Origin of the sequence: Cellulomonas sp. ATA003 (assembly GCF_031582905.1) — a bacterium.
Classification (GTDB): Bacteria; Actinomycetota; Actinomycetes; order Actinomycetales; family Cellulomonadaceae; genus Pengzhenrongella.
Window position 1 is genome coordinate 2,924,057 of sequence record NZ_CP133990.1, and the last position, 57,671, is coordinate 2,981,727.

Genomic DNA, 57,671 nt, shown 5'->3' on the forward strand with positions numbered 1-57,671 from the left:
CGCGCCGGAGCTGGACGACGTCGGCAACGGGCTCGCGCCGGCGTCCTCACCGACGGCACCGCCGTGGTGACCGTCGGCGTCGCCGCCGGCCGGCACGACGTCGTCGTCCGGCTGGATCGGCTCGATCGACTCGTCCTCGTCCCGGCTCGTGCCGGGCACGGGCGGTGGCTGGTCCCTCACGCCCTCACTGTGCCATCCGTGCCGGGTACCGGCCTAACCGCCGGCCACGGCGTCACCGGGACGCCTCCGGCGTGCCGGGTGCACCGACGGGCGGCCACCCCGTGAGGGTGACCGCCCGTCGGTCGATCAGCGGCAGCGCGCCCGCGTCGGCCTACTTGGCCGGCACGTTGTCGCGCTTCTCCTTGATCTTCGCCTTCTTGCCGCGCAGCTTGCGCAGGTAGTACAGCTTCGCGCGGCGCACGTCACCGCGGGTGACGACCTCGATGGACTCCAGCGTCGGGGAGTGCACCGGGAAGGTGCGCTCGACGCCGACGCCGAAGCTCACCTTGCGGACGGTGAACGTCTCGCGGACGCCGCCGCCGGTCCGGGAGATGACGGCCCCCTGGAAGACCTGGATACGGGAGCGGTTGCCCTCGACGACCTTGACGTTCACCTTGAGGGTGTCGCCGGGCCGGAAGGCGGGGATGTCGGTGCGCAGCGATGCTGCGTCGACGGAGTCGAGCGTGTGCATGGTCGTGTCACTCTCTCGCGCTGCCACAGGTCAGCCGCGTGGTCGATGGGCGCCGGAGCGGCGCCCATGGGCGGTGGTTCGGGTGCGTGCGCCACGTGGTCGGGTCGTCCCCCCTGTGGCAGGGGCGGGACCGGCGCACACCGACCGACCAGTCTGCCACACCGGCGACCGGTCGCGGACCCGCCGCCGGCGTCGGCCGGCTCACAGCCCGGTCGCCCCCGGCTCGCGACCGGTCACCCCGTGCGGTGCACCCCGTGGGCGTCCACGGTCCAGCCGAGCCCGCCCAGGACGGCGACGTCGTGGGCGTCCAGGTCCGCGGGGTCGAGGGCGGCGACGAGGTCCGGACGACGGGCCGACGTCCGGCGCAGCGCCTCGTCGCGACGCCACCGCTCCACGCGGGCGTGGTGCCCCGAGGTCAGCACCTCGGGGACGTCGAGCCCCGCCCACGTGGGCGGCTTCGTGTAGACGGGGTACTCCAGCAGCCCGGCCGCGCCGTGCGACTCCTCGACGAGCGAGTGCGGGTTCCCGACGACGCCGGGCAGCAGCCGCGCGACCGCCTCCACGACGACGAGCGCGGCCACCTCCCCGCCGTTGAGCACGTAGTCCCCGAGCGAGATCTCGCTGACCCGGACGTCACCGCGCTCGCGGTAGTGCTCGACGACGCGCGCGTCGATGCCCTCGTACCGCCCGCACGCCACGACGAGGTGGTCCTCCCCGCGAGCGCCTCCGCGGTGCGCTGGGTGAACGGCGCACCGGACGGCGTCGGCACCAGCAGGTGCGCGCCCGGCGTCAGCACGTCGTCGAGCGCCGACCCCCACACGTCGGGGCGCATGACCATGCCGGCCCCGCCGCCGAAGGGGGTGTCGTCCACGGTGCGGTGCCGGTCGGTGGTCCAGTCGCGCAGGTCGTGGACGGCGACGTCGAGCAGCCCGGTCGTGCGGGCCTTGCCGACCAGCGACAGCTCGAGCGGGGCGAGGTAGGCGGGGAAGATCGTCAGGACGTCGACGCGCACGCTCAGTCCTCGTCGGCGTCGTCGCCGCCGGTCTCGGGCGAGACCACGAGGTTCTCCGCGTCGGAGGCGAGCAGGCCGCCGGGCGGGTCGAGCACGACGCGGCCACCGGGCACGTCGACCACGGGGACGATCGCGCGGACGAACGGCACGAGGGTGCGGTGGCGCGTCCCCGCCTCCTCCAGCACGAGGACGTCGTGGGCGGGCAGGTGCTCGAGGCCGGTGATGCGCCCGACGACCGTGCCGTCGGTCAGCTCGGCCCGCAGACCGGTGAGCTCGTGCGGGTACCAGGCGTCCTCGTCGTCGTCGGCGTCCGGCTCGACGACGAGCTCGACGCCTTGCAGCGCCTCGGCGGCCGTGCGGTCCCCGGCCTCGGCGAACGTCGCGAACCAGCGGCCGTGCTGCGAACGCGTGGCGGCCACGGTCAGCGGTCCGGCCGACGCGGGCTCGGTCGCGAGCACCTGCCCGACGGCGAGCCGCTCCTCGGGGCTGTCGGTGCGCAGGTCGAGGGCGACCTCGCCGCGCAGGCCGTGCGCCCGGCCGATGCGTGCGACGGTCAGCTGCATGGTGGTTCCTCCGCGAGGGGTGGGGCCGGTGGACCGGCGAGCGCCGGTGGGTGCCGGTGGGTGCCGGCGGGTGCCGGTGGGACGGACGACCGAGGCCCGGCCCCCAGCGTGGGGACCGGGCCTCGGTCAGGGTGTGTGCGGCGGACCGTGCGATCAGCGCCGGTCGACGTCGACGACGTCGACCCGCACGGAGCCGTCCGCGGACAACGCGCCGACCACCGTCCGCAGCGCGCGCGCCGTGCGCCCGCCGCGGCCGATGACGCGCCCGAGGTCCTCGGGGTGCACCCGGACCTCGAGCACCTCGCCCCGGCGCAGCGCCTTCGTGCTCACCTGGACGTCGTCCGGGTGGTCCACGATGCCGCGCACCAGGTGCTCCAGCGCGTCGGCGAGCATCAGGCCTGCTCGTCCGAGGTGTCGGCGGGCTCGGCGGCCGGGGCGGACGCCTTCTTCTCCGCCGCACGGGCCTTGACCTTCTCGGCGTCCGCAGCGGCGGACGCGATGGCCTCGGCCGGGTCGACCTTCTCGCCCTTGACGCGCAGGGTGCCCTCGGCACCCGGCAGGCCCTTGAACTTCTGCCAGTCCCCGGTCACCTTGAGCAGCGCCATGACCTGCTCGGTCGGCTGCGCCCCGACGCCGAGCCAGTACTGCGCCCGCTCGGAGTTGATGTCGATGAGCGAGGGCTCCTCGGTGGGGTGGTACTTGCCGATCTCCTCGATCGCGCGCCCGTCCCGCTTGGTGCGGGAGTCGGCGACGACGACGCGGTAGTACGGCTGGCGGATCTTGCCCATGCGCTTGAGACGGATCTTGGTGGCCACGGTGTGGTCTTCTCCTGGATGTGAGCTGAGGGTGGCCCGGCGACCGGTCCCGTGGGGGCAGGTCGGCAGCCCGGCCGAGGGACTCCGAGCGCGGCTAGAGGGTCCGCGCACCGAGTACAGCCGGCCATTCTGCCAGACGCACGCGTGGCTCCCAACCCGCGCTGCGTCACGTCGCGGTCAGGCGACCCGCCGGCCGCGCAGCACGACCGCCCGCGGGTCGGCGAGCACCCGGACGTCCCGGCGGGGGTCGGCGTCGAGGACGACGAGGTCGGCGCTCGCCCCCTCCTCGAGGCCCGGCACGCCGAGGTACTCGCGGGTCCGCCAGCTCGCGGCCGCGACGACGTCGACGTCCGGCACGCCGGCGCGGGCCAGCTCGGCGGTCTCCGCGGCGATCCGCCCGTGCTCGATCGTCCCGCCGGCGTCGGTGCCGACGAGCAGCCGGACGCCGGCGTCGTGCAGGTCGCGCACGTGCTGGTGGCGGCGGGCGTGCATGCGGCGCATGCGCTCGGCGTAGACCGGGTAGCGGTGCGCCTGCGCGGCGATCTCCTCGAACCGGCCGACCTGGAGCAGGGTCGGCGTCACCGGGATGCCGCGCCGGGCGACCTCGTCGATCTGCCCGGGGGTGAGCCCGGTGCCGTGCTCGAGGCAGTCGACGCCCGCGGCGAGCAGGCCGGGGACCGCCTCCGTGGCGAACGTGTGCGCGGTGACCCGCGCACCGTGGTCGTGCGCGACGGCGACCGCCTCGGCCAGGACGTCGTCGGGCCACAGGGGGCGCAGGTCGCCGTCGGGCCCGAGGTCCCGGTCGATCCAGTCGGCGACCAGCTTGACCCAGCCGTCGCCGCGCGCGGCCTCCTCGGCGACGGCGGCGGGCAGGTCGACCGGGTCGGCGAGCTCACGGCCGTAGTGGCGCAGGTACCGCTTGGGCCGGGCGAGGTGGTGCCCGGACCGGATGAGCCGCGGCAGGTCGTCCCGCGCGTGCACCCACCCCGTCTCGGCCGGGGACCCGGCGTCACGCACGAGGAGCGTGCCGGCGTCCCGGTCCGCGAGCGCCTGCGCCTCGGCGGTCCCGGCGTCCACGGGGCCGTCGGCGCCGAGGCCGATGTGGCAGTGGACGTCGACCAGGCCGGGCAGGGCCCAGCCCGCCAGGGTGGCGACGTCGTCGGACGCGTGCGGACGGGTGAACGTCACCCGTCCGTCGACGACCCACAGCTCGCCGACCTCCCGGTCGTCGTCGAGCACGACGGTGCCGCGGACGTGCAGGACCGGGCCGGTCACCGCTCTCCCCGGCCCTCACGCGCGATTCCGGGCCCGGACGCCGGTCAGCGGCCGAGGAACTTCTCGAGGCCGGCCGGCAGCTCGAGGGACGGCGGGGCGTCGTCGGCGGCGGGGCGGTCACCGAGGCCGAAGGCCGAGCCCTGCGCGGGACGCGGTCCGGCGCCGATCGCCCGCTGAGCGGCGAGCCGCTCCTGCTCGGCGCGCTTGGCGGGGTTCCCGGACTTGGCCTTCTTGCCCTTGGCCGGCGGCGGGTTCTTGCCGCGCGACTTCTTGCCGCCGCCCACGCCGGGCATCCCCGGCATGCCGGGCATCCCCGGCATGCCGCCGCCCTTGCTCATCTGCGCCATCATCTTCTGCGCGGCGCCGAACCGCTCCAGCAGCCCGTTGACGTCGGTGGTCGTGGTGCCGGACCCCTTGGCGATGCGGGCGCGACGCGAGCCGTTGATGATCTTGGGCGTCCGGCGCTCGGCGGGGGTCATCGAGCGGACGATCGCCTCGATGCGGTCCACCTCGCGCTCGTCGAAGTTGTCCAGGGCCTCACGCATCTGGCCCATGCCCGGCAGCATGCCGAGCATCTTCTTCATCGAGCCCATCTGCTTGATCTGCTGCATCTGGACGAGGAAGTCCTCGAGGGTGAAGCCCTCCCCCGACGCGAGCTTGGCGGCCATGGCGTCGGCCTGGTCGGCGTCGAAGGCGCGCTCGGCCTGCTCGATGAGCGTCAGGACGTCGCCCATGTCGAGGATGCGCGAGGCCATGCGGTCGGGGTGGAACACCTCGAAGTCGGTGAGCTTCTCACCGGTCGAGGCGAAGAGGATCGGGCGGCCGGTGACCGAGGCGACGGACAGCGCCGCTCCACCGCGCGCGTCGCCGTCGAGCTTGGACAGCACGACCCCGGTGAACCCGACGCCGTCGGCGAACGCCTGCGCGGTCGCGACCGCGTCCTGCCCGATCATCGCGTCGATGACGAAGATGGTCTCGTCCGGCCGGACGGCGTCGCGGATGTCGGCGGCCTGCTGCATGAGCTCGGCGTCGACGCCGAGCCGTCCGGCGGTGTCGACGATGACGACGTCGTGGTGGCGCGAGCGCGCGGTGGCGACACCCTCGCGGGCGACCCACACCGGGTCACCGGTGGGGACCTCGTCCTCCCCGCGACGCCGGGGTGCGGCGCGAACACCGGCACGCCGGCGCGCTCGGCGACGACCGTCAGCTGGGTCACGGCGTTGGGACGCTGGAGGTCGGCCGCGACGAGCAGCGGCGTGTGGCCCTGGGAGCGCAGGTGCAGCGCGAGCTTGCCGGCGAGCGTCGTCTTCCCGGCACCCTGCAGGCCCGCGAGCATGATGACGGTCGGCGGGTTCTTCGCCAGGTGCAGCGGACGGGTCGCCCCGCCGAGGATGGCGACGAGCTCCTCGTTGACGATCTTGACGACCTGCTGGGCGGGGTTCAGCGCGCCGGAGACCTCGGCGGACAGCGCCCGCTCGCGCACCCGGGCGGTGAACGCGCGCACCACGGTGACGGCGACGTCGGCGTCGAGGAGGGCGCGCCGGATCTCGCGCACGGTGGCGTCGATGTCCGCCTCGGACAGCCGCCCCTTGGTGCGCAGGTTCTTGAAGGTCGACGTCAGTCGGTCGGACAGGCTCGCGAACACCGCTGGATCCTCACGTTCGCTGGTCGTTCGGGACGCCCCAGCCTAACCGTGCCTGCCGACAGGCCTGCCGACCGGCCCGGGCGGCAGGGCGGCTCGGGCCCGCGCGGTGAGGTCGTCGACGAGGCGCGCGCCATGCCGTCCAGGCCGTCGGCCCCGCGGCGGAGGCGTCCGCCTCGGTCAGCGCGCGCAGCAGCTCGAGCACGTCGGCGCGGTGGTCGACGGCGTCCAACAGCTCGCCCAGCGTGGCCGGGTCGTCCGGGTCGCGGGTGGTCGCGAGCGCGGCGAGCGTCAGGTGGTGGCGCACGAGGCGGACGACGTCGTCGACGTCGGGGGCCGCGACGCCCATCCGGACCAGGATCGGCCGGGCGAGCCGGGCGCCCTCGACGGAGTGGTCGGCCGCTCCGGCGCGCTTGCCGATGTCGTGCAGCAGCGCGGCGAGGAGCAGGACGTCGCCGCGAGCGACCTCGCGCCGCAGCCGGCCGGCGCGGGCCACGGCCTCCACGAGGTGCCGGTCGACGGTGTGCCGGTGGATCGCGGCGCGCTGGGGCCGGTTGCGGACCCCGGCCCACTCCGGGATCCAGGTGGTCACCACCCCGGCGAGGTCGAGCGCCTCCCAGACCGGGATCTGCGCGCGCCCGGTGCCGAGCAGCGTGAGGAAGGACTCGCGGGCGGGTGGCGGCCACGGGGTGGGCAGGGGCGGGGTGCGGGTCAGGCTCGCGACCGTGACGGGTGACAGCGTGAGGCCGGTGCGTGCGGACGTCGCCGCTGCCCGCAGGGACACCAGCGGGTCCGCCTCCGGGTGGGCGTCCACCGCGAGCAGCAGCTCACCGTCGTGCTCGACCAGCCCCTCCCCGACCGACCGCAGGCGCGGGCGCCGCGCCGACCCCGCACGAGGACCGGGCGACGCGTCGTCAGGGGGCGCTGCAGCGCCTGGCGGGCGTTGCGCACCGTGGTGTCGAGGGCGTAGGAGATGACCCGCCCCGCCTCGGCGACGGACGCGAGCAGGTCGTCGGCGTCCCCGGTCCCCAGGAGCTCGGCCACCTCGTCCTGGTCGGCCAGCAGCAACCGGGTGGTGTGCCGCCGGGTGACCACCTGCAGCGCGTCCCGGACGTCGAGCAGGTGGTCCAGGGCCTGGTCGACGGAGCCGTGCGGCCGGTCCGTGAGCCAGGTGGCCGCGAGAGCGGAGAGCACGACGGCGTCGCGGATCCCACCGCGGGCCTCCTTGAGGTCGGGCTCGAGCAGGTAGGCGAGCTCGCCGTGCCGTTCGGCACGCTGCCGGGTGGAGGTCAGCAGCTCGGGCAGCCGACGGCGGGCCGCGGCGCGCCAGTCGGTCAGCATCGCCGATCCGGCGCGGTGGACGACGATGGCGTCGCCGGCCACCGGACGCACGTCGAGAAGCCCCACCGCCGCCGGCAGGTCCTTGGAGGCGACCTGCCGGCACTGGGCCAGCGACCGGACCGAGTGGTCGAGGTCGAGGCCGGCGTCCCAGATGGGGTACCAGAGGCGCTGCGCGAGGGCGGCGACGTCGTCGGCGGTGTGCCCGCGGCCGTCGTGGACGAGCAGGAGGTCCAGGTCGCTGCACGGTCCGGCGTCCCCGCGTCCCAGGCTGCCGACGGCACCGAGCGCGATCCCCTCCAGGTGCGGCCCGCGCTCCGTGGCGTCGGCCCACAGCTCGGCGAGGCGCGAGGTGACGAGCTCGGCGAGCGCTGCCCGCCGGTCGGGCCCGGGGACCGGCTCCCGGGCGAGACGGGTCGCGAGCTCGAGCCGTTCGGCCCGCAGGCCCCGCACCCCGGTGCGGGGTGGCAGGGCCTGCGGGTCGTGCTCGGCTGCGCCCACGGTGCCGCCGGTGGGCGGCGGTGGGCTGGTCATCGGCGGGACACCTACAGCGCGTCCGTTCCGTGCTCGCCGGTGCGGACCCGGACGACGTCCTCGACGGGGACGGTCCAGACCTTCCCGTCGCCGATCTTGCCGGTCTGGGCCGCCTTGATGATCACCTTGGTGACCAGCGTGGCGTCCACGTCCTCGACCAGGACCTCGACGCGCACCTTGGGCACGAGGTCCACGGTGTACTCCGCACCGCGGTACACCTCGGTGTGGCCGCGCTGGCGGCCGTAGCCGCTGGCCTCGCTCACCGTCATGCCGCGGATGCCGGCCGCCTCGAGGGCCGCCTTCACGTCGTCCAAGCGGTGGGGCTGGATGATCCCCGTCACGAGCTTCGTCATCACTTCGCCTCCGTCGTCACCCGGGCGGATCCCCGGTCGTCGTGCGCGGTGTCCGCGCGTCCCATCAGTCCGGCCGTGTCGCCGCCGCTCGAGCGACGCGCGCCGCCCAGGGTCTCGTACGCGCTCTCACCGTGGACCGCGAGGTCCACGCCGTTGATCTCCACCTCGTCCGGGACCCGCCAGCCCATGGTCGCCTTGAGGATCAGACCGATGACGAGCGTCACCAGCCCGGAGAAGACCATGGCGACGACGGCGATGAGCACCTGGACCACGAGCAGCTCGACCCCGCCCCCGAAGAGCAGGCCGGTGTCGGTCGCGAGGAAGCCGATGCCGACCGTGCCGACCAGGCCGCCGACGAGGTGCACGCCGACCACGTCGAGCGAGTCGTCGAAGCCGAACCGGTACTTCAGGCCGACCGCCAGGGCGCACAGCGCACCGGCGACGGCGCCCAGCACGAGCGAGGTGACGGGGGTCAGCGCGCCGGCGGCGGGGGTGATGGCGACCAGCCCGGCGACGATGCCCGACGCCGCCCCGAGGGACGTCGCGTGCCCGTCGCGGATCTTCTCCGTGAGCAGCCAGGCGAGGATCGCGGCGGCGGTCGCGGCGGTGGTGTTGACCCACGCGAGGCCGGCGGTGCCGTCGGCGGTGAACGCCGAGCCCGCGTTGAAGCCGAACCAGCCGAACCACAGCAGCGCGGCGCCGAGCATGACGAACGGCAGGTTGTGCGGCCGCATCGGCTCCCGGCCGAAGCCGCGGCGCTTGCCGACGATCAGCGCGAGCACGAGGCCGGCGATGCCGGCGTTGATGTGCACGACCGTGCCACCGGCGAAGTCGATCGGGGCGACCGTGGCGGCGCCGTCGGTCACGCCGAAGATGCGCGCCGCGAGGCCGGTCTCGGACCCGCTGAGGAAGCCGCCGCCCCACACCATGTGGGCGAGCGGGAAGTAGCTGACCGTGACCCACAGGGCGGTGAACGCGACCCAGGTGCCGAACTTCACGCGGTCGGCGATCGCGCCGCTGATGAGCGCGGTGGTGATGATGGCGAAGGTGACCTGGAACGCCACCCCGACGACCGCCGGGACGCCGAAGTCGTCGATCACGAACTCACCCGCGTCGTCGTAGATCGTGCCGCTCAGCCCGAACTGGTCGAACGGGTTCCCGAACAGCCCCATCACGTCGGAGCCGTACGACATCGACCATCCCCACAGCACGTACACGACGACGATCACGGCCATCGCCGAGAACGACATCATGAGCATGTTGAGGACGGACTTGCCGCGGACCATGCCGCCGTAGAAGAACGCCAGGCCTGGCGTCATGAGAAGCACCAAGGACGCTGACATCAGCATCCAGGCTGTCGCTCCGGTGTCCAGCTCCATGGGTTGCCCTCTCCTCTCGCCGGCCCGGTCGGCCGGTCGGGCACCACTGTCGAGGAGCGGGGTTTCGCGCAGCGCCGGTGCGTGTTACCGCGAGGTGACAGACGCCGGCGGTACGTAAAGATCGTGTTTCCCCGCTGGCGGCGTCCCCGGTCGGGGTGACGCCGCCAGCGGGTGACACCGCCGCCGGACACCGGGGTGAGGCCGTCCGGTGCCCGGCGACGACGACGCCGCTGCTCAGGCGGCGCCGAGCAGGCCGTCGACGAACTCCTCGGGGACGAACGGTGCGAGGTCGTCCGGGCCCTCGCCGAGGCCGACGAGCTTGACCGGCACACCGAGCTCGCGCTGGACCGCCACGACGATGCCGCCCTTGGCCGTCCCGTCGAGCTTCGTCAGCACGATGCCGGTCACGCCCGCCACCTCGGCGAACACGCGGGCCTGGTTGAGCCCGTTCTGGCCGGTCGTGGCGTCGAGGACGAGGAGCACCTCGCTCAGCGGCGCCTCCTTCGTGATGACCCGGCGGATCTTGCCGAGCTCGTCCATGAGTCCGGCCTTGTTCTGCAGCCGTCCCGCGGTGTCCACCAGGACGACGTCCGCGCCGGTCTCGCGCCCGGTCCGCACGGCGTCGAACGCGACGGCTGCGGGGTCCGCGCCGTCGCGGTCGGACCGGACCGTCGGCACGCCGACGCGTGCACCCCAGGTCGTGAGCTGGTCGGCCGCCGCGGCACGGAAGGTGTCCGCCGCACCGAGGACGACCGTGCTGCCCTCGGCGACCAGCACGCGGGCGAGCTTGCCCACCGTGGTCGTCTTGCCGGTCCCGTTGACGCCCACGACGAGCACGACGGCCGGCACCTGGTGCTCGCCGTCCGCCGAGAGGGTCGGGACGGTGTCCAGCGTGCGGTCGAGCGACGGGTCGACGAGCTCGACGAGCTGCTCGCGCAGGATGGCGCGGACCGTCGCGGGGTCGCGTACGCCCTCCGCGCGGACCCGGGAGCGCAGGGCGTCGACGAGCTCACCGGTCGGGCCGGCGCCCACGTCGGCGAGGAGCAGGGTCTCCTCGATCTCGTCCCAGTCGTCCTCGGTCAGGTGGTCGCGGGACAGGACCGACAGCAGGCGCGTGCCCAGCGGCGAGCCGGAGCGGGCGAGGCGGCTGCGAAGGCGGATGAAGCGGCCGAGGACGGGTTCGGGGACGTCGAGCTGCGGCGCCCGTGGCGTGGTGTCGACCTCGGGCTCGATGACGGCGGTCGGCACGTCGACGTCCGTGTCGACGTCCGTCGGCGGCGTCCGGGGACGGGTCGGGGTGAGCGTCGTGCCACCCGCGGGTCCGTCGGTGCGGTCGTGGCGGCCACGCCGGCGCAGGAGCACACCGGCCGACGTCCCCACCACCGCGAGCGCGGGCAGGCCGAAGGTCAGGAGGAGTTCGAGGGTCTCGTTCACACCGGCCATTCTGGCAGCCGGTCGCGCGGGTGGTTCACGGCACCGAGGTCACGGCACGGGGTCACGGCACCCGGGTCAACGCACGAGGGTTGGCGGCACCGGTCCATCCGTCGGGCCACGGTGGTGGATCGCGGCGGAGGCGGTTCGGCGGAGCGCCGGGCTCAGCGGCGCGTGAACCCCGACACGCCCCGGGCTGCGCGCTCGCGCGCCCGCGCCAGGGTCTCGGTGAGGTCCTCGACGGCGACGTAGGCCGGCGCCTGCACCGCGGTCGCGTCGAAGAAGTCGTCCAGGTCGGAGGCGCCCCGGTCGGCGCCCCGGTCGGGTCGCTGCCGGATCGCACCGCCGGTGGCCCCGCGCCGCGGGCGGTCGCTGCGCATCGTCCGCAGCCCGGAGCGGACGTCCGTGAGGTAGCCGCGCACGCCGGGGGCGGCGTCGTCGGGCTCGTGGTCCGCGACACTGGCGACGACGAGCACGACGGCGGCCGCGGCGAGCGCGAGCAACGTGAAGACGACCATCGTGACCATGGGCTCATTATCACCGGCGCCGGACGCTGCGGACCGCCCGGCGCACCCGGCGAACCCCGGTGTGTCCACTCTCACGTCCGGCCGGGGCCGGGGCCGCCCGCGCCGCAGCCGTCGGTGAGGCGCGTCAGGCGCTCACGTCGTCGCGCATGCGCTGGCTGATGACGGTGGTCACGCCGTCGCCGCGCATCGTGACGCCGTAGAGGACGTCCGCGACCTCCATCGTGCGCTTCTGGTGCGTGACGACGATGAGCTGGCTGTCCTGGCGCAGCTCGCGGAAGATCTCCAGCAGCCGGCCGAGGTTGGCGTCGTCGAGGGCCGCCTCCACCTCGTCCATGACGTAGAAGGGGCTCGGCCGCGCCTTGAAGATCGACACGAGCAGCGCCACGGCGGTCAGCGACCGCTCCCCGCCGGACAGCAGCGACAGCCGCTTGACCTTCTTGCCGGCCGGCCGGGCCTCGACGTCGATCCCGGTGGTCAGCATGTTGCCGGGCTCGGTCAGCACGAGCCGCCCCTCGCCGCCCGGGAACAGCCGGGGGAACACGCGGTCGAACTGCGCCGCGGTGTCGCGGTACGCATCGGCGAAGACCTGCTCGACCCGCGCGTCGATCTCCTTGACGATGTCCAGGAGGTCGCTACGGGACTTGCGCAGGTCGGCGAGCTGGTCGGTGAGGAACTTGTGACGCTCCTCGAGCGCGGCGAACTCCTCGAGCGCGAGCGGGTTGACGCGGCCCATCGCGGCCAGCGCGCGCTCCGCGGACCGCAGGCGCTTCTCCTGCTCGGCGCGGACGTACGGGGTCTCGCGCACCCCGTCGTCCGGGGTGTCGTCGCTGTCGTCGGTGTCGTCCGCCGGGGGCCTGCGACCGGGACACCGCGGTGCGGGCCAAACTCCTCCATCAGCACCGCAGGGTCCATCCCGAGCTCCTCGACGGCACGGGTCTGCAGCCCCTCGAGCCGCAGCAGCTGCTGCGTCCGGGCGACCTCGTCGCGGTGAGCGACGTCGGCGAGCTCGGCGAGCCGCACCGCGAGGGCATCCACCTCCGTCCGCAGCGCGGCGAGTGCGCGGTCGCGCTCACCGCGGGCCTGCTCGGCCCGGTCGCGCTCGGCCCCTGCCGCCCGCAGCGACCTCTCGATGGCGGTCAGCGCGACGTCCGCCCCGGCGCGGACGGCCTCGGCGCGCCGGGCCTGGCGCGCACGGGCGACCTCCCGGCGCGCGGCCCGCTCGCGCGCCTCCCGCTCGGCCTGCGCGGCCCGCTGGAGCGACTGCGCCCGGCCCGCCAGCGCCCGCGCCCGCTCCTCGCTCGTCCTCAGGGTGAGCCGGGCGTCGGTCTCACGGCCGCGCGCAGCGGTCGCCAGACCCGCGAGCCGGTCGCGCTCGGCGGTGCCGGCCGCGATGGCGGCCTCGGACTCCGCCGGCGCGGCCTCCGCAGCCGCCAGTCGCTCGGTGAGCTCGGCCAGCTCGGCCCCGTCGGCCGCGAGCGACTCGGTGGCCAGCGTCAGGGACCGCTGCACGCGTTCCGCCTCCGCGCGGGCAGCGCGGGCGGTCGCCCCGAGGTGACCGAGCTGCTCGGCCACCGCGGCCAGCGCGGCGTCGGACTGGTTGAGCCGGTCCAGCGTGTCGGCGTACGCGGCCTCGGCGTCACGGAGCGCGTCGGTCGCCGCGGCGAGCGCGAACTGCCCCGCTCCCCACGTGCGACGGCGTCCGCCCGCGCCGCGAGCGCCTCCTCGAGCGCCGCCTGGAGGTGCAGCACGCTGGGCGCGGTGGCGGACCCGCCCGACGCCCGGACGCCGCAGAGCAGGTCCCCGGTCGCCGTGACCGCGGTGAGCCGGGGGTCGCGCGCGACCAGCGCGCGGGCGGTCGCGAGGTCGTCGACGACGACGACGTCGGCGAGGAGCGCCTCGACCGCCGGCCGCACCGCCTCGGGCGCCCGGACGAGGTCGAGCGCACGGCGTGCACCGGCCGGGACGTCCACCGTCGACAGTGCGTCCCCGTCGCCGGGCCGACGACGAGCGTCGCCCGGCCGGCGTCGTCGGTGCGCAGCCGGCGGATCGCGTCCACCGCCGCGTCGACGGACTCGACCACCACGGCGTCCGCGGCTGCGCCGAGGGCGGCCGCGATCGCGTCCTCGTGCCCGGGCTCGATGCTGAGCAGGGCGGCGAGCGACCCCACCGTGCCGGGGAGGTCGTCGGCGGCGAGCAGGGCGCCGGCCCCGTCCTTGCGGTCCAGGCTCAGCTCGAGCGTCTCGATGCGCGAGCCGACGGCGGCGCGGTCCCGCTCGGCGGCAGCGAGGGCCTCGCGGGCGGCCGCGACCGCCGTGGTGGCGTGCTGGACGGCGTCGGCGGCGGCCTCGTGCTCCGCGTCGAGCCCTTCCTCGCCCTCCTCGACACCGGCGACCTGCGTCTCCAGCGCGGCGAAGTCGCTGGTGGCGGCCGCCCCACGCCGCTCCGCCTCGGCCAGGGACTCGCGCAGCCGGCCCAGCTCGTTCTCCGTCGCCTCGACGCGGCTGCGCCGGGCGGCGACCTGCCCCGCCAGCCGGGCCAGGCCCTCACGCCGGTCCGCCGCACCGCGCAGCGCCGTGGCCAGGTCCCGCTCCGCCGCCTGCGCGGCTGCCTCGGCCCCCTCCCGCTCCGTGACCGCCGCGGCGAGCGCGGCTCGCGCGAGGTCGACCTCGGCAGCCAGCTCGGCCTCGGCCGACCGGACCCGCTCGGCCTGCGCCTCGAGGTCCTGCGGGTCGCGTCCGTCCCGGCCGGTCTCGGCCGGCGCGGAGGACCCGAGCAGCCGCACCCGCTCCCCGCGAGCGTGGAGGTCGACCGCAGTCGCTCGCGCAGCGAGGAGAGCCGGTACCAGACGTCGCCGGCCGCGGCGGCCGCCGGTGCGGCGTCGGCCGCCTCGCGCTCGAGGTCGGCCAGGCGCCGTCGGGCAGCCGTGAGGTCGGCCTCGGCCTCCTCCCGGCTCGCGCGCAATACCGACTCGTCCGCCATCTCCTGCTCGAGCGTCGAGGTGAGCTGGACGAGGTCGTCGGCGAGGAGCCGGGAGCGGGCGTCGCGCAGGTCGGTCTGCACGGCCTGGGCCTTGCGGGCGACCGCGGCCTGCTTGCCGAGCGGCCCGAGCTGACGGCGGATCTCCGCTGTGAGGTCCGACAGGCGGGTGAGGTTGGCCTGCATGGCGTCGAGCTTGCGCAGCGCGCGTTCCTTGCGCTTGCGGTGCTTGAGGACGCCGGCGGCCTCCTCGACGAAGCCGCGCCGCTCCTCGGGGGTCGCACGCAGGACGGCGTCGAGCTGTCCCTGCCCGACGATGACGTGCATCTCGCGGCCGAGCCCGGAGTCGGACAGCAGGTCCTGGATGTCGAGCAGCCGACACGGGCTGCCGTTGATCGCGTACTCCGACCCGCCGTTGCGGAACAGCGTGCGGGAGATCGTCACCTCGGTGTACTCGATCGGCAGAGCACCGTCGGAGTTGTCGATGGTCAGCGCGACCTCCGCGCGGCCGAGCGGCGCGCGCCCGGAGGTGCCGGCGAAGATGACGTCCTCCATCTTGCCGCCCCGCAGGGACTTGGCGCCCTGCTCGCCCATCACCCAGGCGAGGGCGTCGACGACGTTGGACTTGCCGGACCCGTTCGGCCCGACGACGCAGGTGACCCCGGGCTCGAAGCTCAAGGTCGTCGCCGAGGCGAACGACTTGAACCCGCGCAGGGTCAGCGTCTTGAGGTGCACGGGTGCAGCCTAGGAGACCGCTCCGACGTCGACCCCCGGCGCGGTCCCGGTGGGTCCGCGCCGGGCGTCGTGGGGACGGGTGCCGGTCAGAGGCCCGGGAACCAGAGCGCGATCTCGCGAGCGGCCGACTCGGGCGAGTCCGAGCCGTGGACGAGGTTCTGCTGCACCTTCAGGCCCCAGTCGCGGCCCAGGTCGCCACGGATCGTGCCGGGCGCGGCGGTGGTCGGGTCGGTGGTGCCCGCCAGGGACCGGAAGCCCTCGATGACCCGCTGCCCCTCGGCCACCACCGCGAGCACGGGCCCGGACTTCATGAAGTCCACGAGCGGGCCGTAGAACGGCTTGCCCTCGTGCTCGGCGTAGTGGGCGGCCAGGACGTCGTCGTCGGCGGTGCGCAGCTCGACGGCGACGAGCGTGTACCCCTTGGCCTCCACGCGGCGCAGCACCTCGCCGGAGAGGCCGCGACGGACACCGTCGGGCTTGACCAGGATGAGGGTGCGTTCGACGGGCGTGTTGGTCTGCGTCATGCCACGACCCTACCGAGGGCGGGCGGGTCAGGCGTCCGCGTGCGCCGCGTCCCACTCCGCTCGCTCGCGGTCGATCCGACCGCCGACCCGGAGCGAGAACACCCACAGCGCGACGAACACCGCGGAGATGACGAACAGGATCGTGGCGCCGAACCCGCCCCCGGGGACGGGCGCGAAGAGCAGGACGAACCCGCTCGCCAGCACCGGGATCTGGACGAGGGTGCCGGCGAGGTACCCGCCGGGGGCCCGCAGCATGCCGGACAGCAGGAGCAGGACGAACGCGAGCCCGCCCCCGACGGCCCACAGCACGCCGGGGGGCGCGACCCGCAGACCGTAGGCGACGAGCGTGCCGAACAGCACCACGAACGCCTCCATGGCGAGCGTCGTCGCCGCGAACTGGCGCCGGGCGGAGCGCCGTCGCCGCGCCGGGGCGGCGGCTGGGCCTCGTCCCCGCCCACCGGGCGCGGGGGCGTCGGGGGCCGGGGAGGTGGTCACCACCCCAGGCTACCGGCGACCGTGGGGAGTACCGGTGTCGCGCGGCTCGTCCGCCTGGGGCCCGCCCACGGTGGGTGACAGCGCACCGGCGGCGGCGGTACCGACCGCGACCGACTCCGAGCCGGCGATCGTCGGCGTCGAGCCGTCGTCCACCGCGGCGTCCTGTGCGCGCGACGGCGCAGCGACGGCCTCCCCGCGGGCCACCATGCCGGCGACGTCGGACAGCGTGACCTCGCGCAGGAACAGGGTGAGGACGAAGCCCGCGGCCAGGAGCGGGACCAGGTACCAGAACGCCGGGGCGAGGGCGTCCGCGAAGGCGCCGACGACGCCGTCGCGCAGGTCGTCCGGCAGGGCGTCGACGACGGCCGGCGTCAGCGACGAGACGCCCTCACCGGTCGGGACGGCGTCGGCCGACCCGGCGAAGACCGACCCGAGCCGGTCCGAGAGCCGGCCCGTGAAGATGGTGCTGAACAGGGCGACCCCGACGGCCGCACCGATCTCGCGGAAGAAGTTGTTCGAGCTGGTCGCCGTCCCGATCTCGCGCGGGTCCACCGAGTTCTGCACCGCCAGCACGATCGTCTGCATGACGAGGCCGAGCCCGGCGCCGAGGACGAAGATCATCGCGCTGAAGACGAGCATCGACACGTCACCGGTCAGCTGGGTCATCCAGACGAGCCCGAGCGTGGCGATCGCCATCCCGGCGATCGGGTACCGGCGGTAGCGCCCGGTCTTGGTGATCGCGATCCCGGACGCGATCGAGGTGAGCATGACGCCGACCATCATCGGCAGCATGAGGAAGCCGGACTCCGTGACGCCGGCACCGGTGGCCATCTGCAGGAAGGTCGGCAGGAAGGTGAGGGCGGCGAACATGCCCATGCCGATCACGAGCCCGACGAGCGTCGCGATGGCGAACGTGGGGTTCTTAAACAGGTGCAGCGGGAGGAGCGGCTCCTCGGCCCGGCGCTCGACCTGGACGAACGCGACCCCGGCGGCGAGCGTGCCCAGGACGAGGGCGATGAGGCGCAGGTCCGACCAGTCGTAGCCGGCGCCGCCGCTGAAGGACTCCCAGCTCGTGGCGAGGATGAGCCCCGACGTCGCCAGCACCATGAGCACGATGCCCGCGACGTCGATCGTGCGTCCGGAGCGGTGGCTCGGCAGGCGCAACGTGAACCAGGCGACCGCGAAGGCGGCGATGCCGATCGGCACGTTGATCCAGAACGCCCACCGCCACGTGAGGTGGTCGGTGAAGAGCCCACCGAGCAGCGGGCCGATGACCGCCGAGATGCCGAACAGCGCACCCATCGGACCCATGTACTTGCCGCGCTCCTTGGCGGGCACGATGTCGGCGATGATCGCCTGCGACAGGATCATCAGACCGCCGCCGCCGAGTCCCTGGACCGCGCGCCAGGCGACGAGCGCCCCGAAGCTCTCGGCCATGCCCGCGCCCACCGAAGCGATCGTGAAGACGGCGATGGCGAAGAGGAACGGGTAGCGGCGCCCCCACAGGTCACCGAACTTGCCGTACAACGGCATGACGACGGCGATCGCCAGGATGTAGGCGGTCATGAGCCAGCCCTGGTGCTCGAGCCCGTTCAGCTCGCCGACGATCGTGGGCATCGCGGTGCCGAGGATCGACTGGTCCAGCGAGGACATGAACATGCTGGCCATGAGGGCGCCGAAGATGAGCCAGACCGTGCGCTGGGTGAGCACCACCAGCGGCGCGCCCTCCGTGGTGGGCGCCTGTGGTCCGGGGGCTGCGGTAGCCATGGGTGTACCTCGTTCGTCGTGCGGCCGCGGAGCGGCGACGCGGGTGGATCGGTGGGTCGTACGTGGGCGCGGCGCGACGTGCTAGCCGGCCGGGTCGGCCGGCTCCGGCCCGGCGCCCAGCAGGAGCCGCAAGTCGGCGTTGACGGCCGTGAGGTGGTCGGCGACCTCGCCCTGGCCACCCGCCGACTCCCACCGCTGCATCGCTGCCCGGACGAGGATCATGAGGGTCATCCCGGCCACCTCGACGAGGTGCCTCGAGTCCCCCACCAGCCGGCGCCCGAGCAAGCCCTCGAGCTCCACCCGGTACTGCTCGAGCCAGGTGACGTGGCGGACGAGCAGCCGTGGCTCCCGGCGCGCGAGCTCCGCCGCGGCGGCCATCCGACCGCGGTCCAGCAGCGGGCTCGCGAGGATCGAGCGGGCGAGCGACTCGAGATCTGTCGCCAGGACGCCGGTCGGTCCCCCGGTGGCGAAGGCCTCGGCGACCTCGGGGTCGAGGCGCAGCGGCGCCATGCCGAGCACCGCATCGTCCTTGGACTCGAAGTAGTTGAAGAAGGTCCGCGTCGAGACACCGGCGTCGGCGCAGATCGCCTCGACGGTCACGCCGTCCAGCCCGTCGCGATCGACCAACCGGTGCGCCGCGTCGATGAGTGCTTCCCGCCGCGCCCGCTTCTGCCGTTCACGCAGGCCCATGGGCTCGTCGAGCAGGTCGGGAGGCGTCACAGCGCGCAACTTTACATCGTGTGCAACTTTGCGTGAAGCGCAGGAAGTGCGTCTCCGATCACAGCCCCACTGCGCCGGCAGGCCGCACTGCACGTCACCCGTCCCCCGGACGAGTCCTGTCCCCCGCACGCCGCCGAGTGCGACGTCGTGGACCTCATAGAAGTCTTTTGGGGTGAAGAACGTCGCACTCGGCACGGTGCACGTGCGTCGTTGGGTGGGCAACGTCGCACTCGGCGCGCTGCACATGCTGGGTGGGTGCGAACCGACACCGTCAGCACCAGCGTCGCAACCGATCCCGCCTCTCCTCCGCGAGAGCCCGGCCGGCCCCTGGACCGGTCCGTCGGGGTGTGGGGCTCGCGACGGAGCTCGACGGGATCGGGACTGCCGCAGTAGACAATCGAACCCGGAACGGTTTGAAACGTCGCGGCCGGCATCGTGGTGGCGGGTGGGCGGGCCGTGGCCGGGGGGGTTGTGGCTGTTTTGGGGATGCGAAAAGAGCCACCCCGATGGGGTGGCTCTTTTCGAATGGGTGTCCGGCGGCGACCTACTCTCCCACACAGTCTCCCGTGCAGTACCATCGGCGCGAAGGGGCTTAGCTTCCGGGTTCGGAATGGGACCGGGCGTTTCCCCCTTGCTATGACCGCCGTAACTCTATGGAGATGTCCGGGCCACGAACCCGCCCCCGGTCAGAAGGGCTGGGTTCGTGGGTGCCCGTCTCTCGGGAACCGCACAGTGGACGCGTAGCACACAGATCAAGGCTTTGGTTGGTGTGTGAAGTCATCGGCTTATTAGTACCGGTCAGCTTCACGGGTCGTTGGTCCCCGCTTCCACATCCGGCCTATCTACCCAGTGGTCTAGCTGGGAGCCTCTCAGGACCGAAGCCCTATGGAAACCTCATCTTGAAGCAGGCTTCCCGCTTAGATGCTTTCAGCGGTTATCCCTTCCGAACGTAGCCAACCAGCCGTGCTCCTGGCGGAACAACTGGCACACCAGAGGTTCGTCCGTCCCGGTCCTCTCGTACTAGGGACAGGTCTTCTCAAGTTTCCTGCGCGCGCAGCGGATAGGGACCGAACTGTCTCACGACGTTCTAAACCCAGCTCGCGTACCGCTTTAATGGGCGAACAGCCCAACCCTTGGGACCTACTCCAGCCCCAGGATGCGACGAGCCGACATCGAGGTGCCAAACCATGCCGTCGATATGGACTCTTGGGCAAGATCAGCCTGTTATCCCCGGGGTACCTTTTATCCGTTGAGCGACGGCGCTTCCACAAGCCACCGCCGGATCACTAGTCCCGACTTTCGTCCCTGCTCGACTTGTCAGTCTCACAGTCAAGCTCCCTTGTGCACTTGCACTCGACACCTGATTGCCAACCAGGCTGAGGGAACCTTTGGGCGCCTCCGTTACATTTTAGGAGGCAACCGCCCCAGTTAAACTACCCACCAGGCACTGTCCCTGATCCGGATCACGGACCGAGGTTAGACATCCAGAGCGACCAGAGTGGTATTTCAACGATGACTCCACCGACACTGGCGTGCCGGCTTCACAGTCTCCCACCTATCCTACACAAGCCGCACCGAACACCAATACCAAGCTATAGTAAAGGTCCCGGGGTCTTTCCGTCCTGCTGCGCGTAACGAGCATCTTTACTCGTAGTGCAATTTCGCCGAGTTCGCGGTTGAGACAGCGGAGAAGTCGTTACGCCATTCGTGCAGGTCGGAACTTACCCGACAAGGAATTTCGCTACCTTAGGATGGTTATAGTTACCACCGCCGTTTACTGGGGCTTAAATTCTGAGCTTCGCCTTGCGGCTGACCCGTCCTCTTAACCTTCCAGCACCGGGCAGGCGTCAGTCCGTATACATCGTCTTGCGACTTCGCACGGACCTGTGTTTTTAGTAAACAGTCGCTTCTCCCTGGTCTCTGCGGCCTTCGAACGCTCCCCCAGCAGGTGGGTTCACGCCTCAGGCCCCCTTCTCCCGAAGTTACGGGGGCATTTTGCCGAGTTCCTTAACCACGATTCTCTCGATCGCCTTAGTATTCTCTACCTGACCACCTGAGTCGGTTTAGGGTACGGGCGGCTAGAACCTCGCGTCGAGGCTTTTCTAGGCAGCATAGGATCACCCTCTTCCCCCATACGGGGTCACCATCAGCTCTCAGGCTCCATGAGGGGCGGATTTGCCTACCCCTCGCCCTACGACCTTGGACGTGGACAACCATCGCCACGCGGAGGCTACCTTCCTGCGTCACCCCTGTTAATACGCTTACCTACTACCGGTTCGGGTCACGCGCGCCACCCACGGTGGTCCCCGAAGGGACCGGTGCGGGCTTTGGGCGCTTAGCATCACCGGGCTCGGTATGGGCGGTTCTTCGCCGGTACGGGAATATCAACCCGTTGTCCATCGACTACGCCTGTCGGCCTCGCCTTAGGTCCCGACTTACCCAGGGCGGATTAGCCTGCCCCTGGAACCCTTGGTCATTCGGCGGACGGGTTTCTCACCCGTCTTTCGCTACTCATGCCTGCATTCTCACTCGTGTGGCGTCCACCGCTGGGTCACCCCGCGACTTCACTCGCCACACGACGCTCCCCTACCCATCCACACACCTGGACCACGAAGGCCTAGTCAACGTGTGAATGCCACAGCTTCGGCGGTATGCTTGAGCCCCGCTACATTGTCGGCGCGGAATCACTTGACCAGTGAGCTATTACGCACTCTTTCAAGGGTGGCTGCTTCTAAGCCAACCTCCTGGTTGTCTGTGCAACTCCACATCCTTTCCCACTTAGCATACGCTTAGGGGCCTTAGCTGGTGGTCTGGGCTGTTTCCCTCTCGACTACGGAGCTTATCCCCCGCAGTCTCACTGCCACGCTCTCACTTACCGGCATTCGGAGTTTGGCTAACGTCAGTAACCTTGTAGGGCCCATCAGCTATCCAGTAGCTCTACCTCCGGCAAGAAACACGTGACGCTGCACCTAAATGCATTTCGGGGAGAACCAGCTATCACGAAGTTTGATTGGCCTTTCACCCCTAACCACAGGTCATCCCCTCGGTTTTCAACCCAAGTGGGTTCGGTCCTCCACGCGGTCTTACCCGCGCTTCAACCTGCCCATGGCTAGATCACTTCGCTTCGGGTCTAGAGCACGCGACTGTGACGCCCTATTCGGACTCGCTTTCGCTACGGCTTCCCCACACGGGTTAACCTCGCCACGTACCACTAACTCGCAGGCTCATTCTTCAAAAGGCACGCTGTCACCCCAGCTAGGAGGCTCCAACGGATTGTAGGCACACGGTTTCAGGTACTATTTCACTCCCCTCCCGGGGTACTTTTCACCTTTCCCTCACGGTACTTGTCCGCTATCGGTCACTAGGTAGTATTTAGGCTTAGCAAGTGGTCTTGCCAGATTCACACGGGATTTCTCGGGCCCCGTGCTACTTGGGATCCCCTTCGGGAGGCCGCACCATTTCGTCTACGGGGGTCACACCCTCTGTGCCGGGCCTTTCAAGACCCTTCGACTATGACACGACTTTCTGACTCCCTGCAGTCTCGGCAGAGACTACTGAAAGGTCCCACAACCCCGCCCACGCAACGCCTGCCGGCTATCACACGAGGACGGTTTGGCCTCATCCGCTTTCGCTCGCCACTACTCACGGAATATCTCTTCCTGTCGGTACTGAGATGTTTCACTTCCCGACGTTCCCTCCACACACCCTATATATTCAGGTGCAGGTCACCGCACATGACTGCGGCGGGGTTCCCCCATTCGGACATCCTCGGATCACGGTTCGTTTGCCAACTCCCCGAGGCTTATCGCAGGCTACAACGTCCTTCTTCGGCTCCTAGTGCCAAGGCATCCACCCTGTGCCCTTAAAAACTTCACAAACCACAAAGACAAGAAAATAAAGATGCTCGCGTCCACTGTGCAGTTCTCAAGCTACGGGCGACCCCACCCCACACACCCCACCAACAGGCAGAGGGTCGAGTGGTCCGCTACGAGGCAAGTGCCGCCAACCGGCGCCCACTCCCTCAGGACCCAACAGTGTGCCAACCCCACCCCGGCAACCAGACCGACACCCCTCCAACCGGCGCCCCCTCCGAAGAGAAGACACGGCGTACTAGATGCCGACCCACCACCAGGCGAGCCCATAGCCGATGTTCCACCCGTGAGCACCACCCCCGACACGTTCGGCCGAGGCATGGTCCTGACACACCAACCACCCACCAGACCCCCGAAGAGACCAGACAGGCACGGCGATGCGTAAGAGCTCCTTAGAAAGGAGGTGATCCAGCCGCACCTTCCGGTACGGCTACCTTGTTACGACTTAGTCCCAATCGCCAGTCCCACCTTCGACAGCTCCCTCCCACAAGGGGTTGGGCCACCGGCTTCGGGTGTTACCGACTTTCGTGACTTGACGGGCGGTGTGTACAAGGCCCGGGAACGTATTCACCGCAGCGTTGCTGATCTGCGATTACTAGCGACTCCGACTTCATGGGGTCGAGTTGCAGACCCCAATCCGAACTGAGACCGGCTTTTGGGATTCGCTCCACCTCGCGGTATCGCAGCCCTTTGTACCGGCCATTGTAGCATGCGTGAAGCCCAAGACATAAGGGGCATGATGATTTGACGTCATCCCCACCTTCCTCCGAGTTGACCCCGGCAGTCTCCCATGAGTCCCCGGCATAACCCGCTGGCAACATGGGACGAGGGTTGCGCTCGTTGCGGGACTTAACCCAACATCTCACGACACGAGCTGACGACAACCATGCACCACCTGTACACCGACCTTGCGGGGCGCACATCTCTGCACGTTACCGGTGTATGTCAAGCCTTGGTAAGGTTCTTCGCGTTGCATCGAATTAATCCGCATGCTCCGCCGCTTGTGCGGGCCCCCGTCAATTTCTTTGAGTTTTAGCCTTGCGGCCGTACTCCCCAGGCGGGGCACTTAATGCGTTTGCTGCGGCACGGAACTCGTGGAATGAGCCCCACACCTAGTGCCCAACGTTTACGGCATGGACTACCAGGGTATCTAATCCTGTTCGCTCCCCATGCTTTCGCTCCTCAGCGTCAGTTGCGGCCCAGTGACCTGCCTTCGCCATCGGTGTTCCTCCTGATATCTGCGCATTCCACCGCTACACCAGGAATTCCAGTCACCCCTACCGCACTCTAGTCTGCCCGTACCCACTGCAAGCCCAAGGTTGAGCCTTGAGTTTTCACAGCAGACGCGACAAACCGCCTACGAGCTCTTTACGCCCAATAATTCCGGACAACGCTTGCGCCCTACGTATTACCGCGGCTGCTGGCACGTAGTTAGCCGGCGCTTCTTCTGCAGGTACCGTCACTTGCGCTTCTTCCCTGCTGAAAGAGGTTTACAACCCGAAGGCCTTCATCCCTCACGCGGCGTCGCTGCATCAGGCTTTCGCCCATTGTGCAATATTCCCCACTGCTGCCTCCCGTAGGAGTCTGGGCCGTGTCTCAGTCCCAGTGTGGCCGGTCGCCCTCTCAGGCCGGCTACCCGTCGTCGCCTTGGTAGGCCATCACCCCACCAACAAGCTGATAGGCCGCGAGTCCATCCCTGACCAAAAATCTTTCCAGACCCCACCATGCGATCAGGTCTCATATCCGGTATTAGCCACCGTTTCCAGCAGTTATCCCAGAGTCAGGGGCAGGTTACTCACGTGTTACTCACCCGTTCGCCACTGATCAACCAGAGCAAGCCCTGATATCACCGTTCGACTTGCATGTGTTAAGCACGCCGCCAGCGTTCGTCCTGAGCCAGAATCAAACTCTCCGTAAATGTCAACATGGCACCCCCAGCCACCAAAGCAGCAGGAGCAACCGACACACGAAACAGACCCCAACCGGCTAAAGCCAGGGCCCAAAAATGATCTGACCACAAACACACACCCCACAAACCGTGAGGCGTGACATCGATGACCAAACCAGACCCACCACACACACCCCCACACCCACCACAACGGCAGACACGAAGACACACGCAGCAGACCCCAATGGCATCGACTACTTGGCACACTGTTGAGTTCTCAAGGACCGGACGCGCATCCCGCAGAGCCTTCCGACCCTGCCAAGAGGCAACCGCTCAAACTTACCCGACCCAACCAGACCCGTCAACCACCCGAACCCGCTCAGACCGCCCCATCCACAGCACAGCAACCGACCACAACAGCCGGGGCCACCACCACTTCAGGGAGCCACCCCGGGACCGGCCACCCCCACTCCGAAGAGCCGGTGTCCGTTCCTCCCTGCCGGGCGGCGAAGAGAAACACTACGCAGACCGTGCCCGGCCGTCAAAACGGGCGGCTCGTGACGCCGGTCACCGCCTCTGACCTGGGCCGATGCGCGCTCGGGCGCGTCGCTGCCTCCCCAGGCCGCGCACCGCGCCCCGGGAGCCGGCGCGCGGCTTCGCCGGCTCCCCTGCGGGAGCGACCTCAGTACAGAGCACTGGCGAGCGCGCGCCGTGCGGGCGCCACACGCGGGTCCTCCGCGCCGACGACCTCGAACAGGTCGACCAGGCGGACGCGCGCTCGCTCGCGGTCGTCGCCCACCGTCCGGCGGACCAGGTCGACGATGCGCGCGAACGAGTCCTCGACCTTCCCGCCGAGCAGGTCGAGGTCCGCGACGAGCAGCTGCGCGTCGACGTCATCGGGGCGACGGGCCGCGGCGTCGCGAGCGGTCTGGAGGTCGACGTCCTGCGTGCGCTGCAGGAGCCCGACCTGAGCGAGCCCGGCCCGCGCCATCGTGTCGCGGGGGTTTTCGCGCAGTGCCCGCGTGTACGCGTCGACGGCGGTCGCCAGGTCGCCCCGCTCGATCGCGTCGTACGCCTCCTGGTGCAGGGGCGGCAGCGGCGGCTCCTCCGGCTCCGCGGCCTGCGTAGCTTCCTCCGGCTCGCCGCCACCGCGTGGGGCCCGGCCGGTCACGCCGTTGGCGGCCGCAGCCGCCAGGAGCTGGTCGAGCACCGCGGCGATCTGCTCCGCCGGATACGCCCCCTCGAACAGCGGCACCGGCTGACCTGCCAGGACCGCGACCACGGACGGCACGTTCTGCACCTGGAACGCCGCGGCGACCTGGCGGTTGCTGTCGACGTCGACGCGCGCCAGCCCGAAGGCCCCGGCCGCCTGCTCCGCCAGCGCGCCCAGGTCTCGGGCGAGGTCGATGCTCTGCGGGCTGCGGGCGGACCAGAGCAGCACGACCACCGGGTACTGGGTGGAGCTCTGGACCACCTCTCCGAACGTGGCCTCGGTGACGTCGACCGTGTACGGGCCGGGCGCGGGCGGACCGCCCGCCTCACCGGCGGGCGGGGCGGCCGGCCGGGCGAGCGCGGACAGGTCGACGGCGCCGCGGACGTCGAGGCGGGAGGGCTGGGTGGGCTGGCTCATTGTTCGCGATCCTCTCGGGGGCCGGCTCAGGAACCGGAGGCTGACGTGTACGTGTGCTCGGCGCCGAGCACCTGGACGGGTGCGTCCGAACCGGCGGGCGGGACGTAGAAGGCGACGACGTCGGTCCATCCCACGGTGAGGTTGTTGCGCAGCACCGCACCGGCAGGCAGTGCCCCGCCGGACACGGCGGCGTACTGGGGGATGACCGTGATCGACGCGCCGGTGACCGTGGTGGTGGAGGTCGTCGTCATGCCACCGACCACCAGGGCGCCGCCGTCCGCGGTGCGGTGGGCGACGACCTGCCCGGGCACGGCCGCGTAGGTCTCGGCGAAGGTGCCGCCGTCCGCTGCCGCGGCCTCCTGCACCGCGCGCCCCTCCGCGATCCGCTGGCGGTACGGGTCGGGTGTCGCGAAGGTGGCCGCGTACGCCGACCCGTCGCCGCTCGCCAGGACGTCGGCGTACTGCGCGACGACGTCGGCCGGGGCCGCCACGAGGTCGGCGGCGTCCGGTGGCACGACGTCGGCCCCGACGGAGGGGTTCGCCGTCGCCGGCATCTGGACGCCGGGCAGCAGTCGCGCCCAGGCCCACAGCGTGTAGGGCGCGCGGGGCGAGGCCTGCTCGAGGACCAGGAGGCGCGGGCTGGTGAGGTCGTCGGGCTGCTCGGTGATGACGATCTGGGTCCGCGGCCACTCCGTCGTCGTCGGGACGACGAGCGTCTGCGGCTCCACGGGCAGCGCCGTGGGTGCGTCGGCCCCGGACGTCGCAGCGGCGACCGCGTACTCCGCTGCCCGTGAGGTCAGGGCGGGACCACTGACCCGATCGGACAGCGCGGTGCTCGACAGCTCCGCGTCCGCCGCGGCCACCGTCTCGCCGACGGCCGTGAGGATGCGGGCGGACTGCTCGATCGTGGTGGCCGGTGGCGCGGCGGCGGGGATGGCCGGCGCATCGGGCTGCGGCAGCTCGGGTGCGCACGCGGTGAGGCCCGCGGTCAGAGCCAGGAGTGCGCCCAGCAGGCGCGCCCGGTGGGCGGAGCGCATCAGCGGTCCTCTCGGTCGGTGGCGTCGGTGGCGTCGGCGCCCGAGGCGTCGGGGCTCGGTTCGTCCCGGCCGGAGCCGTCGTGCGTGTCGCGCGCGGTCGGGTCCGGCGCCGTGGCGTCCGGCGCCGTGGCCGGCACGGTCATCGCGGTCGCGCCGCCCGTCCCCGGGCGCGTACCGACGACGGCGTCGTCGTCGCCGGGGCGCGCACCCGCGGGCACGGCCGGCGTCGTGGCACGGCGTCGGCTCCGGCGTGCCCGCAGGGCGAGCAGGAGCGCGAGCAGGAGCAGGACGGCGCCGCCGACGACCCCGGGGACGAGCCACGGCGTGGTCACGGTGCGGGGCCAGGACAGCTCGATGGTCGGCGGTCCGGCACCCTCGCCGGCGCTGGCCACGAGCAGGGTCCAGCGGCCGTCCTGCGGCTCCCAGACCATCTCGGCCGAGCCCTCGCCGGTCACCTGCTCGATCCAGAGGTCGCTGCCGTCCGGGTCCGGCGCCTGCGTCGTGGCGTCCGTGGCGTCCGCGTCAGTCGGCGCACCGTCCGTGGCGGCGCCATCGGCGGGGGCCTCCTCGGCGGGGGCCTCCTCGGCGGGGGCCTCCTCGGCCGGCGCCACCTCGGCCGGGGCCTCCTCGGCCGGCGCCTCGCCGGCGGGCGTCTCGTCCGTCGGCGCCTCCTCGGACGTGTCCTCCTCCGGAGCGTCCTGGGCGTCGGGGGCCTCGGCGCTCGGGGCGACATCGTCGGTCGCGAAGGTGTGCCAGTCGCGCAGGCCGGTGATCACGGTGTGGGCGTCGGCGCCGATCCAGCCGGCCACGTCGCTGTCGCGGCCGATGGCGAGGACGACCTTGGCGTCGTCGTCGGCGGTCGCGCGGATCGTGACGGGCGGGTCGCCCATCTCGAGGACGCCGGGCGCGGTGGTGATCAGGGTGCTGCCGTCCGCGGCGCGGGCGGTCGCGGTGAGCGTGTCGTCGCCCCGCCACACGGTCGCCGACGCGATGGCCAGTCCGATCGCGATCAGGCCGAGCACGCCGAGCAGAGCGGCGATGAGTCGTTGCAGCACGAACGGACCCTTTCGGAAGGTGACGTCTCAGGATAGGTGCGCGGCTCCGCGACGGCCGAACCGAACCCGTCGTGCTGCTCCTCGGGGCGGTGCGGGGCCCGGTGGATACCCTGGGCGCAGCGTGACCGGCCACTCGCCGCAGCGCGCGCGGCGCGCCGGCCGTGGCGCCGACGGCTCCGCAGCCCCGCGACCTGGAGGACTCCGTGCCCGACGACCGCCCCGCCTTCCCCGTCGTGAGCTTCCGGGGTACGACCGGGGGCCGGTCGACGCCCGGCTGGCCGAGCTCGAGCAGGCGCTCCGCGATGCCCGCGCCCAGGTCGAGACCCTCGACACCAAGCTCATGCACACCGCCGGCGAGCTCTCCGAGAGCCGGCTGCGGCTGCGCGAGGCCGAGGTCCCGACCTACGCCGGTCTCGGCTCCCGGGTCGAGCAGCTGCTCCGGACAGCCGAGGAGCAGTCCGCCGACGTCGTCACGCAGGCCGACCGGCGGGCGGCGGACACGGTCACCCGGGCAGAGGTCGCCGCCGCACAGCTCCGTGAGCGCGCGGAGACCGAGGCGGCCGAGACGATGGCGACCGCTCGTCGCGAGGTGGACGAGCTGCGCACGACCGCGCAGGCCGAAACGCAGGGCACGCTGGACGACGCCGTCCGCCGGGCCGAGGAGCTCGTGAGCTCCGCCGAGCGCGAGGCAGCCCGGATCCGCAGCGCCACCACGACCGCGGAGTCCGAGCGCCGGACCGGCCTCGAGCGTGAGCTCGGCAGCCTGCGCGCTGCGGTGGAGCGCGAGCTCACCGAGCTGCGCGTCGCCACGGAGGAGGCCGCCGCCCAGGTGCGCGCCGCTGCGCACTCCGACGCGATCGCCTGGCGTGCGGCCGCGGAGCACGACACGACCGAGCAGCGCCGCGCGGCCGACGTGGAGACGTCCGAGCTGCGCACGCGGGTCGAGCAGGAGGTCGGCGGGCTGCGGGCCCAGGCCGAGCGGTACGCCGCCGAGCTCCGCTCGACGGTCCAGGCGGAGGTCGCCGAGCTGCGGCAGCGCGTCGAGACCGAGCTGGCCGCCGCCCGGGCGCAGAGCCTGGACGAGGTGGAGGCGGCCCGCACGGCGGCTGAGCGCGAGGCGACGGCGCTGCGCCAGCGCGCAGCCGCGGAGTCCGCGGCGCTGCGGACGGAGGCGGAGCAGGACGCCGCCGAGCTGCGGGCCGCTGCGGAGCGGGACGTGGAGGAGCTGCGCACCACCGCCGATCGGGAGATCGCGCACGCGCGGGCCACCGCCGAGCGGGAGACCGCCGCGCTGCGCGCGGCCGCCGACCTGGACACCGGCGAGCTGCGCGCGGTGGTGGCGCTCGAGACGTCCGAGCTGCGCGAGTCGACCCGTCTGGAGGTCGAGCGCACCCGCGCCGAGGCGCAGCGCGCCGCCGCCGACCTCCTGGCGGCGGCGCAGGCGGACGCGGACACCGTCCTCGACGGCGCCCGCCGAGCGGTCGCGCAGGCCGAGGTCGACATCGCCGCACGACGCGAGGCCGGCGAACGGGCCGACGGCGAGCGGCACGAGGCCGCTCGCGCGCAGACCGCGCGCCTCGTCGCCGACGCCGAGGCCCACGCGGCGGAGGCGGAGGAGCGCGTGGCGCGAGCGGTCCAGCGGGCCGAGGAGGTGCGCCGGGACACCGACGCCCGGACCCGCGAGGCGCTCGCCGCGGCACGGGAGGAGGCCGACCGCCTCGTCCTGGAGGCGCGGCACACCGCCGAGCGGACGCTGACCGAGGCCCGCACGACCGCGCACCGGACCCGGACGACGGCGCAGCGCCAGGTCGACGACCTCAACCGCCAGCGCGAGTCCGTCGCCGGCTACCTCGACGAGCTGCGCGCGCTGCTGCGGGACGAGTCGACGCCGAGCCTGGCGGTCCTCGACCGGGCGAGCGAGGCCGCGGAACAGTTTGCGATCGCCCCACCCGGGGGACGGCCACCGAGGACGACGCCGGCGACGGCACCGACGAGGACGACACCGACGACACCGACGCGGACCGGTCCGCCGTCGCACCGGCGTCATGACACCCGACGCCGCCGGCACGCCCGCCACGGGTCGACCGGACGGCCAGGACCCGGCGTCCTGGCAGGAGCGCCGCCGCGAGGCGGCCGGGATCCACGCCGACGCCCTGGAGCGGCGACGCCAGGCCGAGGCGGCCCAGGCCCGTGCGCTCATCGCGCGGTTCGTCGAGGAGGTCACGTCGCACGGCCCCGGACCGACACCTGCTCGCGGCGCGCAGCTACGACGGCCGAGCGCGCTACCGCACGCCGCTGCGGGGCTGGTACCTGCGCCGCAACGAGAGCGTCGCCGTCGGCACCGACGGCGAGTTCTACGTGCTCACCGTCCCGCCGAGCCTGCGGGCCCGCTTCACCGGGGTGTCCCCCGAGCCGAGCGACCCCCGCTCGTCCTCGGCAAGGGAGCCCGGGACGGGGAGTCGATCGACCTCGCGGACGCGCTGGCGCGCGCTCTGGCCGGCGACGGCTGACCCCCGGGTCAGCCCCGCTGCGTGACCCGCGCGAGCAGGCGGGACAGCGCGGCAGCCACTGCGGCGGGGGCCTCGATGCTCGTCATGTGACCGGCCCCCGGCACGACGACGACCTCGGCGTCACCCAGGGCTGCGGCCATGTGGCGGGCCGTGGGCACCGGGGTGACCTCGTCCTGCTCCCCGACGACCACGACGGCCGGTCCGGTGAACCCGACCAGCACCGCGGTCCGGTCGGGGCGCGCGGCCATCGCTCGCTGCGCCCACGCGACACCGTCCGGGGTCGCATCGGCGATCCAGGCGGCCATGCGGTCGCCCAGCTCCGGTCGGTGCACGCGGCTGTCGGCGCCGAGCAGGGCGCTCGGCGTGCCGGCGAGCTCCGCCAGGCTCCCCGACGTCTCCACGGCGTCGGCGACGCGGTGCCGGTTCGCCCGCGCGGCGTCGTCGTCGGGGTCGAGCGGGTGTCGACCAGCGCGAGGCCGGCGACGAGGTCGGGATGCCGCTCGAGGAGCGCCATCGCGACGTAGCCACCCATGGACAGGCCGGCGACGACCGCGCGGTCCACCCCCGCCGCCCGCACGGTGGCGGCGACGGCGTCGGCTGCCGTCTCCAGCGCGGGCGCGGCGTCGACGCCCAGCGCGCGCGCGACCGCGTCGGGTGCGGGTGACGTGCCGAACCCGGGTGGGTCGAGCACGAGCACCGCGGGACCCGGCGGCAGGAGCGCCGCGACGTCGTCCCACATGCGGCGGTCCAGAGGGAAGCTCGGCAGCAGGACCAGCGGGGTCCCGTCGCCCGTGCGGACGGTGTGGAGCGCGAGCGGTCCGTCGGTCATGGTCGTCACCTGCTCTCGTCGTCGTCGGTCGCCTGCTCGACCGGTCCGTTCCAGGTCGTCGGCAGCGGGTCGTGGCCGGGCAGGACGTGCGCGACGATCTCGTCGAGCACGCGCCGCACGGATGCCTCGCCGACCCACAGGTGCTTCGCGCCGTCGACGCCGATGACCTCGGCCTGGCGGACCCGCGCGAAGCGCTCGCGTGCGGCGTCGGGGCGCAGGTAGTCGTCCAGCTCGGGGACGAGCACCACGAGCGGCTTGCCGAACGCGTCCCACGCGTCGAGGTCCGCGTCGGTGGCGCGGTGCAGCGGCGGCGACAGCAGGATCGCCCCCTCGACGGCGGGGTCGTGGCCGTGCATGAGCGCGAGCTCGGTGCCGAAGGACCAGCCGACCAGCCAGCGCCGCGGGAGGTCGCGGAACTCGGCGAGCTCGATCGCGGCCGCGACGTCGAAGCGCTCCCCGACGCCGCCGTCGAAGGCCCCCTCGCTCGTGCCGCGGGGTGACGTCGTCCCCCGCGTGTTGAAGCGCAGGACGGCGAGGTCGGCGAGCGCGGGGAGGCGCCAGGCGGCCTTGCGCAGGACGTGCGAGTCCATGTACCCGCCGTGCGTGGGCAGCGGGTGCAGCGTGACCAGGGTCGCGGCGGGCGGGCGGTCGGCCGGGAGCGCGAGCTCGCCGACCAGCGTCAGGCCGTCCGCGGTGTGGAGCTCGACGTCCTCCCGCCGTGCGGGCAGGACCGTCAGGGCGCGGATCTCGGTGGCGTCGGTCGGGGCGTCGGCGGTCGAAGGGCTCACCGCACCGAGCCTAGCCAGGGCGGCGGGCGTCAGCGCGGGCGGCGCCGGGCCCGCATCTGCCAGCACGCCGTGTGCCAGTGGCGGCGGTCCGCGACCGCCTGGTCCTGGCCGAACAGCCCGTCCTGCGCCCAGGCGACGACGTGCGCCGTCCCGGGCCCGACCATGCCCTGGCATCCCGGGCACCGGTAGGACTTGGTCGACCCGCGCACGTGCTGCACCGTCCACGCCCCGTCGGGCGCGTCCTCGCTGCGCCGACCGCCCGTCGCCCGTTGGACGTCGAGCTCGGGGTGCGGCTCGGTCCACGGGCGGCGCTTGGACCTCCGGCTGCTCGGCATGTCCCCATCCTCCCTGCTCCCCGCCGCCCGGCGCACCCAGGTCCCGGACGCCGACGTCCTGCACGCCGACGCCCGCGGCCCCCGCGGTGGGCGGACCCCGCGGTGGGCGGGGGCCGCGGGCGTCACCGGCTAGCCGAGCCGCGCGGCGGACTCCACCGACGGCAGCGACCGGGTGCGCACGAGCTCGCGGTACCAGAGGGCCGAGTCCTTGGGGATGCGCTCGAGCGTGTCGTAGTCGATCCGGACGATGCCGAACCGGCGGTCGTACCCGTAGCCCCACTCGAAGTTGTCCATGAGGGACCACACGAAGTAGCCGCGCACGTCCGCGCCGGCGTCCATCGCGGCACCCACGGCGTCGATGTGGTCGTGCAGGTAGGACACCCGGCGCTCGTCGTGCACGCGGCCGTCCGGGGCGACCTCGTCCTCGAACGCGGCGCCGTTCTCCGTGATCATCATCGGCTGGTCGGGGTACGCCGCGTGCAGCGACATCAGCAGGTCGGTCATCCCCTGCGGCTCGATGTTCCAGCCCATCGCGGTGTACGGGCCGGGCTGCTGCACGAACGCGACGTCGGTCGCGCCGATCCACGGGCTGGCCTTCGACGCCCCGTGGCCGTCGTTCTCCGGGCGCTCGCCGGTGCCGTCGTAGTGCCGCACCCGGACCGTCGAGTAGTAGTTGACGCCGAGCACGTCCAGGGGCGTGCGGATGATCTCGAGGTCGCCGTCCTGCACGAACGACCAGTCGCTGACCGCGGCGGTGTCCGCGAGGAGGTCCGGGGGTAGGCGCCGTCGAGGATCGGGCCGAGGAACGCGCCGTTGGCGAGCGCCTCGATCTTGCGGACGGCGTCGCGGTCGTCCGCCGACTCCGCGTCGTCGGGCCGCACGACGTGCAGGTTGAGCGTGATCGAGAGCTGCGCGCCCACACCGAGCACGCCGCGGATCGCGCGGCCGGCGAGGCCGTGCGCGAGGTTGAGGTGGTGGACGGCGGCCAGCGCCGCGGCGCCGTCGGTCCGCCCCGGCGCGTGCACGCCGGACCCGTACCCGAGGTAGGCCGAGCACCACGGCTCGTTCAGCGTGGTCCACACGGTGATCCGGTCCCCGAGCTCGCGCGCCATCCGCTCGGCGTACTCGGCGAAGCGGTACGCCGTCTCCCGGTTGGCCCAGCCCCCTCGTCCTCGAGCTCCTGCGGGAGGTCCCAGTGGTAGAGCGTCACGACCGGCGCGACGCCGGCCTCGATCAGCGCGTCGACGAGGTCGGAGTAGAAGGCGATGCCCTCCGCGTTGAACTCCCCGGACCCGCTTGGCTGCACGCGCGGCCAGGAGATGGAGAACCGGTAGGCCTGCAGGCCGAGGTCCTTCATGAGCGCGACGTCCTCGCGGAACCGGTGGAAGTGGTCCGCCGCGACGTCCCCGGTGTCACCGTTCATCGTCCGGCCGGGAGTGTGGCTGTAGGTGTCCCAGATGGACGGCCCGCGCCCTCCCTCGGTCGCGGCACCCTCGACCTGGTAGGCGGCCGTGGCGGAGCCCCAGAGGAACTCGGGCGGGAACGTGCGTGCGCTGCTCATGGGGAGGTGATCCTTCGCTGCGGGGTCGGGGCGGACGGCTCGCGGCCGGTCCGCCCTCCACCGTAGAGGGGGTGCGGCACCGCTTCCACACCGTCCCGCCCCGGGGTCGGGTCGCGGGGTTGGGTCGCGGGGTCAGTCCGCGAGCCACGCCCCCGCGCGCATGACGGCGAGCGGCGCGAGGTCCGCGTCGACGACGACGACGTCCGCGCGCCGGCCGCGCTCGAGCGCGCCGAGGTCGCCGCGACCGAGGACGCCCGCCGGCGTCAGCGTGGCCGCCCGTACGGCGTGCTCGAGCGGGACACCGGCCCGCACGGTCTCACCGACGACGTCGAGCAGGTGCGCGGTGCCGCCGGCGATCGAGCCGCCGTCCGCGAGCCGGGCGACACCGTCCGCGACGACGACGTGCATCGGCCCGAGCTCGTAGCTGCCGTCCGGCATCCCGGCCGCGGCCATCGCGTCGGTGACGAGCGCGATCGCGTCCGGCCCCACGAGGTCGAACACCGCCCGCACCGTGCCGGGGGCGAGGTGGGTGCCGTCCGCGACCAGCTCGACGACGAGCTCCCGCGCGCCGCGGCGGCCAGGCATGCCGCGACCGGGCCGGGATCGCGGTGGTGCAGCGGCCGCATGCCGTTGAACAGGTGGGTCGCGGTCGGTCGCGCCGACCGCGACCCGGTCCGGGCGAGCGCACGGCGGGCCTGCCGGACGGCGTCGTCGACGGTCCCGGAGTCCGCGTCGGTGTGGCCGAACGACGGGACCGCACCGACCTCGGCCAGCGTGTCCACCACCCCGCCGGCACCGCGCACGCCGTCCACCTCGGGGGCGACGGTCATCGTCACGAGGTGCCCGCGGGCGGCCAGAGCGACCGCCCGCACGAGGTCAGGGTCGCCGGAGAGCATGTCCGCCGGGTTCTGCGCCCCGCAGCGCGCCACGGACAGGAACGGCCCCTCGAGGTGGATGCCGACGATCTCGCCGGCGTCGGCCAGGTCGGCGAGCAGCGCGGTGCGGGTGAGCAGGGTGGCGGGGTCGGCGGTCACCAGGGACGCGACCAGTGCGGTCGTGCCGTGCCGCAGGTGCTCGCGCACCGCGCGGCGGGCGTCGCCGGGGGTCGTCGCGTCCGGGAAGGAGGCGCCGCCGCCGCCGTGGTCGTGCAGGTCGACCAGGCCGGGCAGCACGGTCGTTCCGGCGGGGGGCACGGGGGTCGACGCGACCGCTGCGGAGTGCGCGCGGGGCACCTCGGCCACCGGCCCGACCCACACGATCCGGTCGCCGGCGACCACGACCGCGCCGTCGTCGACCACCGCGCCGGGCGTCACGACGCGACCGCGCACGACCAGCTCGCTCATCGGTCCACCGCCGCGTCCCGGGCCCGCACCTGCGTCAGAAGAGGCGCGAGGCGACGTCGTCGTGCCCGCGCATCGCCTCGAGGTCCAGGACGAGGCAGCCGATGCCCCGGTCGAGCGCGAGCACCCGGGCCTGCGGCTTGATCTCCTGCGCGGCGAACACGCCGCGCACGGGGGCCAGGTGGGGGTCGCGGTTGAGCAGCTCGAGGTAGCGCGTGAGCTGCTCGACGCCGTCGATGTCACCCCGGCGCTTGATCTCGACGGCGACCGTCGCGCCCGACGGGTCCCGCGCGAGGATGTCGACCGGTCCGATCGCGGTCGGGTACTCGCGCCGCACCAGCGTGTGGCCGGCACCGAGCAGCTCGATCTGGGCGGCGAGCATGACCTGCAGGTGTGCCTCGACGCCGTCCTTGACCAGGCCGGGGTCGACCCCGAGGTCGTGCGCGGAGTCGTGCAGCACCTCGTGCAGCTCGACCACCAGGCGGTCGTCGCTCTTGCGGTGCTGCACCGACCACACCTGCTCGACGCCGCGCTCCCGCGCCGCCTCGTCCGGCTCGCCCACCTGGAGCGTGCACGGCGGGCTCATCCAGTTGAGCGGCTTGTAGGACCCGCCGTCGGAGTGCAGCAGCACGCTGCCGTCCGCCTTGACCAGCAGCAGGCGCGTGGCCAGCGGCAGGTGCGCGTTGAGCCGGCCGGAGTAGTCGGCCGAGCAGCGGGCGATGACGAGTCGCACGGGTTCCCTTCAGATCACGTGGTGCGCGTCGGTCGGCGGCGCGGCCTCGAGCCACGCGGTCAGACCAGCCAGGGCCTCGGCCGACATGCTGAGCTCCAGGTCCTGACCGCCGTACCGGCACCGGACGAGGAGCGTCCCGGGGTCGTCCGGGCCCAGCGGGGCACGGTCGACGACCTCGAGCTCCCGGCGTCTCCACGTCTGCGCCGGACGCGGGGCGAGCGACCAGGACCGCCACCACTCGATCCGGCCGGCACCGTAGTGCGCGATGCCGGCCGTCCAGCTGCCCCCGGCCGGTTCGGCCGGTCGGGCGCCGCACTCGAACGAGCCGATCCGGCTCGACAGCACTCGCAGGCGGGACGCGCCGAGCGCTGCCAGGACGACGAGCACGAGCAGGAGCGCCGCGAGCACGGCACCGACCAGCGTCCCCGACACCTGGCCCCCGGCGGTCAGCGCCCGGCGGAGCCGGCGACGGCCGAGTCTGACACGACCGTGACGCGGTTCTCGTCGACGGAGATGAACCCCGCCTCGACGTCCGTGCGGACCACCTCACCCTGCAGCGGGGTGATCCGCACGGTGCCGGCCCGCAGCACCGCCAGCATCGGGGTGTGCCCGGGCAGGATGCCGACCTCGCCCTCCGACGCGGGCGCGCTGACCATGCTCGCCTCGCCCGACCAGATCGTGCGGTCGGCGGCGACGAGGTCGACCTCCAGGTGTGCCACAGGTACTCCCCTTGTCTCAGGTGCTCGGGCCGGTGGTCGGGCTCTAGAGCCCGTAGTCCTTCTGGATCCGCGCCCAGTTGCGCTCGAGGTCCTCGAGCCCACCGATGTTGAAGAACGCCTGCTCGGAGATGTGGTCGAACTCGCCGTCCGCGATCTTCGAGAACGCCTCGACCGTCTCCGAGAGCGGGACCGTCGAGCCGGGGACCGAGGTGAACTGCTCGGCCATGTAGGTGTTCTGGGACAGGAACTGCTGGATGCGGCGCGCGCGGCCGACGACGGTCTTGTCCTCCTCGGACAGCTCGTCGACACCGAGGATCGCGATGATGTCCTGCAGCTCCTTGTTGCGCTGGAGGATCGACTTCACGCGGGTCGCCGTGTCGTAGTGCTCCTGGCCGACGTAGCGCGGGTCGAGGATGCGGGACGTGGACGCCAGCGGGTCGACGGCCGGGTACAGACCACGCGACGCGATCTCGCGGGACAGCTCCGTCGTGGCGTCCAGGTGCGCGAACGTCGTCGCCGGGGCGGGGTCGGTGTAGTCGTCCGCGGGCACGTAGATCGCCTGCAGCGAGGTGATCGAGTGACCACGCGTCGAGGTGATCCGCTCCTGCAGCTGGCCCATCTCGTCCGCCAGGTTCGGCTGGTAGCCGACCGCGGACGGCATGCGGCCGAGCAGCGTCGACACCTCGGAGCCGGCCTGCGTGAACCGGAAGATGTTGTCGATGAACAGCAGCACGTCCTGCTTCTGCACGTCGCGGAAGTACTCCGCCATCGTCAGCGCGGACAGCGCGACCCGCAGACGCGTGCCCGGCGGCTCGTCCATCTGGCCGAACACCAGGGCGGTCTGCTTGATGACCCCGGAGTCCGTCATCTCCTCGATGAGGTCGTTGCCCTCGCGGGTGCGCTCACCGACCCCGGCGAACACCGACACACCGTTGTGGTTGTTGGCGACGCGGTAGATCATCTCCTGGATCAGGACCGTCTTGCCGACGCCGGCGCCCCCGAACAGGCCGATCTTCCCGCCCTGCACGTACGGGGTGAGCAGGTCGATGACCTTGATGCCGGTCTCGAACATCTGCGTCTTGGACTCGAGCTGGTCGAAGCTCGGCGCCTTGCGGTGGATCGGCCAGCGCTCGGTGATCTCGAGCTGCTCGCCCTCCTTGAGGTTGAGGACCTCACCGGTCACGTCGAAGACATGACCCTTGGTGACGTCGCCCACCGGGACGCTGATCGGCTTGCCCGTGTCGGTGACGACGGCACCGCGGACGAGGCCGTCGGTCGGCTTGAGCGCGATGGCGCGCACGAGCGCGTCACCCAGGTGCTGGGCAACCTCGAGCGTCATGGTGAGGGTTCCCTCGCCCTCACCGCGCGTGGCGAGGTCGATGTCGACCGTGAGCGCGTTGTAGATCTCGGGGATCGCGTCGGCCGGGAACTCGATGTCGACGACGGGACCGATCACCCGGGCGACCCGCCCGACGGTCGGCTGACCGGACTGCGAGGAGCCGGTCTCGGTAACGGTGGCAGTCATTGATCTCTCGCTTCGCTGGACCGAGGACGGCCCCGGTCGGTCTGTACCTGCATGCTCGGTCGGGTGGGCAGCGGTGCGCTGCTTTCAGGAGGCCAGCGCGTCAGCGCCGGAGACGATCTCGCTGATCTCCTGGGTGATCTCGGCCTGACGCGCCTGGTTCGCCAGCCGGGTGTACATCCGGATGAGGTCCTCGGCGTTCTCGGTCGCCGTGTGCATCGCGCGCTGCCGGGCGGCGAGCTCGGACGCGGCCGCCTGGAGCAGGCAGCTGTAGATGCGGCTGCGCACGTAGCGGGGCAGCAGGGCGTCCAGCACGGCCTCGGGCGAGGGCTCGAAGTCGTACAGCGGCAGGGCACGGTGCTCCTCCGCCGACGTGACCCCCTCGACGACCTCGAGCGGCAGCATCCGGATGACCCGCGGCGTCTGGGTGACCATGTTGACGAACTGCGTGTACACCACGTGCAGCTCGCCGACCCCCTCGGTGCTCGGGTCGAGGAACGCCGCGAGCAGGGTGTCGGCGATCTCCGTCGCCGTCTCGTAGGTCGGTGCGTCCGACCCCCGGTCCAGCTCTGGGCGATGTCGCGACCCCGGAAGGCGTAGTACGACACGGCGCGGCGGCCGACGACGTACAGGACGACCTCCTTGCCCTCCCCCTGCAGCTCCTCGACCAGACGCTCCGCCTCGCGGATGACGGAGGCCGAGTAGGCCCCCGCCATCCCGCGGTCCGACGTCGCGACGAGCACGGCGACCCGGTTCGTGTCGGTCCGCTCGGTGGTGAGCGGGTGCGAGACGTCCGAGTGGGTCGCGACCGCCGAGACCGCGCGCGTGAGCGCACGGGCGTACGGGGTCGCGGCCGTCACGCGTCCCCGCGCCTTGCCGATGCGCGACGCGGCGATGAGCTCCATCGCACGGAAGATCTTCTTCAACGACTGGGTCGACCGGATCCGCTGCCGGTAGACGCGCTGCTGACCTGCCACGCGTCAGCCCCGCTTCTGCCGGACGATCTGCTCCTGCTCGACCTCGACGGCCTCGTCCGTCACGTCCCCACCGACGAGCGGCGAGCCGTCTCCCTTGAGGAAGCCGCGACGGAACTCGTCGACGCCCGCCTCGAGCGCCTGCTCGGTCTCGTCCTCGAGCTTGCCCGAGGTCGCGATCGTGGTGAGCACCTCGGTGTTGCGGCGCAGGTGGTCGATGAGCTCGGTCTCGAAGCGGCCGACGTCCTCGAGCGGGACGTCATCCAGCTTGCCCTTGGTGCCGGCCCAGATCGACGCGACCTGGTCCTCGACCGGGAACGGCGAGTACTGCGGCTGCTTGAGCAGCTCCATGAGGCGAGCCCCACGGGTCAGCTGCGCACGCGACGCGGCGTCGAGGTCCGAGGCGAACATGGCGAACGCCTCGAGCGAGCGGTACTGCGCCAGGTCGAGCTTCAGCGTCCCGGAGACCTTCTTCATGGCCTTGACCTGGGCCGAGCCACCGACGCGGGACACCGAGATGCCGACGTCGACCGCGGGGCGCTGGTTGGCGTTGAACAGGTCCGACTGGAGGAAGATCTGGCCGTCGGTGATCGAGATGACGTTGGTCGGGATGTACGCCGAGACGTCGTTGGCCTTCGTCTCGATCATCGGCAGACCGGTCATCGAGCCCGCGCCCAGCTCGTCGGAGAGCTTCGCGCAGCGCTCGAGGAGACGGGAGTGCAGGTAGAAGACGTCGCCGGGGTACGCCTCGCGGCCCGGCGGGCGGCGCAGCAGCAGCGAGACGGCGCGGTAGGCCTCGGCCTGCTTGGACAGGTCGTCGAAGATGATGAGGACGTGCTTGCCCTCGTACATCCACTGCTGGCCGATCGCGGAGCCGGTGTAGGGCGCGAGGTACTTGAACCCGGCGGGGTCGGACGCGGGCGCCGCGACGATCGTCGTGTACTCCAGCGCGCCGGCCGCCTCGAGGGCGCCGCGCACGGAGGCGATCGTCGAGCCCTTCTGGCCGATGGCGACGTAGATGCAGCGGACCTGCTTCTTCGGGTCGCCGGTCTCCCAGTTGGCCTTCTGGTTGATGATCGTGTCGATCGCGATCGCCGTCTTGCCGGTCTGGCGGTCACCGATGATGAGCTGACGCTGGCCGCGGCCGATCGGGATCATCGCGTCGATGGCCTTGAGGCCGGTCTGCAGCGGCTCGTGGACGCTCTTGCGCGCCATGACGCCGGGCGCCTGCAGCTCCAGGGCTCGCCGACCGGATGTCGCGATCTCGCCGAGACCGTCGATCGCCTCGCCGAGCGGGTCGACGACACGACCCAGGTAGCCGTCACCGACCGGGACGGACAGGACCTCGCCCGTCCGGCGGACCTCCTGGCCCTCCTCGATCCCGGTGAACTCCCCCAGGACGACGACGCCGATCTGGCGGACGTCGAGGTTCAGCGCGAGGCCGAGCGTGCCGTCCTCGAAGCGCAGCAGCTCGTTCGCCATCGCTCCCGGCAGGCCCTCGACCTGCGCGATGCCGTCGCCGGCGAGGACGACGCGGCCGACCTCCTCGGCCACCGCGCCCTTCGGCTCGTAGGACTTCACGAAGCTGTCGAGGGCAGCCCTGATGTCCTCGGAGCGGATCGTCAGCTCAGCCATTGCGTTTCTCCTGTCGTGACTGCACCTCGGTGGGTGCGGTCGTACACGTTCATGATGCGTGAGTGGGGGCGAGCCCGGTCAGCCGGCAAGTCGTCGTCGGGCGTCGTCGAGGCGGGTGAGCACCGTCGCGTCGACGACGTCGGCGCCCACCTGGACCCGCAGGCCGCCCAGCACGGTGGGGTCCACGGACACGTTGATCTGGATGTCGGAGCCGTAGGTCGACGCGAGGATCCCGGCGAGCCGTTCGCGCTGCGCGGCCGTGAGCTCGGTGCGCGACGTCACCGAGGCGACGATGCGACGCCGACGCGCGGCGGCGAGGTCGCCGACGTGCGTGAGGGTCGCGACGAACCGGCGCCCGCGCGCCGACACCGCGGCCCGCCGGGCGATGCGCGACGTGCCGTCGGCCGCGCCGCCGCCGAGGATCGCCTCGACGAGGGCCGCGCGCCGCTCGGGTGCCGCCGCCGGGTCCGCCAGCGCGCGGCGGACCTCACGCTGGTCGACCAGCGCGCGGGTGAGCGCGAACAGCTCCTGCTCGACGCGGAGCAGGTCACCGGCGGCGTCGGCCGAGGCCAGCACCGCCCAGAACCCGAGCTCCTCGATGCCCTCGGTGAGGTCCTCCTCGTCCGACCACCGCTGCGACACGAGGTCGGCGACGACGTCGGCCACCTCGGGTCGGGCGTCGGCGAGCAGGCGGCGGGCCAGGCCCGCCTTCGCCTCACCCTCGACCGACGGGTCGGTCAGGGTGCGACGCAACGAGCCGGACCCGTCGAGGGCGTCGACCAGGGTGAACATCTGCTCACCGATGGTTGCCGCCTCGGCACCGGCAGCGAGCAGCACCGGCTCGAACCGGTCCGCGACCCCCTGCAGTGAGACCCGACTCGTCCCGCGCATCACTTCCCCTTGCCTGCGTCCGCCGTGGTGGTCGCCGCGAGCTCGTCGAGGAACCGGTCGACGACGCGCGACTGACGCGCCTCGTCCTCCAGGGCCTCGCCGACGATCCGCGACGCGAGCTGCGTGGCCAGCGTGCCGACCTCGGCGCGCAGCGCGACCGAGGCCTGCTGGCGCTCCGCCTCGATCTGGCGCTGGGCCGTCTCGAGGATGCGGTCCGCCTCCGCCGAGGCCCGCTCGCGGTACTCCGCGACGATGGCTGAACCCTCGGTGCGCGCCTCCTCGCGGATGCGTGCCGCCTCGGCGCGCGCCGCGGCGAGCTCCTGCTGGTTGCGCGCGAGCGCCTCCTGGGCCTCCGCCTGCGCCGACTCCGCCTTGGCGATGCCGCCCTCGATCCGCGACGTGCGCTCGTCGAGCACGGCGGTGAACTTCGGCAGCACGACCTTGTAGAACAGGATCGCGATCGGGATGACGACGACAGCCGACCAGAGGATGTCGTAGACCGCGGGGATGAAGAGGTCGATCCCCTCGTACTCCGGGGTGCTCTCCGCAGCGACGAGCGCCGCGGCGGTCGAGGCGTGCATCAGAACAGGAAGCCGGCGATGAGACCGAGCAGCGCGAGCACCTCGACGAACGCCACACCGATGAACATCGTGGTGCGCAGCTGGCCGGCGACCTCAGGCTGGCGCGAGATGCCCTCGACGGTCTTGCCGATGAGGATGCCGAGGCCGATGCCCGGGCCGAGCGTGGCGAGGCCGTAGCCGATCGTCGCCACGTCTCCCGTGACCTCGGCCAGGATGGTTGCGTCCGCCATGAGGGTTCCTTCCGTTGGGGCGCCCGGTCGTACCGGGCAGGTTGAACAGCTGGGGGTCGTGTCAGCGCCGGGGCGCCGGGTCAGTGCGCCTCGGTGGAGAGGCTGATGTAGACCGCCGCGAGCAGCGCGAAGATGTACGCCTGCAGGGCCGCGACGAGGAGCTCGAAGAGCGTGAACGCGAGGCCGGCCGCGAGGGACAGCGCGCCGACGGCCTTGAGAGCACCGGTCGCCTCGAAGAAGAAGAAGTGCGTGGCCGCGAAGCACAGCACGAGGAGCAGGTGCCCGGCGATCATGTTGGCCGTGAGTCGCAGCGCCAGCGTGGCCGGCCGGATCACGAAGACCTGCAGGACCTCGATCGGCGTGATGAGGACGTAGAGGAGCTTGGGGACCCCGGGCGGGAACAGGTTCGACTTGAGGAACCCGCCCACGCCGTGGTGCGCCTTCACGCCGGCCCCGAGGTACATGACGTACACCCACAGGGCCAGCAGCACCGGCAGCCCGATGAGGGACGTCCCCGCGATGTTGAGGAACGGAATGATGCCCGTGACGTTGAACGCGAGGATCGCGAAGAAGATCGTGGTCAGCATCGGCAGGTACTTGCGCGCGTTCTCGCCCAGGATCTCCCGGGCGATGTTCACGCGGACGAAGTCCAGCGCGATCTCCGCCACGCCCTGGCCACGGCCCGGGACGAGCGTCGCGCGGCGTGCGGCCAGCCAGAACAGCAGGCACAGCGCGAGGGCCGCGACCACCCGGACCAGCATGATCCGGTTGAACTCGAAGGCGGTCCCCCCGAACGCGATGGCGGTGGGGAAGAACTCTCCGATGGTGGGGGCGTGGAAGCCGCCGCCCTCCTCATGACCCGCGGCGGCGAGCAGTCGTGTCGTCACAACGGTGTTCAGGACGAGCTCCCCGTGGTCGTACGCCGAAGGCGCGCGCTCGGACGAGCGTGCGTCACGTCGGACAGGCCGGATTGGATCGGGTGAAGCCTAACGTATGCGGGACGGCGATCCGCGCAGCGGGGCCGCCGCCGGCGCCCTGCGCGGGCGTCACGGCCCGGCGCCGCGGGCCGCACCCGCGGCGGGACGCTCAGGCGGGCGAGCCCGACCCGGGATCGGTGTACGGCACGCGCCCGCCCCGCACCGCGCGGTAGTCCAGGAGCGCCGAGCCGATCACGCCCACCAGGAGCACGACGGCGAGCGCGACGCGGTCGTAGAACGTCTGGCCGCGCAGCAGTGCGAGCGCAGCGACCAGGACGATCATCTTGCCCAGCCACGACCCCAGGACGACGGCGGCGGTCGTCTGGGGGGCGGCACCTGCGGTCGCGAGCATCGACACGACCGTCGTCCCGGAGAACACGAGCGTGAGCGCGACGCCGAGGAGCGCACCCCACAGGCCGGGGGCACCGGCGAGGAGGTATCCCAGTCCCCCACCGACCACGGTCAGCACGGCCAGCAGCACGAGCATGTCGCGCAGGGCGGTCCGGAACACCGCTCGCGCGGCGTCCTGCTGCACCCCGTCGGCGTCCGGCGGGGTGGCGTCGGGCGAGGTCATGGGTGGATCCCTTCGTGGTGGCCGACCGGACGGCCGGTGCCGGGGCTGATCGGTCCGTCGAGCTCGTCACCGGGACGGCGGCGGCCGCGCAGCGGCCCGAGCGTGAGCAGGGCGGCGACGAACGTCGCGGCGCCGAGGACGACGAGCACGGTGGTCGTGGAGAGCAGGACGAGCGCGGCGGCACCGAAGGCGAACACCGCCGTCCACAGGTACATGATGGCGACCGCGCGACGGTGGGAGTGCCCCAGCTGGAGCAGCCGGTGGTGCAGGTGGAGGCGGTCGGGGTGGAACGGGGAGCGTCCGGCGCCGATCCGGCGGACCACCGCGAGCGCCATGTCGAGCAGTGGCAGCAGGAGCACCGCGATGGGCAGCAGGATCGGCAGGATCGCGGGCACGGCCTGCCGGCCGGTGTCCATCCCGAGGTCGAGCTGGCCGGTCACCACGATCGCCGCGCTGGCGATGACGAGGCCGATGAGCATCGAGCCCGAGTCCCCCATGAAGATCCGCGCCGGGAAGAAGTTGTGCGGGAGGAAGCCGATGCACGCCCCGACGAGCGCGGCCACCACGACCGTGGCGATGTTGGACACGTCGGTGGGGCTCGCCTCGCGGGACAGCAGGTAGGTGTAGACGAAGAAGCCCGTGCCGCCGATCGCGATCATGCCGGCAGCGAGCCCGTCGAGGCCGTCGACGAAGTTCACCGCGTTCATCGCGACGACCACCGCGAGCACCGTGACGAACAGGGAGAACCCGGACGACCCGATGAAGAGGCCGACCCCGAACGGGAACTGGTAGAGCTGCACCCCCTGGAAGGCGAGGAAGACGCCGGCCAGGGACTGCCCCGCGAGCTTCGTCATCCAGTCCAGGTCCCAGATGTCGTCGGCCACCCCGAGCAGGCACACCATGGCCGCGGCTCCGACGATCCCCCAGGCCTGACCGGTGTCCTCGAACACCCCGCGCAGGAACGGGATCTGGCTCGCCACGGCCATGGCGACCGCGAGCCCGCCGAGCATCGCCAGCCCGCCGAGCCGTGGGGTGGGGACCGCGTGCACGTCCCGGTCCCGCAGCGCGGTGATCGCCCCGGTGCGCAGGGCCACCCACCGCGCGACCGGGGTCAGCAGGTAGGTGACCGCCGCGGCGACGAGCAGGACGAGCAGGTAGACCCTCACCCGGCGTCCTGCCGCCCGTCGGCCGCGACGACGGGCGTGACGGCGCGCAGCGCGTCGAGGGAGACAGCGCCGGCACGCACGAGGCGCAGCTCCGCCCCGGTCGCGTCGACGATCGTCGACGCGACGCCGCCCGGGACGGGGCCGGCGTCGAGGTACACCTGCACGCTGGTGCCGAGGTCCGCCGCGGCCGCGGGCGCGGTCGTCGCTGCCGGGCGGCCGGTGAGGTTCGCGCTGGAGACCGCGAGCGGACCCGTGCGCTGCAGCAGCGCGAGCGCGGTCGGGTGGTCGGGCATGCGCAGCGCGACCGTCCCGTGCGCGTCCCCCAGGTCCCAGGCCAGCGACGGCTGGGACCGCAGGATGACCGTGAGGCCACCGGGCCAGAACGCGGCGACGAGTGCCCGGACGGCGTCGGGCACGTCGGTCGCGAGCCCGTCGAGGGTCTGCACCGCCGGCACGAGCACGGGGGCGGCGACTGACGACCGCGGCCCTTGGCGGCGAGGAGCGCGGCCACCGCGGGCGGGGTGAACGCGTCGGCCCCGATGCCGTAGACCGTGTCGGTCGGCAGGACGACGAGCCCGCCGCGCGACACGACGTGGACGGCCTCGTCGAGGGCGGGACCCCAGGTCGCGGGGTCGTGGGCGTCGCGGAGTCGGTCGAGCGCGGTCACGACGGCGAGTGTTTCACGTCGTCGTCGGCGTCCGGCGTGCCCGCGCGCCGGGCGACGACCATCCGGGGACGGCCGGTGAGGTCGTCCCTCGTCACGGCCGGGGTGAAGTCCCCGCTCGCGTCGACCATCGCGCGGGCCGCGGCAGCCTGCACCTCCGCGTGCTCGACGACGAGCACGCCGCCGGCGCGCAGCAGCCGCGCGGCGGCCCGCACGACCCCGCGGGGACCTCGAGCCCGTCCGGCCCGAGACCGTAGAGGGCGACCGCGGGGTCGTGGTCGGCGACCTCGGGGTCGACCGGCACAGCACCCGGCGGGACGTACGGCGGGTTGCTCACGACGACGTCGACCGTGCCGTCGAGGTCGGTCAGCGCGGTGCGCGCGTCCCCGCGGTGCAGGACGACGCCGCTGCCGGCGACGTTGCGCGCCGCCCACGCGTGGGCCACCGCGTCGAGCTCGACCGCGTGCACCTGCGCGCCGGGCACCTCGGCGGCCACGGCGAGCGCGATGGCGCCCGACCCGGTGCACAGGTCGACGACGAGCGCGGCGCCCCGGCGGGCGACGGCGTCGTGGGCGGCGTCGATCGCGACCTGCGCGACCGCCTCGGTCTCGGGGCGGGGGACGAAGACGCCCGGACCGACCGCGAGGTCGAGCCCGCGGAACGGGGCGGTGCCCACGAGGTGCTGCAGAGGCACGCGCTGTGCGCGGCGCGCCACGAGGTCACCCAGGCCGGCTGGCGCCGGCCGCCCGAGGACGACCGCGACCCCGAGCTCACCCCGGGTGACTCCGAGCAGGTGCGCGGCGAGGAGCTCCGCGTCGACGCGCGGTGACCCGACGCCGGCCGCGGCGAGCACGCGCTCCGCGTCACGCAGGGCCGGGCCGAGCAGGAGCTCCGCGCTCACGCGCCGGCCGCGGCGAGCCGTGCGGCCTCGTCGGCCTCGATCGCCGAGCGCACGACCGCGTCCAGGTCGCCGTCGAGCACGGTGTCGAGGTTGTACGCCTTGTAGCCGGTGCGGTGGTCCGCGATGCGGTTCTCGGGATAGTTGTACGTCCGGATCCGCTCCGAGCGGTCGACGGTGCGCACCTGCGACCGGCGCGCCTCGGACGCCGCGGCCGACGCCGCCTCGGCCTGGGCCGCGAGCAGCCGCGCCCGCAGCACGCGCATGGCCTGCTCGCGGTTCTGCAGCTGGCTCTTCTCGTTCTGCATCGACACGACGATCCCGGTCGGCACGTGCGTGATGCGCACGGCGGAGTCCGTCGTGTTGACCGACTGCCCCCCGGCCCGGACGACCGGTAGACGTCGATCCGCAGGTCGCTGGGGTCGATGGCGACCTCGCCGGGGTCGTCCACCTCGGGGAAGACCATCACCCCGGCGGCCGAGGTGTGGATGCGGCCCTGGGACTCGGTGACCGGCACGCGCTGGACGCGGTGCACCCCGCCCTCGTACTTCAGGCTGGCCCACACACCGTCGGCGGCGTCGGTCAGGCTGCCGCGGACCTTGATCGCGACCTGGACGTCCTTGTAGCCGCCGAGGTCCGACTCCGTGGCGGCGATCAGTTCGGTCCGCCAGCCGCGACGCTCGGCGTACCGCAGGTACATCCGCAGCAGGTCGCCGGCGAACAGCGCGGACTCCTCGCCGCCCTCCCCCGCCTTGATCTCGAGGATGACGTCGCGGGCGTCGTCGGGGTCGCGCGGGATGAGGACGCGGCGCAGCCGCTCGGCGGCGACCTCCGCCTCCTGCCGCAGCGCGGGCAGCTCCGCGGTGTAGGCGTCGTCGAGCTCGGCGATCTCGGTGGCGTCGGCGAGGTCGGTGGTCGCCTGCTCCCACCCGCGGTAGGCGCCGACGACCTGGTTGAGCTCGGCGTACCGGCGCCCGAGCAGGCGGGCCCGGCCGGCGTCGGCGTGCACGGACGGGTCGGCGAGCTGCTGCTCGATGTCGGCGTGCTCGGCGAGCAACGGCTCGACGGAGGCGAAGGCCTCGCTCATGGGTGACCCTTCAGGCGCTCTCGGTGCGGCGGCGTCGTCCGGCGCACCGGAGTGGGCACGGACACGTGGGCAGAGACACGAACGCCGGTGGCCACCGCGCCGCCATGGAGGGCGACTGCGGGGACCACCGGCGTCGGGGGCCTTACTCGGCTGCGGGCGCCGCGGCCTTCTTGCCGTAGCGAGCCTCGAAGCGAGCCACGCGGCCACCGGTGTCGAGGATCTTCTGCTTGCCCGTGTAGAACGGGTGGCAGGCGCTGCACACGTCAGCGCGGATCTCGCCGGACGTCTGGGTCGAGCGCGTGGTGAACGTGTTCCCGCAGGTGCAGGTCACGGTCGTCTCCACGTAGGACGGGTGGATGTCCTTCTTCACGATGTGTCTCCTTGGGGTTCGTCCCCGGGTCGCGGGCACGGCGTGCTCCACGTGAACCGGTGACCGGCCGAACAGTGTGCCAGAACGCTGGGTCCCGGCGAAATCATCCCGCTAGTCGCTGCCGTGGCCCGGGGCGCTCGGCGTCGTCTTCTGCACCTGCAGCAGGAACTCGACGTTCGAGTGGGTCTCGCGCAGCTTGTTCAGCAGCAGCTCGATCGCCTGCTGCTGGTCGAGCGCGCTCATCACCCGGCGCAGCTTCCAGTTGATCTTCAGCTCGTCGGCCGGGACCAGGATCTCCTCGCGGCGCGTGCCGGACGCGTCGACGTCCACCGCCGGGAAGATGCGCTTGTCCGCGAGGTTCCGGGAGAGCTTGAGCTCCATGTTCCCGGTGCCCTTGAACTCCTCGAAGATGACCTCGTCGGCCTTGGAGCCCGTCTCGACCAGCGCCGTGGCAAGGATGGTCAGCGAGCCGCCGTTCTCGATGTTGCGCGCCGCACCGAAGAACCTCTTCGGCGGGTACAGCGCGCTCGAGTCGACGCCACCGGACAGGATGCGGCCCGACGCCGGCGCCGCGATGTTGTACGCGCGGCCCAGCCGGGTGATCGAGTCCAGGAGCACGACGACGTCCTGCCCCAGCTCGACCAGCCGCTTGGCGCGCTCGATCGCGAGCTCGGCCACGGTGGTGTGGTCGTCGGCGGGCCGGTCGAAGGTCGACGCGATGACCTCGCCCTTGACCGTCCGCTGCATGTCCGTGACCTCCTCGGGGCGCTCGTCGACGAGCACGACCATGAGGTGGACCTCGGGGTTGTTCGTGGTGATCGCGTTCGCGATCGCCTGGAGCACGAGCGTCTTGCCGGCCTTGGGCGGCGACACGATGAGCCCGCGCTGACCCTTGCCGATCGGCGCGACCAGGTCGATCACCCGGGTCGTGAGGATGTTCGGCTGGGTCTCCAGGCGCAGGCGGTCCTGCGGGTACAGCGGCGTCAGCTTGCCGAACTCGGGGCGCTGACGCGCTTGGTCCGGGTTCATGCCGTTGACCGTGTCCAGGCGCACGAGGGCGTTGAACCTGCTGTTGCGCCCCTGGGGCTGCGGCGTCTCCCCGTCGCGCGGCTGGCGGACGGCGCCGGTGACGGCGTCGCCCTTGCGCAGCCCGGCCTTCTTGACCTGGCCCATCGTCACGTAGACGTCGCTGTCACCGGGCAGGTAGCCCGTGGTGCGCACGAAGCCGTAGTTGTCCTTGATGTCGAGGATCCCGGCGACGGGCAGCAGGACGTCGTCGTCGCTGACCTCGACCTCGTCGAGGCCGGCCAGGTCGCCGGGTTGACGCTGACCACGTCCGCGCTTGGTGCGGTCGCGGTCGCGGTAGCGGTCCCGGTTGCGGCGCCGGCGGCCGCCGCGCTCGTCGTCGTCGCCGTCGAGGAACTGACCGCCCTGCTGGGTCGACTGGCCCTGCTGGCCCTGCTGGTTCGTCTGACCGGGCTGGTCGGGCTGGTTCGGCTGGTCGTTCTGGCCCTGGCGGCCGCGCGGGCCCTGCCCGTTCTGCGTCCCCCGGCCCTGCTCGTCCCGACGTGCGGAGGCGTCGTCGGACTGGCCGACGTCGCCACGGCCCGGCGCGTCGCCCTCGGTACGCGCCGGCCCGCGGTCGCGGCCGGAGCGGCGCGAGCCGCGCTCGGAGCGGTCGCCGGTGACGGACCCGACGGCCTCCGCCGCACGCGCGGCACGGTCGTCCCGGCCGGCGTCGCGGCGCTCGTCGGCGGGCAGCGGGAGCTCGATGTCGATGCGCGGCAGTCGCTCGTCGGAGACGGCGCGCTGCGGGCGGAACTGCGCCGCGGGCGGGAGCTCGACGGTGCGCTCGGGCCGGTCGGCGCGGTTGGTGATGTCGGCGCGGTCGCTGTGGTCAGCGCGGTCGCTGCGGTCGGCGCGCTCGCTGCGGTCAGCGCGGTCGCTGCGGTCAGCAGAGTCGGCGCGGTCGGTGGTGTCGGCGGGCTCGGGCCGGTCCATGCCCTCGGACCGGTCGGTGCGACCGGCACGGTCACCACGCTCGACGCGGTCCGGGCGGTCCGCACCCACGGGACGGTCGGTCCCCTCGTCAGCGCTCTCCGTGCGCTGCGCACGGCGCGCGACCTGCTGCTGCGTGCCGGCCGGGGCGTCCTCGCCCGCGGGCCGTGCGGCACGGGCGCCGTCGCCCCCGCCACGCTTGGCCCTGATCGCGTCCAGCAGGTCGCTCTTGCGCATCCTGGACGTCCCGGTCACGCCGAGCTGCGAGGCGAGCGCCTGCAGCTCCGGCAGGCGCATCGCGGAGATCGCGCCGCCCCGGGTGGAGCCACCGGCGGCTGCTGCGTCCTGCGCAGCGCCGCTCACGGTGGCGTCGATGGTGTCAGTCACGAAGGATCCTTCCCCCTCGTCGGCGGCCGGCTCTCTGGGGGGGCGGCCGCATGTCGACGTCCGGCGCCAGACGGCCGGACGTTGCCTCAGCCCACTGCCGACGGCGTACGACGACGTCAGGTGATGTGGGGCTGATGAGCCTCCGGTCCGGCACGCTGCGGCCTGCGCAGCACATGAGAGCCGAGGTCCTGGGGGCTCTTCCACTCTAACACCGCGGCCCCCGCCGCCATGCCCGACGTGCACATTCACCCGTCCGGGGCGGCGCCTCTGCGCAGGACGCGCTCGACCGTCGCACCGTCCCGGTCGAGCCCGGGCACGAGGGTGTGCCAGCGACTCGTCGTACCGCTCAGCACGTCGCGCACCGCGTCGTCGGCGTCGGTCGCGCCGTCCCCCGCCGCCCTCGCCAGCACGAGCACCGTCGGCCCTGCTCCGGAGACGACCGCGGCGACCCCGCGCGCCCGCAGGGCTCCGACGAGGTCGAGGCTGTCGGGCATCGCCGGCGTGCGGTACGCCTGGTGCAGCCGGTCCTCCGTGGCTGCGAGCAGGAGGTCGGGGCGCTCGCCGAGCGCGTGGACGAGCAGGGCGGCGCGTCCGGCGGCGAACGCGGCGTCCCCGTGGGGGACCGTCGCCGGCAGCAGCCCGCGCGCGGTCGAGGTCGCGAGCCGTATCTCGGGGATCAGCACGACGGGCGCCAGGTCGGCGTGCGTGGGCACCCGCACAGCGCGGGCACCGGACGGCTCGCACCAGGCGACGGTCGCGCCCCCGCACCGCCGGAGCGGCGTTGTCAGGGTGGCCCTCGATGTCGGTCGCGAGGCGCAGGACGACGTCGTCGTCCAGCAGGGTGGGATCGGCGAGGAGGCCGCGGGCGGCGAGCAGCCCGGCGACGACGGCGCCCGCGGACGAGCCCATCCCGCGACCGTGCGGGATGCGGTTGGTGCACACGAGGTGCAGACCGGGCTGCGGCGCGCCGACGTGGTCGAGTGCGAGCCGCAGCGCGCGGACGACGAGGTGCGCCTCGCCGTCGGGCACCTCGCCCGCCCCCTCGCCGGTGACCTCCACGACGGTGCCGGGCTCGCCGAGGCGGCGGACCTCGACCTCGTCGTGCACCCCGAGCGCGAGCCCGAGCGCGTCGAAACCCGGACCGAGGTTCGCACTGGTCGCCGGGACGCGGACCCGGACGTGGTCGGCGCCGAGCGGGGTCACGGCGCCCGGCGTGCGGGCCACCACGGTCAGGAGAGCTCGAGCGCGTCGGCGATCGACACGACGTCGGCGCCCACCCGCACCGGGACGATCTCGTCGCCGTCGGCGGTACGCAGCGCCCACTGCGGGTCCTTGAGGCCGTGCCCCGTGACCGTGACGACGATGCGCGCGCCGGCCGGGACGCGCCCTGCTCGGCGAGCATGAGGATCCCCGCGACGCCGGCCGCCGACGCGGGCTCGACGAACACGCCGCACTCGCTGGACAGCACGCGGTGCGCGGCGAGGATCTGGTCGTCGGTGACGGACTCGATGAGACCGCCGGAGGTGTCGCGCGCCGCGGTGGCCTGCTCCCAGGACGCGGGGTTGCCGATCCGGATGGCGGTGGCGATGGTCTCGGGGTGCGTGACCGGGTGACCGGCGACGATGGGTGCGGCGCCGGCGGCCTGGAACCCCACATCGCCGGGGTCCGGGTGGCGGGGCCGTCGGCGGCGTACTCGGTGTAGCCCTTCCAGTACGCGGTGATGTTGCCCGCGTTGCCGACCGGGAGGACGTGGATGTCGGGGGCGTCCCCGAGCGCGTCGACGACCTCGAACGCGCCGGTCTTCTGGCCCTGGATGCGGTCGGGGTTGACCGAGTTCACCAGCTCGACGCCGTAGGCGTCGGCGAGCTTGCGCGCCGCGACGAGGCAGTCGTCGAAGTTGCCGTCCACCTGCAGCAGGCGTGCGCCGTGCGCGATCGCCTGGCTGAGCTTGCCCATCGCGATCTTGCCGTCCGGCACGAGGACCGCGCAGAGCATCCCGGCGGCGGTCGCGTACGCCGCGGCCGACGCCGAGGTGTTGCCGGTCGACGCGCAGACGACGACCTTCGCCCCGCGGGCGGCGGCTGCCGAGATCGCGGTCGTCATGCCGCGGTCCTTGAAGGACCCGGTCGGGTTCATGCCCTCGACCTTGAGGTGCACGTCGGCCCCGGTGCGCTCCGACAGCGCGCGCGCCGGGACGAGCGGCGTGCCGCCCTCCCCCAGCGTCACGACGGTCCGGGTCAGGTGCTCGGGCAGGCGGTCGGCGTACTCGGCGATCACGCCACGCCACTGGTGGGCCATCAGCTTCCTTCGACTCGCAGGACGGACCGGACGGACAGCACCGCGTCGAGCGTGCCGACGGCCTCGACCGTGGCGGCGAGCGCGGCGTCGGTGGCGGTGTGCGTGGTGATGACGAGGTGCGCCACCGGGTCGGCGACCTCGGCGGTCGCGGTCGCGGTCACGGCCGCGGGTGCCGCGGGCGCCTGCGACTGGCGAACGGCCTCGATGGACACGCCGTGGTCGGCCAGGGCGGCGGCGACCTGGGCGAGCACCCCCGGACGGTCGACGACGTCGACGCGCACCTGGTAACGCGTCATCGCGGCGGACGCCGGCAGCACGGGCAGGTCGGCGTAGCTGGACTCGACCGGTCCCCGTCCGCCGAGCACCCGATTGCGCGCGGCCGACACGACGTCACCGAGAACCGCGGACGCCGTCGGCGCCCCGCCCGCCCCGCGCCCGTAGAACATGAGCTCCCCCGCCGACTCCGCCTCGACGAACACGGCGTTGAACGCGCCGCGCACGCCCGCGAGCGGGTGGCTGACCGGCACGAGCGCGGGGTGCACACGCACCGAGACGCCGTCGTCGGTGCGCTCGGCGATCGCGAGCAGCTTGACGACGTGGCCGGTGCTCGCCGCCCAGGCGACGTCCTCGGCGGTCACGCCGGTGATGCCCTCGCGGTGCACGTCCTCGAGCGGGACCCGGATGTGGAAGGCGAGCGACGCGAGGATCGCGGCCTTGGCGGCGGCGTCGTACCCCTCGACGTCGGCGGTCGGGTCCGCCTCGGCGTACCCGAGCCCCTGCGCCTGCGCGACGGCCTCGGCGAACCCGAGGTGCTCGGTCGCCATCTGGTCCAGGACGTAGTTCGTCGTGCCGTTGACGATGCCGACGATGCGCTGCACCCGGTCCCCGGCGAGAGACTCGCGCACCGGCCGGACGATCGGGATGGCTCCGGCGACGGCGGCCTCGAAGTAGACGTCGACCCCGGCGGCGTCGGCCGCCGCGTACAGGCTCGGGCCGTCCGCGGCGAGCAGGGCCTTGTTGGCGGTGACCACGGAGGCGCCGGCCGCGATCGCGCGGAGCAGCAGCGCACGCGGCGGCTCGAGCCCGCCGATGACCTCCACGACGATGTCCGCCCGGTCGACGAGCGACTCGGCATCGGTCGTCAGGAGCGCGGGGTCGATTCCGTCCCGCGGCGCGTCGACGTCGCGGACGGCGATGCCCACGAGCTCGAGCGGGGCACCGACGCGGGCGGCGAGGTCGTCGGCCTGCTCGCGCAGCAGCCGGGCGACCTGGGTGCCGACCACGCCGCACCCGAGCAGTGCGATCCGCAGAGCGGGGGCTGGCACGGTGGTGAACCTCCAGGTCAAGGGTCCGGCGACGATCGGTCGGCGGCTAGGACGTCGGACGGTGGAACGGGCCGCCGGGCCATCCGTGGGGAACGTCCTCGGTGGTCGTCCACGGTGGTCGTCCTCGGACGTCCGCGGTGGACGTCCCGCGCCTGGGCGATCCTCCCGGCGCGGTCCACTCCCTCGGCCCGGCGTCTCACCATACGGGTGGTGGCCCGGGCAAGGCCGTCGCGACTCATGGCCCCCGGCCCACCGTCGGGGTCGGCGTCGGCGTCGGCGTCGGCGTGGGCGTCGGCGTCGTGGCTGGGGCCGGGGCCGGGGCCGGGGCCGGGGCCGGCGTCGGCGTCGGCGCGACGAGCCTCCCCGATCGTTCGCGGAACCCGTAGGTCGCCTGGTCCACGACGGTGCGCCTGTCCCGCCGTCGGTGCGGCACCTCCGCTGCGGCGCCCGGGGACACCGGATGCCGGGCGCCCGGTGGATCGGCATGTCGGGTGATCACGAGGTCGCGCCGATGCACCTCGTGGTGGTGGAAGCTGCACAGGAGAGCGCCGTTCGCGACACTGGTCAGCCCACCATCGCGTTCCCACCAGTCGATGTGGTGGATCTGGCACCACCGGGCGTGCATGTGGCAGCCGGGCCAGACGCACTCCTGGTCGCGGGCGATGACGGCCCGTCGCTGCTCGCCGCTGAAGAGACGTTGCGTGCGGCCCAGGTCGAGCGGGACGCCCTCAGCGTCGACGGCGATCCGGGTGATCGCGCAGTCGCACATCGCCACCGCCAGCTCGCTCGCGGGGACCGGCGTCCGGTCTTCCAGCGTCGCGGGAGGGTACCCGTCCGTCGCAGCCGGCCTCGCGGGCTCAGCGGCGCCGGACCCGACGATCCCCACGTCCGGCGCGAGGTGGGCCGCTCGGTCGTCCCGTACGGAACGGGTCGCCGCACCGCCCGGCGACGCAGGAGCGTCTCCCACGAGCGACGACCGGAGATCACCCGTACCGGCACGCTGCTTCAGGGCGCGACCGCGGTTCCGATGCGCACGGGCGGCGACCCACGTCTCCGCCGGCACGATCAGCGACACGTGCGGCGGGACGTGTGCCCCCGGCTTGGTGCTTGCGGACCGCAGGACCGACTCCGCCATCGCGTCGAGCGCGTCGGCGCACCGCTGCCCCGGGTCGCGGTCGTCGTCCGCCGCCGGGCGCGGGGTCAGAGCCTCCAGGGCGAGCCGCACGCGGTGGCCCGCCATGCGGTCGAGCCGGCCCTTGACGAACGTCCCGCGGGGCGTGTCACTCAGGTGCAGGAATCGCTCACGCCGCTGCGCCTGGTGGTCGGCCTCGAGCGCGTCGGGATCCACCGTGGCAGCCCAGCGGGACACGGTCGTCGCGAACGCGGCCGCGTCTGTCCCTCGGGCGAGGTCGAGCAGCTGCTCCTGACCTGCCGCGGAGGACACCGCGGCCTGCTGGGCCGGGGTGCCGGTCGCCGCGATCCTGGCGACCGCCGCGGCGTGCTCGAGCCCGATGCTCCCGTCCACGACCGCCGCGGTGACCTCGGGGACGGCGGCGAGCCCCTCGGCCTGCCGGACCTGGGCCGCTGCGGCCCGCACTCCCGCTCGCCCCGTCCGGCCGCGCCAGGCCTCGAACGACGGGTCACCGCTGCGCTGCCACTCCCCGGCGTCACGCTCGGCGACGAGGACGGCCGCCCGGGCCGCCGCGAGCACGTCCGCGGCCCGATCCAGCCGATGCAGCACCGCCCGGCGGTCGACCCCGGACCACGTCGAGGCACCGGCGACGACCGTGGCCATGCGGAGGGACGCGCTCAGGACCTCCTCCGACGCGGCGAGCGAGGGCTCGCGCCGCGACGGGCCGACGGCGACAGCGGCATTGAGGGCGGCACAGCGGCCGGGTTCATCCGACGCCGTCTCGGCACCCGAGGGACCGGGCGACGTCGGCTCGACGTGGGCGCCGCGCGACTCCGTGATGGTCACCCTGCCCACCTCCCGCCTTCGAACGCCTGTTCGAAGTCTATCCGGGGACCCACACGCAGGCCGAGCGCGGAGAAGTTGTGGACGACGGCGAACGCCGCCGTTCCCCGCGAGAAGACAGCGTCCAGGGCGGGCGGGGAGACAGCGCCAAGGGCGACGGAAGAGCAGCGCCCAGTGCGGCGGAAGAGCAGCACCCACGGCGACGGAAGAGCAACGCCTAGTGCGGCGGAGCACCCGCCGCCCCACTCCTCACCCCAGGTCGAGCGCCAGCAGGTCGTCCTCGGTCTCCCGCCGCACCAGCACGCGCACCGCGCCGTCGCGCACCGCGAGCACCGGCGGCCGCGGGACGTGGTTGTAGTTGGACGCCATCGAGCGCCCGTAGGCCCCGGTGACCGGGACCGCGAGGAGGTCCCCCGGCGCGACGTCCGCGGACAGGGCGACGTCGTGCACCACGATGTCGCCGCTCTCGCAGTGCTTGCCGACCACGCGGGCCCGCACCGTCTCCGGCGACGCGACGCGGGACGCGACCGTCGCGGTGTAGTGCGCGCCGTACAGCGCCGGACGCAGGTTGTCACTCATGCCGCCGTCGACCGCCACGTAGGTGCGCGTGAAGGGGCCGTCGTCGCCGTCGACCGTCACGGGCTTGACGGTGCCCACGGTGTAGAGCGTGAACGTCGTCGGCCCGACGATCGCCCGACCGGGCTCGATCGAGATGCGCGGCACCGGTGTGGAGAGCTCGGCGCACACCGCGCCGACCGTCGTGGCGAGCCGCCCGGCGACGTCGCCGGGGTCGATCGCGCTCTCGCCGGGCAGGTACGCGACGCCGTAGCCGCCCCCGAGGTCGACCTCGGGCGCCAGGTACCCCGTCGCGGCGTGCAGGTCCGCGCGCAGGCGCAGCAGCGTCCGGGCCGCCTCCTCGAATCCGGCCGCGTCGAGGATCTGCGACCCGATGTGGGAGTGGATGCCGAGCAGCTCCAGCTCGGGCCGCTCGAGGACCGCGCGCAGGGCCTCCATCGCCGGGCCGCCGGCGACGGAGAGCCCGAAC

The 57,671-nt window shown here is 72.8% G+C and carries 41 protein-coding genes, 3 rRNA genes and 12 pseudogenes (2 of these 56 running past the window's edge); 2 read left to right on the plus strand and 54 right to left on the minus strand.

Going from position 1 to position 57,671, the window contains the following annotated elements:
- The 25 genes and pseudogenes from lepB to REH70_RS14725 form a co-directional block, all read right to left on the minus strand.
- A protein-coding gene (lepB, locus tag REH70_RS14605; protein ID WP_310748352.1) for a signal peptidase I crosses the window boundary here: on the minus strand, positions 1–180 show its beginning. 756 nt of this gene lie to the left of the window's left edge; the window shows 180 of its 936 coding nt (coding positions 1–180); it begins with the start codon at positions 178–180; the stop codon falls past the left edge of the window.
- A 151-nt stretch (positions 181–331) separates the two neighbouring features.
- Positions 332–691, minus strand: a complete 360-nt coding sequence (rplS, locus tag REH70_RS14610) for a 50S ribosomal protein L19 (protein ID WP_310748356.1) — start codon at positions 689–691, stop codon at positions 332–334.
- Positions 692–924: 233 nt separating this feature from the next.
- Positions 925–1,703 (minus strand): annotated as a pseudogene (gene trmD, locus REH70_RS14615) (tRNA (guanosine(37)-N1)-methyltransferase TrmD).
- A gap of 2 nt (positions 1,704–1,705) precedes the next feature.
- Positions 1,706–2,266 carry a ribosome maturation factor RimM gene (gene rimM / locus REH70_RS14620; RefSeq protein ID WP_310748359.1) on the minus strand — a complete coding sequence of 187 codons (561 nt, stop codon included), beginning with the start codon at positions 2,264–2,266 and terminating at the stop codon, positions 1,706–1,708.
- A 153-nt stretch (positions 2,267–2,419) separates the two neighbouring features.
- Complete coding sequence (locus tag REH70_RS14625) at positions 2,420–2,659, minus strand: RNA-binding protein (protein ID WP_310748362.1); 240 nt, start codon at positions 2,657–2,659, stop codon at positions 2,420–2,422.
- Positions 2,659–3,081: a 30S ribosomal protein S16 gene (gene rpsP, locus REH70_RS14630; protein ID WP_310748364.1), complete on the minus strand. Its 423-nt coding sequence runs from the start codon at positions 3,079–3,081 to the stop codon at positions 2,659–2,661. The genes REH70_RS14625 and rpsP overlap by 1 nt, the downstream gene beginning before the upstream one ends.
- Before the next feature lie 177 nt (positions 3,082–3,258).
- On the minus strand, positions 3,259–4,356 hold the full coding sequence (locus tag REH70_RS14635) for an amidohydrolase family protein (protein WP_310748367.1): 1,098 nt from the start codon (positions 4,354–4,356) through the stop codon (positions 3,259–3,261).
- A 44-nt stretch (positions 4,357–4,400) separates the two neighbouring features.
- Positions 4,401–6,001: pseudogene (gene ffh / locus REH70_RS14640) on the minus strand (signal recognition particle protein).
- Between the two features lie 10 nt (positions 6,002–6,011).
- Positions 6,012–6,782: an HD domain-containing protein gene (locus REH70_RS14645; protein WP_310748369.1), complete on the minus strand. Its 771-nt coding sequence runs from the start codon at positions 6,780–6,782 to the stop codon at positions 6,012–6,014.
- On the minus strand, positions 6,710–7,870 hold the full coding sequence (locus REH70_RS14650) for a DUF294 nucleotidyltransferase-like domain-containing protein (protein WP_310748372.1): 1,161 nt from the start codon (positions 7,868–7,870) through the stop codon (positions 6,710–6,712). Before REH70_RS14650 ends, REH70_RS14645 begins: the two co-directional genes overlap by 73 nt.
- A gap of 11 nt (positions 7,871–7,881) precedes the next feature.
- Positions 7,882–8,223 carry a P-II family nitrogen regulator gene (locus tag REH70_RS14655; RefSeq protein ID WP_310748374.1) on the minus strand — a complete coding sequence of 114 codons (342 nt, stop codon included), beginning with the start codon at positions 8,221–8,223 and terminating at the stop codon, positions 7,882–7,884.
- Positions 8,223–9,602 carry an ammonium transporter gene (locus REH70_RS14660; protein ID WP_310748378.1) on the minus strand — a complete coding sequence of 460 codons (1,380 nt, stop codon included), beginning with the start codon at positions 9,600–9,602 and terminating at the stop codon, positions 8,223–8,225. Before REH70_RS14660 ends, REH70_RS14655 begins: the two co-directional genes overlap by 1 nt.
- 234 nt (positions 9,603–9,836) lie before the next feature.
- The gene (gene ftsY, locus REH70_RS14665) at positions 9,837–11,036 is read right to left on the minus strand and encodes a signal recognition particle-docking protein FtsY (RefSeq protein WP_310748382.1); all 1,200 of its coding nucleotides are present in this window, start codon (positions 11,034–11,036) and stop codon (positions 9,837–9,839) included.
- Between the two features lie 161 nt (positions 11,037–11,197).
- Positions 11,198–11,560, minus strand: a complete 363-nt coding sequence (locus REH70_RS14670) for a hypothetical protein (RefSeq protein WP_310748385.1) — start codon at positions 11,558–11,560, stop codon at positions 11,198–11,200.
- A 124-nt stretch (positions 11,561–11,684) separates the two neighbouring features.
- A pseudogene (gene smc, locus REH70_RS14675) lies at positions 11,685–15,271 on the minus strand (chromosome segregation protein SMC).
- An 86-nt stretch (positions 15,272–15,357) separates the two neighbouring features.
- The gene (ndk, locus tag REH70_RS14680) at positions 15,358–15,795 is read right to left on the minus strand and encodes a nucleoside-diphosphate kinase (protein ID WP_310748387.1); all 438 of its coding nucleotides are present in this window, start codon (positions 15,793–15,795) and stop codon (positions 15,358–15,360) included.
- A gap of 27 nt (positions 15,796–15,822) precedes the next feature.
- Positions 15,823–16,290, minus strand: coding sequence for a DUF4233 domain-containing protein (locus REH70_RS14685; RefSeq protein WP_310748389.1), 468 nt, complete (start codon positions 16,288–16,290; stop codon positions 15,823–15,825).
- A gap of 9 nt (positions 16,291–16,299) precedes the next feature.
- Positions 16,300–18,057 carry an MDR family MFS transporter gene (locus REH70_RS14690; RefSeq protein ID WP_310748391.1) on the minus strand — a complete coding sequence of 586 codons (1,758 nt, stop codon included), beginning with the start codon at positions 18,055–18,057 and terminating at the stop codon, positions 16,300–16,302.
- 81 nt (positions 18,058–18,138) lie between these two features.
- Positions 18,139–18,777, minus strand: coding sequence for a TetR/AcrR family transcriptional regulator (locus REH70_RS14695; RefSeq protein WP_310748393.1), 639 nt, complete (start codon positions 18,775–18,777; stop codon positions 18,139–18,141).
- A 531-nt stretch (positions 18,778–19,308) separates the two neighbouring features.
- Positions 19,309–19,425 (minus strand): 5S ribosomal RNA (gene rrf, locus REH70_RS14700).
- A 120-nt stretch (positions 19,426–19,545) separates the two neighbouring features.
- Positions 19,546–22,653: ribosomal RNA gene (locus tag REH70_RS14705) — 23S ribosomal RNA — on the minus strand.
- A 392-nt stretch (positions 22,654–23,045) separates the two neighbouring features.
- A 16S ribosomal RNA gene (locus tag REH70_RS14710) occupies positions 23,046–24,567 on the minus strand.
- Together the 16S, 23S and 5S rRNA genes form the textbook arrangement of a ribosomal RNA operon.
- A 652-nt stretch (positions 24,568–25,219) precedes the next feature.
- Complete coding sequence (locus REH70_RS14715) at positions 25,220–26,167, minus strand: tetratricopeptide repeat protein (protein ID WP_310748395.1); 948 nt, start codon at positions 26,165–26,167, stop codon at positions 25,220–25,222.
- Positions 26,168–26,193: 26 nt separating this feature from the next.
- The gene (locus tag REH70_RS14720) at positions 26,194–27,204 is read right to left on the minus strand and encodes a hypothetical protein (protein ID WP_310748397.1); all 1,011 of its coding nucleotides are present in this window, start codon (positions 27,202–27,204) and stop codon (positions 26,194–26,196) included.
- Entirely contained in the window at positions 27,204–28,259 is a 1,056-nt protein-coding gene (locus REH70_RS14725; protein WP_310748399.1) for a hypothetical protein, read from the minus strand. Before REH70_RS14725 ends, REH70_RS14720 begins: the two co-directional genes overlap by 1 nt.
- Before the next feature lie 2,190 nt (positions 28,260–30,449).
- On the opposite strand from REH70_RS14725, the gene REH70_RS14730 reads away from it, so the two are divergent.
- A complete protein-coding gene (locus tag REH70_RS14730) occupies positions 30,450–30,794 on the plus strand; it encodes a hypothetical protein (RefSeq protein WP_310748401.1) in 345 nt (114 codons plus the stop codon).
- Here the strand turns inward: REH70_RS14730 and REH70_RS14735 are convergent.
- From REH70_RS14735 to REH70_RS14750, 4 genes and pseudogenes are all read right to left on the minus strand, one after another.
- Positions 30,778–31,074, minus strand: a complete 297-nt coding sequence (locus tag REH70_RS14735) for an alpha/beta hydrolase (RefSeq protein ID WP_310748403.1) — start codon at positions 31,072–31,074, stop codon at positions 30,778–30,780. The genes REH70_RS14730 and REH70_RS14735 overlap by 17 nt on opposite strands.
- A pseudogene (locus REH70_RS14740) lies at positions 31,017–31,598 on the minus strand (alpha/beta fold hydrolase); the annotation flags it as partial. The gene REH70_RS14735 and the pseudogene REH70_RS14740, both read right to left, overlap by 58 nt.
- Before the next feature lie 5 nt (positions 31,599–31,603).
- The gene (locus REH70_RS14745; protein WP_310748405.1) at positions 31,604–32,386 is read right to left on the minus strand and encodes an alpha/beta hydrolase; all 783 of its coding nucleotides are present in this window, start codon (positions 32,384–32,386) and stop codon (positions 31,604–31,606) included.
- Between the two features lie 29 nt (positions 32,387–32,415).
- Positions 32,416–32,721, minus strand: a complete 306-nt coding sequence (locus tag REH70_RS14750) for a hypothetical protein (protein ID WP_310748407.1) — start codon at positions 32,719–32,721, stop codon at positions 32,416–32,418.
- Here REH70_RS14750 and REH70_RS14755 point away from each other — a divergent pair.
- The gene (locus REH70_RS14755) at positions 32,720–32,854 is read left to right on the plus strand and encodes a hypothetical protein (RefSeq protein WP_310748409.1); all 135 of its coding nucleotides are present in this window, start codon (positions 32,720–32,722) and stop codon (positions 32,852–32,854) included. The two genes, REH70_RS14750 and REH70_RS14755, sit on opposite strands and share 2 nt — an antisense overlap.
- Here the strand turns inward: REH70_RS14755 and REH70_RS14760 are convergent.
- From REH70_RS14760 to lysA, 25 genes and pseudogenes are all read right to left on the minus strand, one after another.
- A pseudogene (locus REH70_RS14760) lies at positions 32,851–34,282 on the minus strand (GH1 family beta-glucosidase). The gene REH70_RS14755 and the pseudogene REH70_RS14760 sit on opposite strands and share 4 nt — an antisense overlap.
- A gap of 132 nt (positions 34,283–34,414) precedes the next feature.
- Positions 34,415–35,625, minus strand: a pseudogene (locus tag REH70_RS14770) (N-acetylglucosamine-6-phosphate deacetylase).
- 34 nt (positions 35,626–35,659) lie between these two features.
- On the minus strand, positions 35,660–36,355 hold the full coding sequence (nucS, locus tag REH70_RS14775; protein ID WP_310748413.1) for an endonuclease NucS: 696 nt from the start codon (positions 36,353–36,355) through the stop codon (positions 35,660–35,662).
- Between the two features lie 9 nt (positions 36,356–36,364).
- The gene (locus REH70_RS14780) at positions 36,365–36,763 is read right to left on the minus strand and encodes a DUF2550 domain-containing protein (RefSeq protein WP_310748415.1); all 399 of its coding nucleotides are present in this window, start codon (positions 36,761–36,763) and stop codon (positions 36,365–36,367) included.
- Positions 36,764–36,801: 38 nt separating this feature from the next.
- Complete coding sequence (locus REH70_RS14785; protein ID WP_310748417.1) at positions 36,802–37,074, minus strand: F0F1 ATP synthase subunit epsilon; 273 nt, start codon at positions 37,072–37,074, stop codon at positions 36,802–36,804.
- A gap of 43 nt (positions 37,075–37,117) precedes the next feature.
- Positions 37,118–38,599 carry a F0F1 ATP synthase subunit beta gene (gene atpD, locus REH70_RS14790; RefSeq protein ID WP_310748419.1) on the minus strand — a complete coding sequence of 494 codons (1,482 nt, stop codon included), beginning with the start codon at positions 38,597–38,599 and terminating at the stop codon, positions 37,118–37,120.
- Positions 38,600–38,683: 84 nt separating this feature from the next.
- Positions 38,684–39,573: pseudogene (locus tag REH70_RS14795) on the minus strand (F0F1 ATP synthase subunit gamma).
- 3 nt (positions 39,574–39,576) lie between these two features.
- Positions 39,577–41,205, minus strand: coding sequence for a F0F1 ATP synthase subunit alpha (gene atpA, locus REH70_RS14800; protein WP_310748421.1), 1,629 nt, complete (start codon positions 41,203–41,205; stop codon positions 39,577–39,579).
- A gap of 78 nt (positions 41,206–41,283) precedes the next feature.
- Complete coding sequence (locus tag REH70_RS14805; protein WP_310748424.1) at positions 41,284–42,096, minus strand: F0F1 ATP synthase subunit delta; 813 nt, start codon at positions 42,094–42,096, stop codon at positions 41,284–41,286.
- Positions 42,096–42,677, minus strand: a complete 582-nt coding sequence (locus REH70_RS14810) for a F0F1 ATP synthase subunit B (protein WP_310748426.1) — start codon at positions 42,675–42,677, stop codon at positions 42,096–42,098. The genes REH70_RS14805 and REH70_RS14810 overlap by 1 nt, the downstream gene beginning before the upstream one ends.
- Positions 42,677–42,907 carry an ATP synthase F0 subunit C gene (gene atpE / locus REH70_RS14815; protein WP_310748428.1) on the minus strand — a complete coding sequence of 77 codons (231 nt, stop codon included), beginning with the start codon at positions 42,905–42,907 and terminating at the stop codon, positions 42,677–42,679. The genes REH70_RS14810 and atpE overlap by 1 nt, the downstream gene beginning before the upstream one ends.
- Before the next feature lie 80 nt (positions 42,908–42,987).
- Complete coding sequence (gene atpB / locus REH70_RS14820) at positions 42,988–43,794, minus strand: F0F1 ATP synthase subunit A (protein ID WP_310748430.1); 807 nt, start codon at positions 43,792–43,794, stop codon at positions 42,988–42,990.
- Between the two features lie 199 nt (positions 43,795–43,993).
- A complete protein-coding gene (locus REH70_RS14825; RefSeq protein WP_310748432.1) occupies positions 43,994–44,458 on the minus strand; it encodes a hypothetical protein in 465 nt (154 codons plus the stop codon).
- Positions 44,455–45,624, minus strand: a complete 1,170-nt coding sequence (locus REH70_RS14830) for an MraY family glycosyltransferase (protein ID WP_310748434.1) — start codon at positions 45,622–45,624, stop codon at positions 44,455–44,457. Before REH70_RS14830 ends, REH70_RS14825 begins: the two co-directional genes overlap by 4 nt.
- Positions 45,621–46,291: pseudogene (locus REH70_RS14835) on the minus strand (L-threonylcarbamoyladenylate synthase). The gene REH70_RS14830 and the pseudogene REH70_RS14835 overlap by 4 nt, the downstream one beginning before the upstream one ends.
- A pseudogene (gene prmC / locus REH70_RS14840) lies at positions 46,288–47,159 on the minus strand (peptide chain release factor N(5)-glutamine methyltransferase). Before prmC ends, REH70_RS14835 begins: the two co-directional pseudogenes overlap by 4 nt.
- Before the next feature lie 26 nt (positions 47,160–47,185).
- Positions 47,186–48,273: pseudogene (gene prfA / locus REH70_RS14845) on the minus strand (peptide chain release factor 1).
- 142 nt (positions 48,274–48,415) lie between these two features.
- Complete coding sequence (rpmE, locus tag REH70_RS14850; RefSeq protein ID WP_310748436.1) at positions 48,416–48,643, minus strand: 50S ribosomal protein L31; 228 nt, start codon at positions 48,641–48,643, stop codon at positions 48,416–48,418.
- Positions 48,644–48,754: 111 nt separating this feature from the next.
- The gene (rho, locus tag REH70_RS14855; RefSeq protein ID WP_310754333.1) at positions 48,755–51,028 is read right to left on the minus strand and encodes a transcription termination factor Rho; all 2,274 of its coding nucleotides are present in this window, start codon (positions 51,026–51,028) and stop codon (positions 48,755–48,757) included.
- Between the two features lie 245 nt (positions 51,029–51,273).
- A complete protein-coding gene (locus tag REH70_RS14860; RefSeq protein WP_310754471.1) occupies positions 51,274–51,741 on the minus strand; it encodes a hypothetical protein in 468 nt (155 codons plus the stop codon).
- A 106-nt stretch (positions 51,742–51,847) separates the two neighbouring features.
- Positions 51,848–51,937: pseudogene (locus REH70_RS14865) on the minus strand (hypothetical protein); the annotation flags it as partial.
- Positions 51,938–52,463: 526 nt separating this feature from the next.
- Positions 52,464–53,326 (minus strand): annotated as a pseudogene (thrC, locus tag REH70_RS14870) (threonine synthase); the annotation flags it as partial.
- Positions 53,326–54,651, minus strand: coding sequence for a homoserine dehydrogenase (locus REH70_RS14875; RefSeq protein ID WP_310748438.1), 1,326 nt, complete (start codon positions 54,649–54,651; stop codon positions 53,326–53,328). The gene REH70_RS14875 and the pseudogene thrC, both read right to left, overlap by 1 nt.
- Positions 54,652–54,886: 235 nt before the next feature.
- Positions 54,887–56,629, minus strand: coding sequence for a DUF222 domain-containing protein (locus REH70_RS14880; protein WP_310748440.1), 1,743 nt, complete (start codon positions 56,627–56,629; stop codon positions 54,887–54,889).
- A 246-nt stretch (positions 56,630–56,875) separates the two neighbouring features.
- Positions 56,876–57,671: the 3' portion of a diaminopimelate decarboxylase gene (lysA, locus tag REH70_RS14885; protein ID WP_396134760.1), read on the minus strand. 584 nt of this gene lie beyond the right edge of the window; 796 of the gene's 1,380 nt are visible here — the last part of the coding sequence; its start codon lies off the right edge, out of view; it ends in the stop codon at positions 56,876–56,878.

Excerpts from the sequence above, each read along its gene's own strand:
- rplS (WP_310748356.1), bottom strand. The coding sequence starts at position 691 with ATGCACACGCTCGACTCCGTCGACGCAGCATCGCTGCGCACCGACATC.
- rimM (WP_310748359.1), bottom strand. The coding sequence starts at position 2,266 with ATGCAGCTGACCGTCGCACGCATCGGCCGGGCGCACGGCCTGCGCGGC.
- REH70_RS14625 (WP_310748362.1), bottom strand. The coding sequence starts at position 2,659 with ATGCTCGCCGACGCGCTGGAGCACCTGGTGCGCGGCATCGTGGACCAC.
- REH70_RS14650 (WP_310748372.1), bottom strand. The coding sequence starts at position 7,870 with ATGACCAGCCCACCGCCGCCCACCGGCGGCACCGTGGGCGCAGCCGAG.
- REH70_RS14655 (WP_310748374.1), bottom strand. The coding sequence starts at position 8,223 with ATGACGAAGCTCGTGACGGGGATCATCCAGCCCCACCGCTTGGACGAC.
- REH70_RS14660 (WP_310748378.1), bottom strand. The coding sequence starts at position 9,602 with ATGGAGCTGGACACCGGAGCGACAGCCTGGATGCTGATGTCAGCGTCC.
- REH70_RS14670 (WP_310748385.1), bottom strand. The coding sequence starts at position 11,560 with ATGGTCACGATGGTCGTCTTCACGTTGCTCGCGCTCGCCGCGGCCGCC.
- ndk (WP_310748387.1), bottom strand. The coding sequence starts at position 15,795 with ATGACGCAGACCAACACGCCCGTCGAACGCACCCTCATCCTGGTCAAG.
- REH70_RS14690 (WP_310748391.1), bottom strand. The coding sequence starts at position 18,057 with ATGGCTACCGCAGCCCCCGGACCACAGGCGCCCACCACGGAGGGCGCG.
- REH70_RS14715 (WP_310748395.1), bottom strand. The coding sequence starts at position 26,167 with ATGAGCCAGCCCACCCAGCCCTCCCGCCTCGACGTCCGCGGCGCCGTC.
- REH70_RS14720 (WP_310748397.1), bottom strand. The coding sequence starts at position 27,204 with ATGCGCTCCGCCCACCGGGCGCGCCTGCTGGGCGCACTCCTGGCTCTG.
- REH70_RS14735 (WP_310748403.1), bottom strand. The coding sequence starts at position 31,074 with ATGGCCGCCTGGATCGCCGATGCGACCCCGGACGGTGTCGCGTGGGCG.
- REH70_RS14755 (WP_310748409.1), top strand. The coding sequence starts at position 32,720 with ATGTCCCCATCCTCCCTGCTCCCCGCCGCCCGGCGCACCCAGGTCCCG.
- REH70_RS14750 (WP_310748407.1), bottom strand. The coding sequence starts at position 32,721 with ATGCCGAGCAGCCGGAGGTCCAAGCGCCGCCCGTGGACCGAGCCGCAC.
- atpD (WP_310748419.1), bottom strand. The coding sequence starts at position 38,599 with ATGACTGCCACCGTTACCGAGACCGGCTCCTCGCAGTCCGGTCAGCCG.
- atpA (WP_310748421.1), bottom strand. The coding sequence starts at position 41,205 with ATGGCTGAGCTGACGATCCGCTCCGAGGACATCAGGGCTGCCCTCGAC.
- REH70_RS14805 (WP_310748424.1), bottom strand. The coding sequence starts at position 42,096 with ATGCGCGGGACGAGTCGGGTCTCACTGCAGGGGGTCGCGGACCGGTTC.
- REH70_RS14810 (WP_310748426.1), bottom strand. The coding sequence starts at position 42,677 with ATGCACGCCTCGACCGCCGCGGCGCTCGTCGCTGCGGAGAGCACCCCG.
- atpE (WP_310748428.1), bottom strand. The coding sequence starts at position 42,907 with ATGGCGGACGCAACCATCCTGGCCGAGGTCACGGGAGACGTGGCGACG.
- REH70_RS14825 (WP_310748432.1), bottom strand. The coding sequence starts at position 44,458 with ATGACCTCGCCCGACGCCACCCCGCCGGACGCCGACGGGGTGCAGCAG.